Source organism: Limosilactobacillus rudii (genome assembly GCF_014145455.1).
GTDB classification, from domain to species: Bacteria; Bacillota; Bacilli; order Lactobacillales; family Lactobacillaceae; genus Limosilactobacillus; species Limosilactobacillus rudii.
This window is the reverse complement of the sequence record NZ_JACIVB010000063.1, coordinates 1-57,671: the sequence shown is the minus strand read 5'-3', so window position 1 is coordinate 57,671 and position 57,671 is coordinate 1. Positions and strand designations below refer to the sequence as shown.

The window sequence follows — 57,671 nt, the reverse complement described above, 5'->3', positions numbered from 1 at the left end:
TTGCCAATTGTTGATAAGCCAACAATTCAATTTATTGTTGAAGAAGCGCGTAAGTCAGGGATTGAAGACATTGTTGTTGTTGACGGTAAGAATAAACGTTCTATTGAAGACCACTTTGATTCTAATCCAGAATTGGAAGATAACCTTCGTTCAAAGCACAAGGACGAAATGTTAAAGATGGTTGAAGAAACGACTGATGTTAATATTTACTTTATTCGTCAATCTCATCCGCGTGGTTTGGGAGATGCTGTCTTAACTGCTCGTGACTTCATTGGTGATGAACCATTTGTTGTAATGCTTGGTGATGACCTTAATAATATTAATAATAAGAATGAAGCATTAACGAAACAATTGATTGAAAGCTACAATCAGACAGGTGCTTCTACGCTTGCTGTTATGCGGGTGCCACATGAAGATACGGCAAAATATGGTGTGATTAATCCAAGTAAGGAAGTAACTCCGGGATTGTACAACGTAACTAGTTTTGTTGAAAAGCCTGCTCCTAAAGATGCTCCTAGTGATCTTGCAATTATTGGTCGTTATGTCTTTACTCCAGAGATTTTTGACGTATTGGCAAAGACAAAGCCAGGCAAGGGTGGCGAGATTCAATTAACAGATGCTATTGATACTTTAAACCAAACGCAACGAGTTTTTGCCCGTGAATATAAGGGTGATCGATACGACGTTGGTAATAAGTTTGGCTGGGTAAAGACCAATATTGAATACGGGTTAGAACATCCCCAAGTTAAAGAAGAATTACGTGAATACATCAAGGAATTAGGTGCAAAGTTATCTGCTGAAGATAAGCAACAAGGTTCTAAGAAGTAAAATTTATTAATAAAAAAAGATTGAGGATTTTATCTTTTGATTCCTCAATCTTTTTTATTACATATCTTCGACAACAACATATTCCATATCAAGGGGCCCGTGGACACCAACGATTAGGACCATTTCAATATCACCGGAATTTGATGGGCCAGTAATAAAGTTAATGTTAGAAGTCTTTAACTTCCCATCTTGAATTGCCTTTTGGTAGTAATCCATCGCTTGGCGGGAGCGTGGTAAGATTTTACTCTTAGGAATAATTGCTAAGTAGTGAGTTGGTAGAAAATGGAATGTTCGTCCCTGTTCGGGATATGTAGCAATAGTAATTGTTCCAGATTCTGCTAACAAAAAGTCTGCAAAACCAATTGCGCCGTCACTATTATTAGCATTGACGATATTTTGCCGACCTAGTTCCTCTTCCCAATAGTAAATAGGATCAACGCGCAAATTATCTTGCCAGTTTCCTAATGAATAATCCTGCCATTTCTTTTCATCAAAAGACGGGAGCATTAAACTTTTGATATTTTTTTCTTGGATAAAGTCGTTTAATGTGTGTCCAAGGTCAGCGGATTTTACAATTCGAAAATCAACATGGACTTCTTCACTATTCTTTTTTGCAATTTCAAGTAATTCATCTTGTGACTTTCCAGAAAGAGTCTTCTCAGGTAGGTCATTTACTGGGACAAATGGATCATCCTTTAATGTGTGACGAGGACGATCAGCTGCTTTAGCAATTCGATTAAGAAAATCTTCTTGGTTTTGTTTTGTATTTGCTTCTTTTAAATAATCAGTCATTCTTTTGGCCCTCCTCTTCTTCATGATGACGGTACCAGTGGCGGAAATTTTGATGGTACTTTGGCGGAACCGCAAGATCACGAACATTTACCCAACCATGAGCCAACTTAGGCGCTACTGCTGGTAAGTGATTAATTTTGCCATCAGGATAAAGATTCTTGATATCTTCTTGTGTAGTCTTTTTGCCAAATGGTTCAAGTGCAACATGGGCAAATCGCATTGCATCATTAAAGAGGACTGGTGAACTTGTCCCTTTACCAACAGCTTTTAGAAGAGTATTAGACATACTATGATCCAAGTGAAGTTGGTCCATTTCAACGTATCGATGATGGCGGATGAGGTCATGTAGTGGAATTTTGACTGGGCACGTTTCTGTACAAGCAGCACATAGACTACATGCATATGGTAATTCCTTAAATTCTTGGTACCCACCTAAAATTGGGGAAAGGACAGCTCCCATTGGTCCGGGATAGATTGAACCGTATCCTTTACCACCAACTTGGCGATAAACGGGACAAACATTTAAGCATGAACCACATCGAATACACTGAAGCATCGGTTCAAAATCTGTATTGAGCATTTCTGAACGGCTATTATCTACAATTACAACGTAAAAGTCATCAGGACCATCAGCCTCGTCAGTTTCTTTACCCTTAGAAAAAGTACAGTAACTAGTTAACTTTTGACCAACAGCACTTCGGCATAAAACGTTATCAAGCGTTTCAGCCTCTTTAAGACTTGGGACAATTCGTTCCATCCCCATTACAACTACCTGGGTCTTAGGGATAGCCATGGTTAAATCGGCATTACCCTCGTTAGTAACTAGGTTAATCATCCCATTATTGGCAATGGCAAAGTTACAGCCAGTAATTCCAAAGTCAGCCTTCATGAAGTAGTTTCTTAAGTAGTGACGAACAAACCGTGCCATGTGCTCGGGGTCGTTATCGCCATCATAACCAAGCTTTTCAAAAACCTTTTGAATTTGGTTTCGGTTTTTGTGTAATGTTGGGAAAACAATATGAGTTGGTTCATCCCAATTATCTTCTTGAAGGATAAACTCGGCTAGGTCAGTTTCCATTAATGAAACTCCAGGAATTGTTAATAGGTCTTTATCTAGTCCAATTTCAGTAGTTACCATTGATTTTGACTTAACAATATGCTGAGCATTTTTCTTAATAGCTAGTTGCTTAATGAAGGCACTTGCCTCATCACCTGTTTTTGCAAAGAAAACATGACCACCATTTTTTTGAACATTGTCACTAAATTCTTCGAGATAATCTGGAAGGTGTTTGAGCACATGTTGACGAATTTCAGCAGAGAGGTCACGCCAACCTTCCCAGTTGCCTAGTTGCCGCCGTGCTTCAGTCCGTTTTTGGAATTGGGCATCTTGGGCCTTGGCAACAGAAGCGCGCATGAATTTATCTGCTTCAGCTTCTTCAATTCGTTCATTAAAAGGTTTATCGCTTGTGGCAATTCCCATCTAAAACACCCCGTTTCCGTTTGCTGGGATCATTACGTGATCAGTATCTTTAACATAGGTAATTCGACTCGGATCAACATTGTGATTAAGAACTTCAGCAATGTGCATAATCTTAATGTGTGAACCGTCATGGCGCCGATTAATTCGACCCCCAATATTCATCAGGCAAGTTTGTTCACAGGCAATTAGAATATGAGCCTTTGTCTTGAGTACATTATCAGCTTTATCATCAACCATTGCTTCAGAAATTAGTGGTTCCTTAACTGAGAAAGTTCCACCAAAGCCGCAACATAATTGAATATTATGAAGCGGGATTAGTTTTAGCCCTTTAACATGTTCTAATAAAACAAATGGTGCAGTCCGTTCGCCTAATAGACGGGTCATGTGGCACGAACGGTGGAAAGTTGCAGTGTCATCTAGTTCGGCGCCACAATCAAGAATACCAAGGACACGATAAATAAATTGTGTTAATTCGAATGACTTATCATAGAGAATTTGTGCTTTCTTAGCATACTCAGGGTCATCCTTAAAAATGCCTTTATACTCATGGAGCATTGCAACACAGGAACCGGTAGGACCAACAATATAGTCAGCATCGATACTCAAGAGAGCATCAAGCTGGTTCCTAAAAGTTGCCATTGTTTCTTTATCATAACCACTATTATAAGTTGGTTGTCCACAACAAATTTGTTTATCAGGGAAAACTGTTTCGCAACCAAAGCGTTGGAGGAGTTCAACAGTTGCCTTACCAACATCTGGGTAAAGCAAATCAACAATACAAGTAGAAAAAATACAGACTTTCATATAAGTGTGCATTAGTTGAATGCACTTCGCCTCCTTAAAATAATAGAATTAAATAAATGCTTATCATAATAAGTATAACGCAAATGTTACCAACTTAGTGTTGATATCGCTTTAATTATTTAATTCACATATATAATATAATAATATTTGTTATAGTCCGATAAGAATATGACTATTAAAAAGTAAGCTAAAAAATAGACAAGTAAATAGAAAGTCGGTATGATATGGATAATGATTATTTGAGGAGGAAAAGAAAATGGCAGAGAATAAGCAATATGATGTTGTAATCATTGGTGCCGGTCCAGGTGGAATGACAGCTGCAATGTATGCTTCACGTGCAAATTTATCTGTTTTAATGTTAGACCGCGGTGCCTATGGCGGAAACTTAAATAATACTGCTGAAATTGAGAATTACACTGGTTTTAAGAAGATTAAGGGACCGGAGCTTGCTCAGCAAATGTATGATGGTGCTACTCAATTTGGTGCCGAATATGCTTATGGAACTGTTACAAAGGTAGAGCTTGATGGTAACTTAAAAAAGATAACGACTGATATGGATGAAACATATACTGCGAAGGCGGTTGTAATTGCGACTGGATCAGATCACCGGCGATTGGATGTCCCAGGCGAGGAAGACTTTAGTGGTCGTGGTGTATCTTACTGTGCAGTTTGTGACGGTGCCTTTTTCAAAAATAAACACTTAATTGTTGTTGGTGGTGGTGATGCAGCCGTTGAAGAAGGTGTTTACTTAACGCAATTGGCATCTAAGGTAACGGTCCTCGTTCGTCGTGATGAATTACGTGCAGAACCAATTATCCAAGCTGAAGCAATGAATAATGATAAGATGGAATTCATCTATAATACTAGTGTTACAGAAATAATTGGTGATGATATTAAGGTTACGGGCGTAAAAACCCATAATAATAAGACGGGTGAAGAAGGCAAAATTGCCGCTGACGGCGTATTCATTTACGTTGGTAATATTCCAATGACCACCTCTTTTACTAACCTCAATATTTTAGATGATCAAGGATGGGTAAAGACGGATGACCGGATGCAAACAGCAATTCCTGGCATTTTTGCGATCGGGGATGTTCGTGAGACGCCATTACGTCAAGTTGCTACTGCGGTTGGCGATGGAGCAATTGCAGGGCAACAAGTCTATGAATATATCAAATCAATGAATTAAATGTGGTAGTGACACTCAAATTGACTAGCGTTCATGGCTAATATTGTGTAGTGTTGCCTTAATAATATTTTAAAAATTAGCGAAAGACTGGGAGAGCAATATTATCCCAGTTTTTTGTGTATAAAAGTGTAGGGAGGTCCTTTATGGATGCTATTAAGTGTAATGATACCCTAGCAATTTCTATTCATCGGGTTCGTAATTCTGATTTAAATGAACACGGAACAGTCTATGGTGGGCGGACGTTAGAATTAATTGATGGACAAGCTTCAGTTGCGGCAATGCGGGTAGCGCGGACAACAGTGGCTACCGCTTCAATGGATCATATTCAATTCCTTCAGCCCTTTGATTTACAAGATTCAATGTGCATGGAGGCCTATGTAACAGGTTTTGGTAGACGATCGATTGAAGTCTTTACTAAAGTAATTGGAGAGCACTTGATGACTGGCGAACGATTCTTAGGCTTTACTAGTTTTATGACTTTTGTTATTTTAGATGCTGAAAAACAGGTGGATTTTGACCGATTAATTCCTGAAAGCGCTGAACAAAAAGCACTTGTTGCATCTTACTCTCAGCGAGTAGCAGATCGTAAAGAACAGCGACAAAAGCAGCAGGACTTTCTTAGTCAGATTTCGATTACCAAACCATGGGCTAAATAATATGGTAAAACTTTAGTGAAAATATAAGTAAAAAGCGACATGAACGATTTTATGCGGTATACTAAAAAGCAGATTAAGACGTAAAGGAGACATTATTGTGAGCTGGAAAGATACTTATAAGGTTTGGCAAGAACGAACAGATCTTGAGCCAGATTTAAAGCAAGAATTAGCTGCAATGAACGATGATAAGGAAATTGAGGATGCCTTCTACGGTCCGCTATCATTTGGTACTGCTGGTATGCGAGGGTTGATGGGACCCGGAATCAATCGGATGAATGTATACACAGTTCGCCAGGCTACTGAAGGGTTAGCTACCTTAATGGACTCATTAGGTGATGATATTAAGAAACGTGGAGTGGCGATTGGCTATGATTCACGACATAACTCACGTAAGTTTGCTCACGATGCTGCTCGTGTCCTAGGAGCTCATGGAATCAAGGTTTATATTTATGATAACCTTCGTCCAACACCTGAATTGTCATTTGCAGTTCGGCATATGGGAGCTTACGCTGGTATTATGATTACGGCCAGTCATAACCCTAAAGAATATAATGGTTACAAGATTTACGGTGAAGATGGTGGTCAGATGCCGCCTAAGGAATCTGACATGATGACAGGTTACATCCGTAAGATTGATGATATCTTTGACATTGCGTTAGCTGATGAACAAGAAATGCTCGACAATGGCTTAGAAACAATTATGGGTGAAGATGTTGATGCCGCTTACCTTGCGAAAGCTAAAGATGTTACCGTAAATCCAGAATTAGCACAGAAGTATGGTAAAGATATGAAGTTTGTCTTTACTCCATTATGCGGGACTGGACGGATGCTTGGTGAACGGGCATTGCGTCAAGCTGGTTTTACTAATTACGAGATGGAACCAACAGAAGCTCAACCAAATGGTGATTTCCCCGGCCTTGAACATCCAAATCCGGAATTCCCAGAAGCTTTTGTTCGGTCAATTGCGCTTGGGAAGAAGGTTGGTGCTGATGTCTTAATTGCAACTGACCCAGATGCCGATCGTCTTGGCTGTGCTGTTCGTCAACCAGACGGTGAATACCAACTACTCACTGGTAACCAAATCGCTTCAATTATGCTTGCTTATATCCTTGAAGCACATAAGCAAGCTGGTACGTTACCACAGAATGCGGCAGCTGTTAAATCAATCGTTTCCACTAACTTTGCTGCAAAAATTGCAGAAAGCTATGGAGTTGAGATGGTTAACGTTTTAACTGGCTTCAAGTGGATTGCGGATCAAATTCACCAATATGAGACTGGTAAGATTGACCATACCTTTATGTTTGGTTTTGAAGAAAGCTATGGTTATTTAATTAAACCATTTGTTCGCGATAAGGATGCTATTCAGTCGTTGACCCTCTTAGCGGAAGTTGCAGCATACTATCGCAGTCGGAATATGACACTTTATGATGGCCTGCAAGAACTCTTTAAGAAGTATGGTTACTTCCGTGAAAAGACGATTGCAAATACCTATGCCGGTGTTGATGGCCCTGCTAAGATTAAGAACTTAATGAAGAAGTTCAGAGAAGAGGCCCCTACTCACTTTGCTGGTCACCAAGTAGTTCTTACAGAAGACTTCTCTAAGGGAACCAAGACTACTGCTGACGGGAAGGTAAGTGAACTAGGTATTCCAGAATCAAACGTATTACGGTATGTTCTTGATGATGATACGTGGATTGCTATTCGTCCTTCAGGAACTGAACCAAAGCTTAAGTTCTACATTGGAACGAGTGCAGATACTTTAGATCAGGCAAATGCAAAGTTAGCTGATTTTGAAAAAGCTTTGCAAGAATTTGCTGAAGAATAGTTTAGAAAGCAAAGAGATTGAGAAATAGCTCGATCTCTAAAGAAAGGCATGTAATAGCGTAGTAGCTGACTGCATGTCGTAGCCACCTTTGCGTAAACACCCAAAATCAGCTTGTTAACCGATTTTGGGTGTTTTTTTATTACTGGTTATAAGTGACGTTACTTAAAGATTTTTCTTGAATTTCTCTAGAAAAATTGTATGATTGTAAAAATTAACTATTTTGGGAGGAGTTCACCATGGGAATGCATGAGTATTTAAAAAGTTTAAGTGATCTGGAAATGATTAATCGGGCCCCAGGCTATTTTAAGTTTGAAGAACATAATGTGGCAGCGCACTCTTTTAAAGTGACTCAAGCGGCACAAATGCTGGGCGATATTGAAGAACAGGCTGGCAATGAAATCGACTGGCGATCTTTATATGAAAAAGCTCTTAATCATGATTATACCGAGCGGTTTATTGGTGATATTAAGACTCCAGTAAAATACGCTACTCCTGAATTACGGTCAATGCTCGCACGAGTTGACAAATCTTTGATAGAGAATTTTATTCAATCAGAGATTCCTGCTGAGTTTCGTAAAGCCTATGAACGTCGATTTGCTGAGGGAAAAGACGAAACACTTGAAGGAAAAATTTTATCGGTAGCAGACAAGATTGACTTAATGTATGAATCATTTGGTGAAATTCAAAAGGGAAATCCTGAACCGGTTTATATGGATATTTATAAGTCAAGTTTGACAGCAATTATGGATTTTCGGGATATGGCAAGTGTCCAATATTTCTTAAAAAAGATTTTACCCGAGTTATTAAAGGATAATGCGGACGGTAATGCAAAAAATCAGCTTGCCATTGTGACAACCCAAATAATTCAACGATAATTAGTTTATAATGTTCTCTTTTTACTTAATGCTTGCTTTTTGCAAACGCTTTCTTATAATAAAGATAGAAGGTAAAAGTTAACAAAGTAAAGGGAGGCGGCAAAAATGTTTACGTCTAGTATGTTTACAGGAACGTTTTCAATTTTAGTATTATGGTTAATTGTTGATATTTTTTGGATATTAAGTCGCCCTAAAGATATTGTAATGCGACGGATTTGTGCCTGGATAAATATAGTCGCAATTATCGGCGGCTTTAGTGTATTTTATGGTGTAACACACTTGGGCAGTGCTAACATCGTACCATGGTTTATTTGCCTCAATTGGATTAACGTTATTGCAGCTGGTTTCCAATTTTACTTTGGTTATAGACGACAAACTAATTAAAAGATTAAGGAGAATTGTTGGAGGAGTCCAATTATTCTCCTTATTTTTATCTAGTAAATTTATAGACGAATGCATGTTTGGGTGATAAACTTATAACAGTAAATAACAGGGTAATAATATAAGTGGGACGCGGTACTTTTGTGTTTGCGATTCCATTTTCTTTTGTCCAAAATTTTTGTGAGGGAGGACCTTTACTGTGATATACCGGCAACCAGATAAGAAGTTTGAATTAGTATCAGATTATCAGCCAACGGGCGACCAACCCCAGGCAATTGCACAATTGACTAAGGGAATTGAAGCAAATGAAAAAGCTCAGATTCTATTAGGAGCAACGGGAACAGGGAAAACATTTACGATATCAAATGTAATCGCTAATGTTAATAAGCCGACGTTAATTCTCTCCCATAACAAGACGCTTGCTGGACAGCTTTATGGGGAAATGAAAAAATTCTTCCCTCATAATGCAGTTGAATATTTTGTTTCATACTATGATTATTACCAACCAGAAGCGTATGTTCCTTCTAGTGATACCTATATTGAAAAGGATGCTTCAATTAATGATGAGATTGATAAATTGCGCCATTCAGCAACAACCTCATTATTAGAAAGAAATGATGTGATTGTTGTCGCTTCAGTGTCTAGTATCTTCGGATTAGGTGACCCGCGGGAATATCAGAATAGTGTTCTTTCACTACGGGTTGGTCAAGAGATTGGGCGTGATCGCTTATTAACTGATCTTGTTAATATTCAATTTGACCGTAATGATATTGATTTTCAGCGTGGTCGATTCCGAGTACGGGGAGATGTAGTTGAAATTTTCCCGGCCTCCCGTGATGAGCGAGCCTTAAGAATTGAATTTTTTGGGGATGAGATTGATCGTATCCGTGAGGTTGATGCCTTAACTGGTGAGGTGGTCGGTGATCGTGATCATGTTTCGATTTTCCCCGCAACCCACTTTATGACTAACGAAGAAGTAATGGACCGCGCTCTTCCACAAATTGAAAATGATATGAGAAAACAGGTCAAGAAGTTTACCGATGCAGGAAAACTTCTGGAAGCTGAGCGAATTCAGCAACGGACAACTTACGATATTGAAATGATGCGTGAGATGGGTTATACCAACGGAATTGAAAACTATTCGCGATATATGGATGGACGAAAACCTGGTGAGCCACCATATACGCTTCTTGATTTCTTCCCTAAAGATTTTTTGTTAGTTGTTGATGAATCTCACCAAACAATGCCGCAGGTACGTGGAATGTATAATGGTGATCGTGCACGAAAGCAGATGCTAATTGATTATGGCTTTCGTTTACCAAGTGCCCTAGATAATCGGCCATTAAAGCTTCCAGAGTTTGAACAGCACGTTAATCAAGTCGTGTATATGTCAGCTACTCCAGGACCTTATGAAATGGAGCAGACTGATCATGTTGCTCAGCAGATCATTCGACCAACAGGACTTCTTGATCCAACGATTGAAGTGCGGCCAGTAATGGGACAAATTGACGACCTCGTTGGTGAAATTAATAAGCGAATTGAGCGAAATGAACGGGTCTTCGTTACAACACTGACAAAGAAAATGTCTGAAGATTTGACTGATTATTTAAAGGATATGGGATTAAAGGTCAAGTACCTTCATAGTGATATTAAGACTCTTGAACGGACACAGATCATTCGCGACTTACGATTAGGCAAGTTTGATGTTCTCGTTGGAATTAACTTGTTGCGGGAGGGATTAGATGTTCCTGAAGTGTCACTAGTAGCAATCCTAGATGCTGATAAGGAAGGTTTCTTAAGAAATGAGCGATCGTTGATCCAAACAATTGGTCGGGCAGCTCGTAATGAGAACGGTGCCGTTATTATGTATGCCGATACGGTGACCGATTCAATGCAAAAAGCGATTGATGAGACAAAACGACGGCGGACGATTCAAATGAAATATAATGAAGAGCATCATATTACTCCGCATACGATAATCAAGCCAATTCAAGAAGCAATTTCAGTTACTAAAAAGGTTGCGGACGACGAAAAAGAAGACACTAGTGCCGAGTTTACGGATAAGGATTTTGCAAAGCTGGATAAAAATGCCCAGAGAAATATGCTTGATGAATTAACAGAACAAATGCGGTCAGCAGCTAAGCGCTTAGACTTTGAGCAGGCAGCTACTCTTCGTGATACAATTATGGAATTAAAGTCACAAGCTAAAAAATAAAGGGAGGGATTAATTCGTGGCAAATGATAAGATTACAATTCACGGTGCCCGTGCACATAACCTAAAAAATATTGATGTAACGATTCCTAAAAATAAACTTGTTGTTGTAACCGGACTTTCAGGCTCTGGAAAAAGCTCCTTAGCGTTTGATACTCTCTATGCGGAAGGACAGCGACGCTATGTAGAGAGTTTATCGGCATATGCTCGTCAATTTTTAGGACAAATGGATAAGCCCGACGTAGATTCGATTGATGGACTTTCACCAGCAATTTCCATCGATCAAAAGACAACTTCACATAATCCGCGTTCAACTGTTGGAACTGTTACAGAAATCAATGACTTTTTACGTCTGCTATGGGCACGGGTAGGAACGCCAATTTGTCCCAATGATAATATCCCGATTACCAGTCAATCGCCAGAACAAATGGTTGACCGGGTTCTTGAATTACCAGAGCGGACCCGTCTGCAAATCCTGTCCCCAATTGTTCGCGGAAAAAAGGGCACGCAAAAGAAGATTTTCGAGACGATTAAACGTGAAGGTTTTGTCAGAGTGCAAGTTGATGGCGAAACATATGACCTTGATGAAGTACCAGCATTGGATAAAAATAAAAAGCATACGGTTAATGTTGTCATTGACCGGATCATTATTAAGGATGGTGTAAGGTCGCGATTATTTGATTCATTTGAGGCGGCTCTTCGACTAAGTAAAGGGTACGCAATTGCCGATGTTATTGGTGGTGAGCCGATTCCTTTTTCAGAGCAATATGCTTGTCCAATCTGTGGCTTTACAGTTGGTGAATTAGAACCACGGTTATTTTCATTCAATGCCCCAACTGGAGCTTGTCCAGAGTGTGAGGGATTAGGCCTAAAATTAGAAGTGGATGTTGATCTAGTAGTACCTGATCCTACCAAAACGTTGAAAGAAGGAGCAATTGTTCCGTGGAATCCAATTTCTTCGCAGTATTATCCACAATTACTAGAACAATTTTGTGCGTCTGCAGGAATTGCGATGGATACACCATTTGATAAATTACCAAAAAAGCAACAGCAGCAAGTCCTTTATGGAAATGGCGATAAAACATTCCACTTTCACTACGAAAATGATTTTGGCGGTGTTCGCGATGTCGATGTTCCGTTTGAAGGTGTCATTAATAATATTGCTCGCCGTTATCGGGAAACTAATTCTGATTTTACCCGTGAGCAAATGCGAAAATACATGACGGAACTGCCATGCCCAGTTTGTCATGGATATCGTTTGAATCAACGAGCATTAGCCGTAAAAATTGACGGTAAAAATATTGGTGAAGTTTCTGCATTACCGATCAGTGAATCACTTGAGTTTTTTAAGACTATTCAATTATCGGATCAACACCAGCAAATAGCTAAGCCGATCCTAAAGGAAATTATTGACCGGTTAACATTTATGAAGAATGTTGGTGTTGAATATTTGACGCTTAGTCGGTCTGCACGTACGCTTTCTGGTGGTGAAGCACAGCGAATTCGATTGGCAACCCAAATTGGCTCAAATTTATCAGGGGTAATGTATGTATTAGATGAGCCATCAATTGGACTCCACCAGCGAGATAATGACCGGTTAATTTCGTCATTAAAAGCGATGCGGGACCTTGGCAATACGTTGATTGTGGTTGAGCATGATGAAGATACGATGCGTGCTGCTGATTATATTATTGATATTGGTCCTGGGGCCGGTGAAAATGGTGGACAGGTGATGGCAGCTGGAACGCCAAAGCAGATTATGCGTTCACGAAAGTCACTTACTGGACAGTATCTTTCTGGTAAAAAATTCATTGAAGTACCACAGGAACGTCGAAAGGGTAATGGTAAAAAGATTTCGCTTAAGGGAGCAGCTGCAAATAATCTAAAAAATATTAACGTAGATTTTCCCCTTGGTAAGTTTATCTGTGTGACAGGAGTTTCTGGTTCTGGTAAATCAACACTTGTTAATCTGATTTTAAAACGTGTTTTAGCGCAAAAATTAAATAATAATTCCGCTAAACCAGGTAAATACAAATCAATTAGCGGGATCAAGAATATTGAAAAAGTAATTAATATTGATCAGTCACCAATCGGCCGGACACCGCGAAGTAATCCGGCTACATATACTGGGGTGTTTGACGATATTCGTGAGTTATTTGCGCAAACTAATCAGGCGAAAATGCGTGGTTATACTAAGGGGCGATTCAGCTTTAATGTAAAAGGCGGTCGTTGTGAAGCATGTCATGGTGATGGAATCATTAAGATTGAAATGAATTTCTTGCCTGATGTATATGTTCCTTGTGAAGTATGCCATGGCACTCGTTATAACTCTGAGACACTTGAAGTTGAATATAAGGGAAAGAATATTTCTCAAGTGCTCAATATGACTGTTTCTGAGGCTCTCAAGTTCTTTAGTGCAATTCCCAAAATTAAGCGAAAGCTCCAAACAATTGAAGATGTTGGGTTAGGTTATGTTCATCTTGGCCAACCAGCAACAACACTATCTGGTGGTGAGGCTCAACGAATGAAATTAGCTGCTGAACTACACCGCCAATCTCACGGTAAGAGTTTCTATATTTTAGATGAACCAACAACCGGATTGCATATGGATGATATAAAACGACTTCTCGCCGTCCTTCAGCGATTAGTTGATGCGGGTAATACCGTTTTGGTTATTGAGCACGATTTAGATGTTGTTAAATCGGCTGATTGGTTGATTGATCTTGGCCCAGAAGGTGGCGCTGAAGGTGGTAACGTTGTTGCAACAGGAACCCCTGAAAGTGTTGCAGAAGTAAAAGAAAGTTATACAGGCCGCTACCTTAAAGAAATGCTGGCGCGAGATCAGAAGCGGGCTTTAGAACGGGCAACAAAAAATAAAAAGAAGTTGCAATCTTAATCTTCTAATGGTATTCTAATAAAAATTATGTACACGAAAAGAGGAAAACAAATGCTACGATTGAATAAACAACAACAACTTTCTTCCTCCTCAGCCTCTAGTTCTATTAAGGCTGAGTGATTTTAGTGTACCCATAGACAGGTTTAAATATACCCGGGTCCTTTTAATCATTTGGCAAGTTCGGATGATTAATATAAAAGACCTGGGTTTTTATTTGGCCTAATCTTTAGAATGGAGGAATGATGATGAATCAACAACCAGCAGATGAATTAAAAAGGTCGCTTGGATTCTGGTCCGCAATTTCAATTGTTATTGGAACCATAATAGGATCAGGAATCTTCTTTAAGCAGGGATCAGTTTTAGATAGTGCTGGAACTTCAACTTTGGCAATTGCGGCTTGGGTATTTGGGGGAATTATTACCCTAACTGGCGGACTGACAATTGCCGAAATTGGGGCTCAAATGCCATACACTGGGGGATTGTATGTATATATTGAAAATATTTATGGCCGATTATTAGGCTTTCTTGCTGGCTGGATGCAGGTAATTGTTTATGGCCCGGCGATCATTGCTTCAGTTGCTGGCTTTATGAGTATCTTAATGGCAAATTTCTTTGGCCTAGGGACTGAGTGGCGAATTCCATTAGCTGTGATTACAGTTGTTGCAATTGGGGTTATGAACTTATTTGAGAATAAAGTTGGGGCTATTTTTTCGATTATTACGACTGCTGGGAAGATGATTCCGATTGCTGCAATTATTATCTTTGGCTTATTTTGGGGACATCAAAACGCTTTTGGGCAGACGGTTACAGAAATTCACCAGGCAACTGGTGGATTTGGTGTTGCTGTCCTGGCAACTTTATTTGGTTATGATGGTTGGATTTTGATTGCTAACCTTGGTGGTGAAATGAAGAACCCTCAAAAACTGCTGCCAAAGGCAATTATTTTCGGGATTACCGCGGTTTTAATTATTTATACGTTAATCACTGTTGGTATTTTGAAGTTTCTTCCGGCTAATACAATTCATCGGCTGGGTGAAAATGCGACTGCTTATTTAGCCGTTAAGGCCTTTGGAACAATCGGTGGTAAATTATTATCGGCCGGAATCATTATTTCAATGATGGGAACGCTAAATGGGAAGATGATTACTTTTCCGCGGATCGTCTACGCAATGGCACGACGCCGTGACCTACCTTTTTCACGTTATCTGGCTTACATTACGCCAAAAGGTAAATCACCTGTTGTTGCTACCATCTTCATTATTGTATTGGCAACTGTGATGATGTGTTTCTTTGATCCTGATCATTTATCAGATCTTTGTGTCTTTACGGTTTATTGTTTCTACTTATTGGCTTTCTTTGGAATCTTTATCCTACGACGGAAGAATAAGGGGCCTCGTCCATTTAGTACGCCGTTATATCCTCTTGTACCAATTGTCGCAATTGCGGGTGGTATTTTTGTGTTAATAAGTGAACTGTTGAATGATCCAGCGGGTGTTCTTCTCTTTGTTGGAATTGTCATTGTTGGGTTGCCGATCCTTTACATTGTTAAGCAAATGGATCAACGGCGGATGAAATGATAGCTAATTAAAAATTTATAATAGGAGCGTGAAAATGAAGTCGTAATTGACTGTTGTCACGCTTCTATTTTTAATCAATTAAGACACGCCCGGGTTGATATGGTAAAATAGGTGGGTAGCTGTAAGGAAGAAAGGGGATTAATAATGGCCGATCCTAAGTTAAAAGTAGTAATAATTACGGGGATGAGCGGGGCTGGTAAGACTGTTGCTGTCCATAGTTTGGAAGATTTAGGTTATTTTGTAATTGACAATATGCTTCCAAGCCTGGCTAGTAAGTTTATTAACGTGATTAAGGATTCTGGTGAATTTAATAAGATTGCAATGGTTATGGATACCCGATCGCGGGGATTCTATGATGAGGTTTTACCAAATTTAGAAAAGTTAAAGGAACGGACTGACTTAGATGTTAAGCTTCTTTTCCTTGATGCTAATGATGTTACGTTAATTTCACGGTATAAGGAAACGCGACGGGCGCATCCGCTTTCCCCACATGGCCGGATCCTTGATGGGGTAGAGTTAGAACGGAAACTTTCAGCGGACCTTAAGAGTCAAGCGGATGTCGTTATTGATACGACCACTGTGACGCCGCGTAACCTTAAATTGCGAATAAACAAGCTCTTTGGTCATGGTGAAGGTAGTAATTTTTATGTTGAAGTAATGTCATTCGGGTTCAAATATGGTTTGCCATTAGATGCCGATATTGTTATGGATGTTCGTTTCCTTCCCAACCCATTTTATATTCCAGAACTGAAGCATTTGACCGGTAATGATAAAGCGGTGCAGGATTATGTCATGGAAAGTCCGCTGGCGCAAGAATTTTATCAGCATTTACAATCATTACTACAAATTGCGCTTCCTGGTTATATTCGTGAAGGAAAAAGTAGTTTGACGGTTGCTATTGGTTGTACAGGTGGTCAGCATCGGTCAGTGACAATCGCCAATAAGATATCAGCTGATTTAAAATCAGATGGTTACAAGATAAATACATACCATCGCGATATTGATAAGGCAAAATAAAGAGGAGTTTTAATTATGCTGCATAAACCAAAGATTGTTGTAATTGGCGGAGGAACCGGATTACCGGTTGTTTTACGTGGGTTACGTGATCAAAATGCTGATGTTACTGCTGTCGTAACGGTTGCAGATGATGGTGGTTCATCAGGAATTTTACGGGATTATATTAATGTTGTCCCACCTGGTGATATTCGTAATGTATTAGTTGCGTTATCAGAATTGCCAGATCTTGAACTGAATATCTTTCAATATCGCTTCAATAGTAGTGATCAATTCTTTGCAGGGCATGCAATTGGTAATTTGATTATTTCTGCTTTGTCAGAAATGAAGGGTGGAATTTTTACCGCAGTTCAAGAATTATCGACGATGATGAAGATTAGAGGTCATATTTATCCAGTAGCTAACGAGCCTTTAACCTTAAATGCTGAATTTACTGATGGCACTAAGTTAAGTGGGGAATCAGAAATTACAGCAGCTCATAAGCAAATTAAACGGGTATGGGTGACTCCTTCTGTCGATAATGATGGGCACCAAGCACATCCTGTATCAGAGGTTTTAACGGCAATAAAAGAAGCCGATCAAATTGTTATTGGACCTGGCAGTTTATTCACGAGTATTTTGCCGAACCTGATGATCTCTGAAGTCGGACAAGCAGTTTGTGAAAGCAAAGCCGAAGTAATCTATATTTGCAATATTATGACGCAGAAGGGTGAGACAGATAACTTTACGGATGCAGATCATGTTCGAGTACTTAATGGACATCTTGGGAAGAACTTTATTGATACAGTATTGGTAAACATCCAGCCAGTTCCAGAAAATTACCTTGATTTTCAAGAATGGAACGAAATCTCACAGCCGGTTAAGCATGATTTTCAAGGATTACGTGAGCAGGGATGTCGAGTAATTAGTTCTAACTTTTTACGGTTAAAAGATAATGGTGCATTTCATGATCGTGATAAAGTAGTTGCGGAACTAATGAATCGACTTCACCAAGTACATGAGTAAGGAGGTGGGCAAGAAATGTCATATGCAAGTGAAGTAAAAAAGGAACTTACGGGAATTAAAGTTCACCGTGATAATGCTAAAGCTGAATTAATGGCACTAATTCGAATGAATGGTGCTATTGGTATTGCCGGTCATCAGCTAGTGCTAAATGTCCAGACTGAGAATCCAGCAATTGCCCGACGAATATATTCGCTTTTAAAGCAGTTTTATGAAGTTGAAAGTGAAATTGTCGTACGGCGAAAAATGAAGTTAAAAAAGAATAATCAATATATTGTTCGATTACGTTACCACGCTCAATATGTACTAGATGATTTAGGAATCTTACAAAATTTTCAAATTAAAGAACAAGTGCCGGTTGAACTATTGAAAGATGAATGGATGGTTCGCTCTTACCTGCGGGGGGCATTTCTTGCTGGTGGCTCGGTAAATAATCCGGAAACCTCTCGTTACCACCTAGAAATTTATTCACTATATGAAGAACATAATGAAATGATTGCACAAATGATGAATAAATTTGGTCTAAATGCCCAGACAACCGGGCGGCGGAGTGGATTTATTGTTTACCTTAAAGAGGCAGAAAAAATTGCTAACTTTATGTCATTGATTGGGGCAACTAATTCCATGCTTCAGTTTGAAAATATCCGCATAGTACGGGATATGCGTAACTCAGTCAATCGATTGGTAAATTGTGAGAATGCTAATTTGAATAAGATTGCTAATGCGTCAACACGGCAAATTGAGAATATTGAATTTATTGATTCGCAAGTTGGCTTAAGTAGTTTACCTGATAAATTGCGTGAAATTGCTGAAACGCGGTTGGCTCATCAAGAAGTTAGCTTAAAAGAATTAGGTGAGTTAGTACCAGGAGGGCCAATTTCCAAGTCTGGGGTAAATCACCGTTTACGTAAATTGAATGCGTATGCAGATGAATTACGGACATCACATGCAAAATAAAAAAAGAAAAGCTAGATAGGCAGTATGATACGCTTATCTAGCTTTTCGTTTTTGGTAATTAGTTAATTTTTGGAAAATCGAATTAACTAATTACTTTAATTTAGAATTATTTTCCATTACACCATCAAGCAAGCCATAGTCAACGGCCTCTTGAGCGGTTAAGTAATGGTCACGTTCAGTGTCAGCCTGAATCTTCTCAATTGGTTGACCAGAATTCTTGGCTAAGATGTTGTTTAGCATCTTACGCGTCTTCAGAATTTCAGTAGCAGCAATTTCAATTTCAGTTTGCTGACCTTGAGCGCCACCAGATGGTTGGTGAATTAGTACTTGAGAGTGAGGTAAACCAAAACGCTTACCTTTTGCACCAGAAGATACTAATACACTAGCCATTGAGGCGGCCATTCCGATAACAATTGTTTGAACATCTGCTTTGATGAAGTTCATTGTGTCGTAGATAGCCATTCCTGAGGTAACAACCCCACCAGGTGAGTTAATGTATAAGTAAATATCTTTAGTTGAGTCTTGCGCATCTAGGAATAAAAGCTGCGCAACAATTGAGTTTGCCATTTCGTCTTCGATTGGACCAGAAAGCATAATAATCCGATCCTTCAGAAGCCGTGAGTAAATGTCATAGGCACGTTCACCACGGGATGATTGCTCAATGACAGTAGGAACTAAGTTCATAGTGTGTTGGCCTCCTTATATAAATTAGCACTCGTTAGCCTTCTATGCTAACGGATAATAATACTATACTCGATTGGTCAAAAAAGGTCAAATGTTTTAACCAAAAATTTAAAAATAATAATAAAAGTGTATCGAATAGTTGCCTCAACGAGGTAGTTAGTTAAAATGGGGTGATATTGTTTTGAAATGGCATGGTTATCATTAAGTCTGATAATTAAAAGGCCTTATTCTAAACAGGATAAGGTCGTAACGGTTGCTTATATAAATAAATTATTGAAGAGTTAGTACTCTTTAATCTTATTTTTGATCGATGCTTGCACTTACCAATGCTAGTTCAGCTGCGGCACATTCTTTATCTAATTCTGCCCAGTTATTAGTAACGTTAAATATATTTAGTGAATTTGTTTTCATGATGTATTCCTCCACAGGATTATTCTTTGTTTTATTATCTCTTGATTACAGTATGTATCATACTACAATTGGTCTAATAATAAAACCTTTTAGTATCAATAATTACGCCTTAAATATATAAATTGGTATAGATTAATTGCTGGAATAGTAGTAATTATGGTAAAGATAATCGTTTAGCAAAATAGTTAATATTTTAAAATTAAAAGCAAAATTTTGTTTCAGTATTTCATAATCGGATTTGCTAATAAGGTGGACTTGCTTTTTAAAACAATGCCCGGTATAATTGGAACGTTAATTAATTTACGTTTAATATTTAAAGGAGGCATATTCACATGCGTAAAGCACACCCATACGGCGTACAAGGCCGTCGCCCAATCGCTTCTAAGTACAAGCGAGCATTAAAAGAAAAAAAGATTGAAGCTATTCGTAAGTGGGCTAAGGAAAAGCCAGCTGATGAAAAGTAATTAAAAAAGAGGTTGAGAATTAGCTCAACCTCTTTTTTAATTACAATGATAACTCTAAATCATAATCCACTAATGGTAATAGATTTAACGAGGTAAATAGTAATGGAAAACTTTATGAAACAAGTCACCGTCTGGTCGGGACTGGGATTATTATTAATAGTAGGGATTAATCTATTGTTTTCCAGTCAGTTTTTATTGGAATTAGCAATTACACTGTTAGTAATTTTTTATCACTTTACAATGCGATTAGTTGTAGGAAATGTTTTAGAACCTCATTTAAAATTAACGGATACTAGTTGGTGGTTTAAGGTTCGATTGTGGGAACAACATTTATATCGGCTATTAAAGGTTAAAAAATGGAAACGATTATTACCAACGTACGCGCCTGCTAAATATAACCTTCAACAGCATTCACTAACACAAATTGGGCATACAATGATTTTGGCAGAAGCAGATCATGAAATAATGTTTTTACTTAGTTATCTTCCATTGATTTTAATAATTCCATTTGGGGCACCTGTAATTTTTATTTGTACCTCTATTATCGCTAGTCTAATTGAGGTCCCTTTTGTTATTTTACAAAGATATAACCGTTACCGTTTACTTAAGTTACTTCATCGTCAAGTGTCCCGGCGGAAAAAGAATTTAAGTGAATAGAAAAAAAGCCGGAATGATAAACATTCCAGCTTTTTAAATTATTATGCGCCCCCCGAGAGTCGAACTCGGATCTCGAGAACCGGAATCTCACGTGCGATCCATTACACTAAGGGCGCGTCAACAGATACTATATTATCTTAGTCATTGTTAAATTGCAAGCATTATTTGAAAATTTTAATCAAAATAACGCTTACATCAGAAAAATGCTGTTATTGAATAGACAATTTTTTTGAAGATGGTATCATAAGTATCGTAGGAGTTGTATATTGCTTAGACCTTACCACTGCGTCACTTACAATGGTAGACAGTTGCGATGCTGATGTAATGTGATAAACTAAGCAAGTACACTAATTATGTTTTTCCTAAAGGAGGAATTTGCAGTATGACTGTAAAAATTGGTATTAACGGTTTTGGCCGTATTGGTCGTTTAGCATTTCGTCGGATTCACGAACTCAACACAGATGACATTGAAGTTGTTGCAATCAACGATTTGACTACTCCTTCCATGTTGGCATACTTACTTAAGTATGACTCAACTCATGGTAAGTTCCCTGGTGAAGTTTCAGCTACTGATACTGGTATTGTTGTTGATGGTAAGGAATACCCTGTATATGCTGAACGTGATGCTCGTAACATTCCTTGGGTAAAGAACGATGGTGTTGACTTTGTCCTTGAATGTACTGGTTTCTACACTTCTGCTGAAAAGTCACAAGCACACATTGACGCAGGCGCAAAGCGTGTATTGATTTCAGCACCTGCTGGTAACATCCCAACTGTTGTTCCTGGTGTTAACCTTGACACTTTGAATAAGGATGATGTTATCGTATCAGCTGGTTCATGTACTACTAGCTGCTTGGCACCAATGGCTAAGGTCTTAAATGACGAATTTGGTGTTAAGGTTGGTACTATGACTACTATCCACGCATTTACTTCTACTCAAGCTATCCTTGATGGTCCTCGTGGTAAGAAGATGCGTAACAACCGTACTGCAAGTGTAAACACTATTCCTCACTCAAGTGGTGCTGCTAAGGCTATTGGTTTAGTTATTCCTGAATTAAACGGTAAGCTTTCAGGTCATGCACAACGTGTTGGTGTTGTTGATGGTTCATTAACTGAACTTGTTACTATCTTAAACGAGAAGGTTACTGTTGACCAAATTAACGACGCTATGAAGAAGGCTGTTAACCCAGCATTCGGTTACACTGAAGACCCAATCGTTTCAACTGATATTATTGGTTCAACATACGGTTCAGTATTTGATCCTTCCCAAACTGAAATTATGGAAGGTGACGATGGTTCACAATTAGTTAAGACTGTTGCTTGGTACGACAACGAATATGGTTTCACTAGCAACATGATCCGGACTTTACTTCACTTTGCTACTCTTTAATTTGAAGTAACAAGTTGAATTAATTGATTTAAGGTGGGAGGAGGAATACTCCGCCCGCCTTTTTTCATCAAGAGAAGAGGAGACATAATACAATGGCTAAATTAACTGTTGAAGACCTTCCTTTAGAAGGCAAAAAAGTATTAATGCGTGTTGACTTTAATGTTCCAATTAAAGATGGCGTTGTTGGTGATGATAATCGAATCGTTGCTGCTTTGCCAACAATTAAGTATGTTATTGACCATGGCGGACGAGCTATCTTATTCTCACACCTTGGTCGGATTAAGAAGGAAGAAGACAAGCCTGGTCTTTCACTGCGTCCAGTTGCAGAACGCCTTTCTAACTTGTTAAACAAGCCAGTAACATTTGTTCCAGTTACTGAAGGTAAGCAATTAGAAGATGCGATTGATAACATGAAGAATGGCGATGTTTTGCTTGTTCAAAATACTCGTTATGAAGATGTTAAGGATGGCGAATATGTAAAGCGTGAATCTGGTAATGATCCAGAATTAGGTAAGTACTGGGCTTCATTAGGTGACGTATTTGTAAATGATGCTTTTGGTACGGCTCACCGTAAGCATGCATCTAATGTTGGTATTGCAACTAACATGCCTGGGAAGGCTGCGGCTGGTTACTTGATGGAAAAGGAAATCAAGTTCTTAGGTGACGCCGTTGATAACCCAGAACGGCCATTTGTAGCTATCCTTGGTGGTGCAAAGGTTTCAGACAAGATTGGTGTTATTGATAACCTTCTTGAAAAGGCTGATAAGATTATCATCGGTGGTGGAATGGCTTATACATTCTATGCTGCTAAGGGAATCAAAGTTGGTAATTCACTTGTTGAAAAAGACAAGATTGATGTTGCTAAGCAAATCCTTGACAAGGCTGGCGATAAGCTTGTATTGCCAATTGATAATGTTGTTGCCGATAAGTTTAATAACGATGCCAATACCAAGGTAGTAGAGGGCGACATTGATGATGGCTGGATGGCTCTTGATATTGGTCCTAAGTCAGTTGAAGAATTTGAAAATGTCCTAAAAGATGCAAAGACGGTTGTTTGGAATGGACCAATGGGTGTATTCGAAATGCCAAACTTTGCTAAGGGAACGCTAGAAATTGGTAAATTCCTTGGTACATTATCAGATGCAACTACCATTGTCGGTGGTGGTGACTCAACTGCTGCTGTTAAGGAATTGGGTGTTGCTGATAAGCTTACCCACATTTCAACTGGTGGTGGTGCTTCATTGACATACCTTGAAGGTAAGGAATTACCAGGTATTGCTGCAATTTCTGAAAAATAAATATAAATAGTAGATTACTATATCTACATTGGAGGCTGAGAAAAAGTAATTTTTCTCAGCCTTAGCTCTTTTACGAATAAATATTAAAGACGAGGGTAACTTATTTATTGCCGTAAATCACTTTATTGAGAAGGTTATTCCCATTTTAGGAGGTACAGATAATGAGGGTACCGATTATTGCCGGAAATTGGAAAATGAATAAGGATGTTCAAGAAGCGGTTTCGTTTGTTAATCAGATTAAGGAAAAACTGCCACCTGCGGATGAACTTGAAACAGCACTTGCGGCGCCTACACTGTGCTTAGTGCCAATGGTTAAAGCTGCTGGTGACTCGCCGCTAAAGATAATGGCTGAAAATTGTTATTATAAGGATAAGGGGGCATATACTGGTGAGACTAGCCCCTATGCCCTATATCAGGCGGGAATTCACCATGTTATCTTAGGACATTCTGAACGAAGAACTTATTTTGGTGAAACAGATGATTTAATTAACAAAAAAGTCAAAGCAGCTTTGAAAAATGGATTATGCCCAATTGTGTGTTGTGATGATACAATGGGCCGACGAATCGCGGGGAAGAAGGTTCACTGGGTAGTTAGCAGGATTTTGGCGGACCTTCACGGTTTATCTAATGATGAAATATGTCATGTGACGATTGCCTATGAGCCGAGTTGGGCAATTGGAACTGGTGAAAGTGCTGATCCAGCGCAAGCGGCAGAGGGTTGTTATTTAATTCGGCAAACAATTAGTGATATGTATGGCGATGAAGTTGCTAATGATGTTCGCATTCTTTATGGGGGCAGTGTTACAACAGCTAATATCAATGCTTTAATGGATAAATCAGATATTGATGGTGTGCTTGTTGGTACTGCTAGCTTGGATGCAGAAACATTTTTACGATTAGTTCACCATTAACTTGTTAAATGCTTGTTTTTAATTGTGTAAAATAATACAATGATAATTGGAATTGCTTTCCAAATAAATGACAGAGGAGAGATTCATCAAATGTCACTCATTACAGATATTTATGCACGTGAAGTCCTTGATTCACGTGGTAACCCAACAGTTGAAGCAGAAGTTTACACAGAAGCCGGTGGCGTAGGCCGCGGTATCGTTCCTTCAGGTGCTTCAACTGGTGAACACGAAGCTGTTGAATTACGTGACGGCGACAAGAACCGTTTTGGCGGTAAGGGTGTTTTAAAGGCTGTTTCAAATGTAAATAACATTATTGCCAAAGAAATCGTAGGGATGGAAGTTACAGACCAAATCGCTATTGACAAGGCAATGATTAAGTTAGACGGTACTCCAAACAAGGGTAAGTTAGGTGCTAATGCTATTTTGGCTGTTTCATTAGCTGCTGCTCGGGCTGCTGCTGATGAATTACAAGTACCTCTTTACAACTACCTTGGTGGTTTTAACGCTCATGTATTGCCAACACCAATGATGAACGTTATTAACGGTGGTGCTCACTCAGATAACAAGGTTGATTTCCAAGAATTTATGATCATGCCAGTTGGTGCACCAACTGTTCGTGAAGCTATTCGTTGGGGCTCAGAAACTTTCCACGCTTTGAAGAAGGAATTGGAAGCTGCTGGTAAGGTAACCTCTGTTGGTGACGAAGGTGGATTTGCTCCAGACTTTGCTAACAATGAAGAACCATTCGAATACTTAATTAAGGCTATTGAAGATGCTGGTTACAAGCCAGGTAAGGACATTGCCATCGCCTTTGATGTTGCTGCATCAGAATTATGGAATGACGAAGATAAGAAGTACAAGCTTCGTTGGTCAACTGGTGAAGAATACAGCACTGAAGAATGGATTAACTACTTATCAGGAATTATCGAAAAGTACCCAGTAGTATCTGTTGAAGACCCAATTGACGAAAACAACTGGGATGACTGGGTAACTATTACTGATAAGTTAGGTAAGAAGGTACAACTTGTTGGTGATGACTTCTTTGTAACTAACACTGATTACTTGAAGAAGGGTATCCAAATGGGTGCTGCTAACTCAATCTTAATCAAGCTTAACCAAATTGGTACTTTGACAGAAACTGTTGAAGCTATTGAAATGGCTAAGGAAGCTGGCTACACTGCTATTGTTTCCCACCGTTCTGGTGAAACTGAAGATACCACTATTGCCGACTTAGTTGTTGCTACTAACGCAGGTCAAATCAAGACTGGTTCAATGAGCCGGACAGACCGTCTTGCTAAGTACAACCAATTAATGCGGATTGAAGATCAACTTGGTGATGTTGCTCAATACAAGGGTATTCACTCATTCTACAACTTGAGTCAACAAGCTCGTCAAGATATCGAAAATCGTTAATCCTAGAATAATTACTAGGAGTTTATAGAGATCATGGATTAATTTCCATGGTCTTTTTTGTTTATTTAAAATTAGAAAAGCAGGTTAGAGAATTAGTAGGTTAATATTTTGGGGTTAATTAAAATAGGTTAAGTAGGTTATATTAAAAAATAATGAGAAAAAGGCGTTGGAATTTAGCGGAAAATATAATATAATCTTTAAGAGTTTTAAATTAACGAAAGGATAATGATATAAATGAAAAAATCGGCACCAGAACTTAACCGTTCGATGACTGCTGGTCAGATGGAGATGATTTCGCTTGGCGGTGCAATCGGGGTTGGACTTTTTATGGGTTCAACCTCAACGATCAAGTGGACCGGACCATCTGTTTTACTTGCATATGCATTTGTTGGTTTAATCTTGTATATTGTCATGCGAGCTTTAGGTGAGATGATCTATATCAATCCGGGAACAGGATCCTTTGCAGATTATGCAACTGAGTATGTCCATCCTATCGCCGGTTATCTTGCTAAATGGGCGAATGTATTTGAATATATTGTTGTTGGAATGTCTGAAGTCGTAGCTGCTACTGAATACCTAAAATATTGGTGGCCGCACATGCATACGTGGGTTGCCGGAATAGTTATTATAATTTTCTTAGTATTAGCAAACTTGGCAAGTGCTAAGGCATATGGATCACTTGAATTTTGGTTTGCGATGATTAAGGTTGTTACGATTATCTTCATGATCTTACTAGGATTTATGGTGATTTTCTTTGGCTTTGGTAATGGTGGACATCCTACTGGTTTTAGTAACCTGTGGGCTCATGGCGGCTTCTTTACTGGCGGATGGAGTGGATTTTTCTTCTCCATGTCAATCATCGTTGGTTCGTACGAAGGAATTGAGTTACTTGGGATTTCCGCTGGTGAGGTTGCTAATCCTCAAAAGGCGATTGTTAAATCAGTCAAATCAGTACTTTTCCGGATTTTAATTTTTTATGTTGGGGCAATCTTTGTTATTGTTACTATTTATCCGTGGAACGAATTAAGTAGCGTTGGATCACCATTTGTATCTACTTTTGCCAAAGTTGGAATTACGGCGGCTGCTTCGATCATTAACTTTGTAGTGTTAACGGCAGCACTTTCTGGGGCAAACTCAGGAATTTATAGTTCGAGCCGGATGCTTTTTAAGTTATCGCATGAAGGAGACGCCCCTAAAATTTTTGGTCGCTTGTCGAAGCGAATTGTTCCAGATGCGGCGATTCTCGGAATTTCCGGGGGAATTCTAATTGGTTTTATTATTGATATGATTTCATCAGTTTATAGCCATTCAACTTCTGATATGTTCGTTGTTGTCTTTAGTTCCTCAGTACTTCCGGGAATGATTCCATGGTTTGTAATCCTCTGGGCAGAATTACGTTTCCGTCGTAACAACAAGGATCTAATGGCTAATCATCCATTTAAGTTGCCATTATACCCATTTTCCAATTATTTTGCGTTTGTTATGTTGATTGTGATCGTTATTTTTATGTTCATTAATCCCGATACTCGTGTTTCTGTTATCGTTGGGGCTGCTGTATTAATCTTAGCAGTAGTTGTTTACCTTATTCGGCATGGATTTAAAACTGAAAAAGCTTAATGATTCTAATAGGAGTAGTAAAGAATTACCATTTATTTCTTTGCTGCTCCTATTTTCTATCGTCGCGTTGATGTAGTAAAATGTCTAGTAGACTTTTAATAATTGGAGATAAAGATGGAAAGTAGAAAAGAAACATTTCATCGCTATAATCAGTTTAATCAATTACTACGTGCAATCTTGATTGGACTGTTAACTGGCTTAGTTGTAAGTACTTTTCGGTTAATAATTCAGTCCTTTTTGCAATTTGTTAAGATCAGCTTTGCATACTTTCATACCCATCCGTGGGGCCTTGTTTTATGGGGAATAGGATCAATTATCCTTGCCCTAATCCTTGGATGGCTAGCACAGCACCATCCCAACATTAAAGGGTCGGGAATACCCCAAGTTGAAGGGCAATTGACAAACCAGTTTGATGAAAAGTGGTGGCCGGTTTTATGGCGTAAATTTATTGGGGGAATTTTTGCCATTGGTTCTGGGTTATATCTTGGACGAGAAGGACCATCAATTCAATTAGGAGCAACTATTGGTCAAGGGATTGAAGAAACGGCTAAGGTTGGTCATTTGAATCGCCAAGTTGGAATTGCAAGTGGCGCAGCGGCTGGTCTTTCAGCAGCCTTCAATGCCCCAATAGCGGCGACTATTTTTATTTTAGAAGAGGTATATCATAACTTTTCACCGGTAATATGGTTAGCAACTTTTGTTAGTGCACTTTGTTCAAATATGGTTTCAATGCAGTTCTTTGGATTAAGACCAGTTCTGAATGTCCCTTACAATTATATGTTACCTAATAGGCTCTATTGGCACTTGATTGTTTTGGGGATTATGTTAGGAATCCTTGGTCGTCTTTATCAAGTAGTCATTTTACATTTGGGATCGTGGACAGCTAAAATCCCACACCTCCATCCCATTGTTTATCCGGTTATCCCATTCTTATTAGTAATGCCGATTGCATGGTATTTCCCGTTAACTCTTGGTGGAGGAAATGAATTAATTAGTAGTTTGCGCTCGTTGCCATTCTCGCTGTCGTTGTTTGTAGGATTATTCATCTTACGGTTTGTCTTTTCGATGGTTAGCTATGGTTCACAGCTACCAGGGGGAATTTTTCTACCGATTTTGACATTAGGAGCAATTTTAGGAGCGGTGTATTGTGCGTTAATGGTCCGGTTGGGGTTAATGCCTATTCGTTACTTGCCTAATTTTATAATCTATGCAATGGCCGGATACTTTGCCTGTATTAGTAAAGCACCATTTACTGCTATTTTATTAATTACGGAAATGGTAGGTTCGTTAGCACACCTAATGCCCCTAGCGCTTGTAGCCGTTGTTGCCTACCTAGTAGTGGATGCATTACATGGTGAGCCGGTTTATACAGCAATGTTTAATGCTTTTATCGGTAATAATCCTCAACAGCGGAAGCATAAGGAAGATGTAACGATGTCGCTGACAATTTATGCTGGTGCGCAATTAGATGGCTGCAAAGTGAAAGATTATAATTGGCCAGCAGATAGTATTGTGATGGTTGTTTGCCGCGGAGAAGAAAAAATAATTCCGAATGGTCAGACTAAGCTTCAAGCTGGTGATACTTTAATTTTACGTGTAAATTCGGTAACGACTCGGCAGGTATATCATGAGGTTACTCGGGCTGCCCATTATGCACAAGGATAGCAATAGAAATGTAAGTATGGTATGATAGTTTAGATAATAGCGTGAAAGTATTAGGAGGAAAAATCCTTGTATAACACATTAATGACTTTATTCTTAATTGATTGCGTTGTATTAATCGCATGTGTGATGATGCAACCAGCAAAAAACGATAATGATGCAATGTCAGCATTAACAGGCGGTGCTGGTGATTTATTCTCTCGGCGTAAAGCACGGGGATTTGAAGCAGTTATGCAAATTGTTACAACAATTTGTGGTGCACTCTTCTTTATTCTGGCATTAGCAATGATTTACGTCTCGTCACATTAAATTTAAAGTGCCTCCTGAAGTTATTGTGATTCCAGGAGGCCTTTTTATCACTTTGCGTTTAGGATTTAAGGGGATGGTTTAGTGAAAACATATACAGGTAACTCTTTCTTCTTTCCCCATAGTGGGCGACGCGGTGTGATATTAATCCATGCATATACTGGAAATACTAATGATGTTCGGATGTTAGGGCGACAGCTTAACTGGCAGGGCTATACGGTATTTGCGCCATTATTAAGCGGACACGGTGGAGACCCGAAGAATGTTTTAGCTTGCAATGGTCCTACTGATTGGTGGGATGATACGCGGATGGCGATTTTTCGGCTTCGCGATGCAGGAATTGACCAAATTGCGATATTTGGTCTTTCACTCGGTGGATTATTAGCAACAAAAGCGCTTGAAAATGACCCGCAATTATTGGGTGGTGGTGTTTTTGCATCCCCAATTACAACGTGGGGACAGTCAAATGTACCTGAATATTTTCCTAAGCTTGCAGCTAAGTATTATCGTCAACAAAAGCTTAATCCGTTAATAATTCGTGAAAAAATTGATAAACTAGTAGTGAGCCTGCCACATCAGCTTAAACAGATAAAATCAATGTCTTATCAGATATGTGACCACTTAGAGCAAATTCACCAACCTTTTTTTATTGCCCAGGGTGGTGCTGATGAAATGATTGATCCACAATCGGGTCTTCAATTAAAAGCACGTTTACTAGCAAATGGTAATCCGGTTGATTATCATTTTTATCCTACTGCGACACATCTTTTAACAGTCAATACTGCCCATCGTCAGTTATTTGCCGATGTGGAACAATATCTACAAAATTTATTCGAGGTATCTTCTGATGACAACAAATAATAATTTAAAAGAAAATATATTAACGCATTTAACAGATAATGCAGGGATGAGTTATTCGGCAGAACGTCTTGCCCACTGGTTAGGAATGGATGATGCTGATCAATTTACCCCAATTGTACAAGCACTTGCTCAATTAGAGCGAGAAAAGAAAGTTAAAGTAACAGAAAAGGGAGAGTTTGAAGCCGTTATTAAACAGCAGCCCCTAGTAGGAACGTTTCATGGGAATGATAAGGGATTTGGATTTGTTGATTACGATCCTGACTTAGCTGATATGTACATTAATCCCGACCATACGCTCCACGCTTTAAATGGCGATACGGTTGAAGTAAAGGTGCTTCGTCCAGCAAAACCTGGTAGCGACCAAGGACCAGAAGGACAAGTTACCCGAATTGTGGAACATAAATATGAGCAAATGGTGGGGGAATTCAAACAGGAAACAATCGGAAATTATATTGGTGAAATCTTACTAAAGGATAAAAAACTATCCCAATATCATTTCTATGTAACTGACAAAGGATTAAAGCCACTAGATGGTCAGGTTGTTACGGCAACGATTGAGACCTACCCAAGCGATGAAGCACCACAAGTATTAACTGGTGCAGTAACTGAGATTATTGGGGACAAAGATGAACCGGGAATTGACATTATGTCAGTGATTTATGCTCATGATGTACCTCATGAATTCCCTAAAGAGGTAATGGAGCAGGCTAATAAGATTCCGTTGCAAGTTCTTCCAGAAGAGAAAAAGGGACGGGAAGATATTACCGACCAGCCACTAGTAACGATTGATGCAATTGAGTCAAAGGACTTGGATGATGCGGTTGTTGCGTGGAAGATGGATAATGGGCACTACCATCTTGGAGTTCATATTGCTGATGTAAGTCATTACGTTAAGCCAGGGACACCACTAGATCGTGAGGCATTTAAACGGGGTACTTCGGTCTACCTTACCGATCGGGTGGTACCGATGCTTCCTAAGCGGCTTTCAAACGGAATTTGTTCGTTAAATCCGGGAGAAGAACGATTAGCGATGAGTTGTGAAATGGAAATTGACGAACAAGGACGCATTGTTAATCACCGGATCTTCCCAAGTGTAATGAAATCGCATGCACGAATGACATATAAGGCCGTAAATAAAATTTTAGAGTCTCATGATGCAAAGACGATGAAACAATACGCGGATCTTGTTCCAATGTTTGAAACAATGAGTGAGATCCATAAATTACTTCTTAAGAATCGTAAAAAGCGAGGAGCAATTGACTTTGAAGCACCGGAAGCCAAAATTATTGTTGATGATAAAGGACATCCGACAGATATTCAGTTACGGGACCGGGGCTTGTCAGAACGGATGATTGAATCATTTATGCTGGCTGCCAATGAAACTGTCGCTGAACACTACTTCAAAGAACACGTTCCATTTCTTTACCGGATTCACGAGACCCCTGATAGTGATCGGGTTAAATCATTCGTTGATTTCTTAAGCGTATTTGGGATTAATGTTCATGGTGATATTAAAAACGTTAAGCCAAAGATGCTGCAAAAGGTATTAAAAGACGTTGCAGGTAAGCCAGAAGAACAAATGGTTCAAGTAATGTTATTACGGAGTATGCAACAAGCTAAGTACTCTGATGAAGAATTGGGTCACTTTGGATTGGGGGCTAAGTATTATACCCACTTTACTTCCCCAATTCGGCGTTATCCTGATGATACTGTCCATCGTTTAATTAAATGGTATGATAAACACGGTAAAAATGAAGCTGCTAAGGAACATTGGCGTGATAAGCTCCCAGAAATTGCCGAACATACTTCTGTTACTGAACGACGCGGAATTGACACTGAACGTGATGTGGATAGCATGAAGAAGGCTGAATACATGGAAGATCATGTAGGAGAAACCTTTGATGCTGTTGTTAGCTCAGTAATGAAATTTGGTTTATTTGTTGAATTGCCTAACACAGTTGAAGGATTAATTCATATTAGTGTTATGAATGATGATTACTATGAATATTCCGAAAAACATTTAGCATTGATTGGGCGACGTTCACACCGGATTTTCCAAATTGGTCAGCCAATTAAAGTCAAATTGATTCGGGCAGATAAGGATTTACGCGAAGTCGATTTTGAATTAGTTAACCCTGAAGATGCACCAAAGACGAAGATTCGTGTACCACGGAATGATGAATATCATGGTCGTGGTCGCGGTAGAAATGGCCGGTCTAACAATAAAAAACGTCGTGAAAATAATAATGGCGGCCACTATCGTAATACCCAGGGTAAATGGCGCCGTACTCATGAGGAAAATGGTCACCGTAATAACCGCCAAATTAATCGTGGGCAAACACGGCATCACAATAATTCACGCGACCATGAGGGAGTTCGTGGTCGTCACCATTAAAAGCGGGGAGGGATATTATGGTCAAAAAATCCCATCAGCAAAACAATGATAATTTAATTGCCCAAAATAAAAAAGCCCGTCACGATTATTTCGTAACAGAGACTGTTGAGGCTGGATTAGTTTTAACCGGAACAGAAATTAAATCTGTGCGGGCACATCGAGTTAATCTTAAGGATGGATTTGCACAGGTTCGTAATGGAGAAGCTTGGCTAATGAACGTGCATATCAGTGAGTATGATAATGGTACTTATTTTAACCAAGACCCATTACGTAACCGAAAATTGTTACTGCACAAAAAAGAAATTAATAAGCTCAATGGTGCTTTACAGGATAAGGGCGTAACGCTTATCCCATTAAAAATGTATATTAAGCATGGCTACGCAAAGGTCTTGTTGGGACTTGCAAAGGGAAAGCATCAATATGATAAGCGTGAAGCAATTAAGCGTCGTGAACAAAACCGTGAGATTGAACGGGTAATGAAACATTATTAAAGTAGAGGAAGCGGGGAATTAACCTCCGCAAGAGCCGCTAACCGAGAACGATGAATGATGCTGTAATCATCAGAATCGTTCGTAGTTAGACTCTAAGGCTCTGGTTAATTCCCGCAATTAGGATCTGTAAGTTCGGATACTATTAGTAATAAATTGAGGTCGAGAAAAACATTTTGTTTTTCTCGACCTCCTTATTTTTTAGTATTAATTAGTGAATTTAACTGATTGCTAATCGAAAATGACATACTTGTTCTAAGGTTTGGCGAGCGTTTTAATAATTTTGCCAATAGAGGTTCCTGATCGCTGCGTCGTGCCCAATGATTGAGGATGCTGGCGATAAGAATTGCTAATGGTTCATCGTCTTTTTTATTTACTTTTAATTCGTGACAATACCCGCCTGAAAGTTTAACCGGATTAATTGAAAATACCAAATGACTACCACGAAATACCCGATAGCGGCTTGTTAGAGGCGAACCGACAATAATCCAGTTAATACCGCGGATATAAACAACTTGCTGAACAAAGCCAAACCCCTTACCAATTGTTCCAACACGTTGACGGTTAACATATAATGCAAATTTTGGTAACAGTCCCAGTGATAATTGTTTGACTTCGGCTAAAAGCGCACCGCTGATTGCATATAATGATAGGGCATCGTGTCTTATTCCCCATTTACCGACAAGAAGGTAGCAGGATTTGCCATCTTTATCGCGAATAACAGTTGTCCCGTGTAAATCAGTTGAACGATCACGAATATATAATTGTCGCACTTTGCCACCACCATTCTTTGTTAATCTATCTTTTATTTTACCAGCTTATTGTTAAAATTGGTGAATAAACTTCTAATGATAAAAAACGCTTTCATTTTGTCGCATACTACTGTTTAATTATGCTAAAATAATAGGCGAGGTGCTAATAATCGTGAAACAATTAATTCATAATGACTGGTGGGAAGTTTTAAAACCCCAGTTCGAGAGTGCATACTATGCACAGCTGCATAATTTCTTAAAAGAAGAATATACACATCAAACGATTTATCCAGAAATGCATCATATTTTTGAAGCATTTGAATGGACGCCGTTTAGCAAAGTAAAGGTTGTTATTCTTGGTCAAGATCCATATCATGGACCACATCAAGCGCATGGGTGTAGTTTTTCAGTGTTACCTGGAGTTCCAGTTCCGCCATCATTACAGAATATTTACAAAGAGCTTCAGGCTGATTTGGGTTGTACACCGGTCAATCATGGTTACCTAAAAAAATGGGCTGATCAGGGTGTCTTACTATTAAATTCTGTCTTGACAGTACGTGCGGGACAGGCGTATTCACACCGTGGTCATGGATGGGAACAGTTAACAGATGCTGCCATTCATGCCTTATCCGAACGCCCTAAACCAGTTGTTTTTATCCTCTGGGGACGGGCAGCTCGTAATAAAAAGCAGCTGATTAATACTAACACTAATATTATTTTGGAATCAGCCCATCCAAGTCCGCTTTCTGCACATCGTGGTTTCTTTGGATCGCGACCATTTTCGAAGACTAATGAAGCACTTCAAGCAATGGGAGAACAGCCAATCGACTGGCAGTTACCTCCCCAACCAATTATTGATAAAGGCGTGACTAAATAAATAGTCACAACTTTAAAATGTTTAGTAACCATTAAGGAGGTACTTGCATTATGGAATTATTTGATGAGATTGCTACAAAGGTAAAGGGACAAAATAAGACAATTGTTTTTCCTGAAGGTGAAGACAAGCGGGTCTTAGGAGCTGCTGTTCGCTTAAAGCAAGACGAGTTAGTAGAACCAATTCTTCTTGGTGATAAGGATACAATTAAAAAGGTTGCTGCAGAAAATAATTTGGATCTTACTGATTTACAAATTATTGATCCGGCAACTTACCCTGAAGAAGATAAGCAGGCAATGTTTGATTCATTAATGGAACGGCGGAAGGGTAAGAATACTCCTGAGCAAATTCATAAGATGCTTGAAGATGTTAGCTACTTTGGGACGATGCTTGTATATATGGGCAAGGCCGATGGAATGGTATCTGGTGCTGTTCATTCAACTGGTTCAACAGTTCGCCCAGCTCTACAAATTGTTAAGACTAAGCCGGGCGCACACCGAATTAGCGGTGCATTCTTGATGTTAAAAGGTGACAAGCGTTATATCTTTGCTGATTGTGCAATTAACATTGAATTAGATGCGCCAACAATGGCGGAAGTCGCTATCCAGAGTGCCGAAACTGCGCGCCTATTTGAAATTGATCCAAAGGTTGCTTTGCTTAGTTTCTCTACTAAGGGATCTGCTAAGGGCGACATGGTTACTAAAGTTGCTGACGCTACTAAGCTTGTTCATGAGATGGATCCTGAATTACCTGTTGATGGTGAATTGCAATTTGATGCAGCTGTCGTTCCAGAAGTCGGTGAATTAAAGGCACCAGGCTCAAAAGTTGCTGGTCATGCCAATGTCTTTATTTTCCCAAGCTTGGAAGCAGGTAATATTGGTTACAAGATTGCACAGCGTTTTGGTGGCTTTACAGCCGTTGGGCCGATTCTTCAAGGACTTAATGCCCCAATTGCTGATCTTTCTCGGGGATGCAGTGAAGATGACGTATACAAGGTTGCAATGATTACTGCTGCTCAAGCACTATAAAAATAGTATTAAGTAGCTATAATATATGCCTTGTTATTGAGATAAAAGTGAATAGTGAAGTACACAAATGGCATCAAAAGTCCGGTAAAGCCGAACCCTAGATGCCTAATTGTGTTTGTGGGACGTGAAAACGAGGTCATACCTGGTTTTGCTACGTTCCTTTTTTCTTTCTTTCGTAAAATGAGATACAATAAGGCTAATATTATAAAAATAGAGGAGATAAAGATGGAAAAACTAACCATGACAGGTCGGAATGCCACAATCGACCTTGGAAATAGGATTGGACAACAGCTAAGAGCGGGTGATGTCTTAGTTTTAGATGGCGATTTAGGTGCTGGAAAGACAACCTTTACTAAGGGAATCGCTAAGGGATTAGAGATACCAGACATTATTAAAAGCCCGACTTTCACAATTATTCATGAGTATCAAGATGGCCGATTACCGTTGTACCACATGGATGCTTACCGGTTGGAAAATGGTGGTGCTGAAGATTTAGGCCTTGAAGAATACTTTGACGGCGATGGGGTATCAGTTGTTGAGTGGGCTGAATTTGTTGAAGATGAGTTACCAGCAGATTATTTGGCGATTCATTTTAAACGAACAGGTGATGATGATACTCGAATACTTGAATTTGAACCGCATGGGGCACACTTTAATCAAATTGTAAGAGGCGTGATGGGGCATGGCAGATGAAATTTCAATTAAGTTAGCGACCAGTGCTGATGCTGGGCAGGTCTTACAATTTTTACGGACAGTTTCTACTGAAAGCAATGCAGTCCTTATTCCTCATTTACGGGAAGTTAGTAAAGCAAAAGAGGCGCAAAATATTGACCTGATTAACCAGTTCGATGATTGTGTGATGATGCTCGCAATGCTTGAAGAAGAAATAGTCGGCATGGTAACGGTAATGGTATTAGAAGAACAGCCAACTACTGGTGAATTAGGAGTAGTTGTGCGGAAAAAGTATTGGCGAAATGGAATTGGCCGTCTTCTAGTTGATGAAGCTGAATATTGGTTTGAAACTTATAGTAGTTTAGAGAATTTGGTATTAACAGTTTTTGATGATAATATTGCCGCAATTAACTTATACCACCAATTGGGTTTTGTTGATACGGGGACGGTAACCGAAGAAGGACGCCGAGTTATTCAGATGAAATACCAGCAAAAAAATAAGTGAGCAAGATAAAATCCCCCTTAGATCAACACAATTGCTGATTTAAGGGGGATTTTTACTTATTTACTTTTATGAAGGACCTGTTTAATGTTACGCCAGAGTGAACCCTTTTGCTGGTGTGAACTAACATCTTGGGTAACTTCAACGCATCCTAAATAGTTATTATCTTTGTCACGAAGAGCGTAAAAGGCAATGTTAACTGGACGATCATGATACTTAATCATGATGCTGATAGAATCGCGTTCGCCACTATGCATGTCATGGAGAACTTGCTTAACGTGGCTTTGACTGTGTCCGGGGTGGACTTCTAATACGTGCTTGCCAAGGTCACTATCAGTTCGCTTGAAAAGCCGGTGATCATTGGCTGAAGACCACCGAACAATGTCATTTTCATCAATAAAGTCAAATTCAACAGGAATAGTTTTAAATATCGCGTTTAATTGTTGGAGGCTAAGTTGTCCACCATTAAGTTTAATATCTGTCATAATATCTCTCCTTTTAGCCGATCATTTTAATAAAGGGTTGAATCTGTTGCGGGGCAAAATGCTGACTTTGGTAGAGTAAGATATTAGCACAGGCTTGAGCATCATCAAGGGCATTGTGGTGGTGATGAAGATCGATGCTTAATGCGTCACAGACAGTGTTAAGCTTATAATTTGCTAGACCAGGAATTAGACGTCGACTACTAGCTACTGTATCAAGAGTTTGGTATGCGGGCGCCTCAATTTGATAGTGTTCAAGGGTATTTTTTAAGACACTATTATCGAAGCGGTTGTTATGAGCGATTACTAACTTATCAGGGGTAAAAAACTGCTTAATATGTTCCCATACTTTTGGAAAATCTGGTGCATTTAAAACATCCCGTTCATGAATCCCATGAATCTGAACATTGCGCCAGAAAAAATCAGTATGTGGATTAATCAGTGTGTAAAATTCATCAGCAATTCTTCCGTTACGAACGATGGTAAGAGCTAACGAACAGGCGCTATAACGCTTGCTACTGGCAGTTTCAAAATCCATTGCTACAAAGTTCATTTAATACCCTCCTCGCAAATTTCAATATTATTATTGTACAATTAACTAACCGTTTTTCAAAACGTTTAATTTAGAAAAATGATACAATAGCTTTTGAAAGTAAATATAAAAAAGGAAGAAAATAAAATGGCTAATTTGATGAATGAGTTTCCTGACATTGAAATTAAACAAGATGAACCATTAATGAATTATACATATACCCATACAGGAGGACCAGCAGACTGGTTAGCTTTTCCTGAAACGGTTGATCAGGTTAAGCAATTAGTGGATTATGTACGCGACCATGATATGTCGTTGACTGTTCTTGGAAATGCAAGCAATCTAATTGTTGGTGACGGGGGAATAGACGATCTAACGATAATCCTTACGCGCCTTAATAAGATTGAGGTTCATGATAATAAAGTAACTGCCCAAGCCGGTGCATCTTATATTGATACTACTAGGATGGCACGTGATAATAATCTTACGGGGTTAGAATTTGCTGCGGGGATTCCTGGAAGTATTGGTGGCGCAATCTTTATGAATGCCGGTGCATATGGTGGAGAAACTAAAAATGTAGTTACAGATGCGACGGTTATGTTACCTGACGGCACGATTGAACACCTTTCAAATAAGGAATTGGATTTTGGTTACCGTCATAGTAGTATTCAAGAAAATAAAGGAGTAGTGTTAGATGCTACTTTCACTCTTGAACCAGGCGATTACGATGAGATTAAGGCAAAAATGGATGATTTAAATGAACGGCGTGAAGCAAAACAGCCTTTAGATCTGCCATCTTGCGGAAGTGTATTTAAACGGCCGGAAGGATACTATGCAGGGAAGTTGATTCATGATGCTGGCCTGCAAGGCTATACATCAGGCGGAGCGCAGGTTTCTACCAAGCATGCTGGCTTTATTGTTAATATTGATCATGGAACAGCAGCAGACTATGTAAATGTAATTCGCCATGTTCAGAAAACTGTTAAAGAAAAGTTTGGCGTTGATTTAGAAACAGAAGTAAGAATTATTGGACGTCAGGATTAAACTAAAAGTGTAAGGGGTGAGCGTAAAAAAGTTCACTAAGCCTTACACTTTTTTATTAAAAAGTATAATTTATTGATGAATTATGAAAGAATCTCACAAAATACTCATTAAAAAATTATTTTCTTTACTGAAAAGCGATTTCAGTGGATTTTGAGGTATAACGATATACCGTAAGTAGAAGGCGTCTTTGTAATCACTTTCAAAGTGTGATAGGATATTTAAGTCACATTTTTGAAAAAATTCACAAAGTTAGGAGTATATTTCATGAACAATAATGTAGTTGTTTTAGGAAGTATTAACGTTGATACAACTTATCATGTTAATCGTTTTCCTCAACCTGGTGAGACAATTTCAGCAGTAAGTAAAAGTTCAGCTCCAGGCGGAAAGGGTGCTAACCAAGCAGTAGCAGCAGCTCGCTCTGGTGCTACGACTGCTTTTATTGGTGCAGTAGGTTCTGATAAGGAAGGGGCCTACATGCTGGAATCGTTGGAAGATGATAATATTGATACTCGTCATATCATGACGGATAAATTACATGGGACGGGTAGCGCAGCAATTACCCTTGATGCAAACGGACAAAACGACATCATGGTATATGGCGGTGCTAATCAGGCAATGACTACGGACGTTTTAACGGGAATTGAAGATGTATTGGCAGATGCAGATTTCTTAATTAGCCAATTTGAAACACCGCAAGAAGTTACATTAGCTGCATTTAAGCAAGCAAAAGAACATGGAGTAACTACTCTTTTAAATCCTGCGCCTGCTCATGAGATCTTGCCTGAACTATTAAAGTATACTGACGTAATTACACCAAATGAGAGTGAATGTGCGCTTTTAACAGGGATTACGATTACTGATGAAGAATCAATGTTAAAAAGTGCAGAATACTTCCGTGAACGTGGAGTTAAGCACCTCTTAATTACGTTAGGTTCAAAGGGTGTCTTTTACTCAACACCAACAGCACATGGATTAGTACCAGCGTTTAAGGTTAAGGCCGTAGATACGACGGCAGCTGGTGATACCTTCCTTGGTGCACTAAGTTCACAATTAGCAAAGGACTTATCAAACGTTGATAAAGCACTAGTATACGCTCAGCGTGCATCTAGTTTGACTGTTCAGCAAATGGGAGCAATGCCATCAATTCCTGATCATGAGACTGTTGAAAAGGCATTAGCAGAAAAATAAGGAGTAGGACGATGAAAAAAACAGGAATTATTAATTCAGAAGTTTCGGCAGTTGTTGCTAATATGGGGCATATGGATTGGCTTTCAATTGGCGATGCGGGAATGCCAGTTCCATTTGGCACGAAAAAGATTGACTTAGCCGTAGATAAGGAACTACCAAGTTTTATGGATGTTTTGAATAACGTTTTGAAAGAAATGAAAGTTCAAAAGATTTACTTGGCTAATGAAATCAAGGATCAAAATCCGGACCAATTAGAGAATATTAAGAAAGCTTTACCAGGTGTTGAGATAGCATTTATGCCACATAGCGATTTAAAAAAGAATCTCGCTAAAACTCATGCCTTTATTCGCACTGGTGAAATGACACCATATTCAAATATTATTCTTGAATCAGGTGTAACATTCTAATTTTGTAGGAGAGAAAAAGAAGTATGGATAGAGAAATAAATAATAAAGGACAAAGCTGGGTTCAGCTTCCTAACGGTTACCTTAGTCGGACACCAATGTTCCAATTTGTCATTTTATGTTTGATTTTCCCACTATGGGGAGCAGCTGCGAGTCTTAATGATATCTTGATTACGCAGTTTAAGACGGTTTTTACATTAAATGATACTGCAACTGCTTTTGTGCAAAGTGCTTTTTATGGTGGTTATTTCTTAATGGCAATCCCAGCATCGATTATTATTAAGAAGACTTCATACAAGTTGGCAATTCTTATTGGGCTATTATTTTATATTATTGGTTGTGGAATGTTCTTCCCAGCTTCACATGTTGCCACTTATAGTATGTTTTTAGCAGCAATTTTTGCGATTGCGATTGGTTTGAGTTTCTTAGAGACTAGTTGTGATACTTATGCGACAATGTTTGGCCCCAAGGAGACTGCTAATAAACGATTAAACGTTGCTAATGTATTGATTCCATTAGGGGACATCATGGGAATTGTCCTTGGAAAGTATCTTATCTTTGGTGAAGGTGGCAATATTGCCGATAAGGTTGCCAAAATGTCCAAAGCTGAGGCGGAAGCATATAACCAGCACTTATTGCAATTAACTTTGCGGCCGTACAAATATATTTTAATTGTTTTAATTATTATCTTTATTGTTTTGGCAATAACCAAGATGCCACGAGCAAAGGCCTTATCAACCAATGCGGATGCACAGGAAGCGGCAGAGGAGCAACCTTCATTAGGTGAAACCTTTAACTACTTGTTCCATAACAAGCGTTACATGAAGGGGGTTCTTTGCCAATTTATCTATGCAGGTATGCAGACTACTGTATGGTCGTTTACGATTCGACTAGCATTACGGTTAGATTCGCATATTTCTGATGCAGCTGCCTCAACTTTTATGATTTATAGTTACATTGCATGGTTCTTTGGTAAGCTTGTTGCTAACTGGTTCCTTGACCGGTACTCAATTACTAAAGTATTAACATGGTTCTCATTACTAGGAACTATTTCTTTAATTATTACTTTTACAATTCCAAATATTACAGCAGTTATCGCAGCAATTGTTACCAGCTTCTTCTTTGGACCGGAATGGCCAACTATTTATGCTCATACGCTAGATCAAATTCATGAAAAGAAGTACACAGAAACTGGTGGGGCATTTATTGTTATGTCCTTAATCGGTGGAGCAATCGTACCGACAATTCAAGGACGGGTATCTGACTTGAGCGGATCAATGCAATTATCATTTATTGTCCCTGCAATTTGCTTTGCCCTTATTACTCTTTACTTCTGGACAGAGCATCGTTGGGAAAAGGCACATCCAGATGAAGTTCAAGAACATTAATATTCCCCGGGAAATATAAAATTTAATTATAGGGTTCAGTAGCTTAATATCAGCTAACTGGACCTTTAATTATATAATGGGAAATACACATAAATTTCATTCAGGTAGGGTCAAAGCTAAAATGAAATGATATAATATGAACGTGATTTAGAGGATGGTGAATGCGATGCAGTTTATAGTTTCGCTTCTTACATGGCAAAATCTGATTCATTTAATTGATATTTTAGTGATTTGGTTTTTAATCTATGAGCTATTAATGTTAATTCGTGGGACCAGAGCGGTACAACTTTTTCGAGGAATTTTAATTATTATCCTCGTTAAAATTGTCAGCTGGTATGTTGGCCTAAGTACAGTATCATGGGTGATGGATCAGATTCTTAACTGGGGTGTTATTGCAATTGTTGTTATTTTCCAGCCAGAAATTCGGCGAGGATTAGAACACCTAGGTCGGGGAACCTTCTTTACTCATAATCAGACGGCTAATGAGAAGGAAGAGGATACGATTAAACAGTTAGATCAGGCAATCCAGTATATGTCGAAGCGAAGAATTGGTGCCCTAATGAGTATTCAAATGAAGACGGGGCTTGAAGAGTATATTGAGACTGGAATTCCGTTGGATGCGGATATTTCTGGTGCGTTATTAATTAATACTTTTATTCCTAATACTCCGTTGCATGATGGGGCAGTAATTATTAAAGATAATCGAATTGCGGTTGCGGCTGCTTATTTACCGCTTTCTGATAGTAAGCTAATTCCTAAGGAGTTAGGGACGCGTCACCGGGCGGCAGTAGGAATTAGTGAGGTAACCGATGCTTTGACAATAGTAATTTCAGAAGAGACTGGCGAAGTTTCAATTACTAAGGATAATGAGTTAATTAGAAATTTGTCACGAGAAGATTATCTAAAATTTTTGCGGGCCCAGTTATATACTCATGAACCGCAACATGAAAACTTAATAACAGAATTATATGCTAAGTTCCACCGCAAAGGAGGTGGCCGTCATGGGCAAAAACACTAAGGGCTTTTTCCGTCGTAAGTGGTTTTTGCGGGTTATTTCGTTAGTTCTAGCGCTTTTCTTATTTATGTATGTAAATGGAAGCAAGAGCGGCTTTCTTCGGCAAAATACACGGAATAACAACCAGAATAGTGCATTAATGTCTGATAAATCGGCAACAATCAAAATGCCACTTGATGTCACTGTAGATAATGCTAAGTATATAGTGAGTGGCTACCCACAATATGTAAAAGTTAAGGTTACCGGTCCGTCAGCATTAGTTACCACGACGTCTAATACGCAAAACTTTAAAGTTTATGCAGACCTTTCAGATCTAACTCCGGGAAAACATCGTGTTAAGTTAAAAACAAGCGGTTTAAATTCTGAATTAACTTCTAGTATTAGTCCGCAGTACATTAATGTGAATATTCAACCACGAAAGACGATTACAATGAAGGTAACAGTGCGTCTAAGTACCAAGAATTTAGATAATGATTATCAAATTGGACGACCACATAGTGATATTCAAAATGTTCAGGTAACAGGGTCACGTGAAGAGGTTAACCATGTGGATAAAATAGTTGCTTATGTTGCAGTACCACATAATGCTAAAGATAATATTTCGCGGCAAGTTACCCTTCAAGCCCTAGATCGGAATGGACAAACGTTAAATGTGGTGATTTCACCAACAACCACTAATGTAACAATTCCCGTATCTCCAGGAATGCAAAGTAGTGGTTCAAATGGCTCATCGTCAAGTAGTGATGGTGATGGTAAGAGTGATACGAGTAGCTCTAAGTCGTCATCTAGAGAAGAATCTTCGGAGTCGTCTACGGAGACATCTCAATCATCAAGTAGTATAAATAATAGTGGAGATTCAAGTTCAAGTAATACAAATTAATTCTTTAATATATAGAGGAGAAGTGACATGAAGTTAAAATATTTTGGAACAGATGGTGTTCGTGGTGTTGCAAATCAAGATCTTAGTCCTGAATTAGCATTTCGGGTTGGTCGAGCAGGTGGTTATGTTCTCACTCGGCATTCTGAAAGAAAGCAACCACAAGTATTAGTTTCTCGTGATACCCGTATCTCAGGACAAATGCTAGAAAACGCATTGGTTGCAGGATTATTATCGGTTGGAATTGAGGTCTTACGGCTTGGGGTTGTTACTACTCCAGGAGTTGCTTACCTTGTACGAGCACAGGAGGCTGATGCAGGAGTAATGATCACTGCAAGCCATAACCCGATCAAGTATAATGGGATCAAATATTTTGGTGGTAATGGCTTTAAACTATCGGATGATCTTGAATATGAAATCGAACAATTATTAGATGCTGAAGAAGATACGCTACCACGTCCTTCTGATGAGGGATTGGGAACAGTTGCCGATTATCATGAAGGAGCATTAAAATATACCTCATTTCTTGAACAAACAGTTTCAACTGACTTAGAAGGATTAAAGGTTGTTGTTGATGCTGCTAATGGTGCAACAAGTGGCTTTATTTCAAACCTATTTGCTGATATGAATGTTGATTTCATTCCAATCAATGACCAGCCAGATGGCTTAAATACTAACTTAAACTGTGGTTCCACTCATCCGGAAAGTCTTCAAAAAGCGGTTGTTGAAAATGACGCGGATCTTGGTGTAGCCTTTGATGGTGATGGTGATCGTTGTATCGCTGTTGATAATGAAGGAAATATTGTTGACGGTGATAAGATCATGTATATTTGTGGAAAATACATGGATAAAAAAGGCTTATTGAAGAAAGATACCGTAGTAACGACGGTAATGAGTAACCTAGGGATGTATAAGGCTTTAGAAGCGCACGATTTAAAGAGCGTTAAGACTAAAGTAGGTGACCGTTACGTTGTCGAAGAGATGTTAAAGAATGGTTATAATCTTGGTGGTGAACAATCAGGACATATCATCTTCTTAGACCACAATACGACGGGTGATGGGATGCTTACTGCACTTCAGCTCTTATCAGTTGTAAAAGATTCTGGTAAGACCCTAGCTGAATTAGCAAGTGATGTTACGACTTATCCACAGGAATTATTAAATATTAAAGTTGCGGATAAGGCGAGCGCAATGGAAAACCCAAAGTTGAAGGAAGTCATTGCCCAAGTTGAACAAGAAATGAATGGTGATGGTCGTGTTCTAGTCCGGCCAAGTGGAACAGAGCCACTTCTTCGTATTATGGCTGAAGCAGCTACACCTGAATTAGTTCATGAATATGTTGAACGAATTGGGGATGTAGCAAGAGCAGAATTAGAAGTTAAGTAGATTATAAGACCCTGTGAATATATAAGTGGAATCAGATAGCACCTATATATTTACAGGGTATTTTTATCGAATGTAAAAAATATCTTATATAGACCAATCAAATAAAATGATTGACAAGTAAAGTTAAAAACTGTACTATACAATACAGTTGCTTAGAACTGGTGCCTAGCACTAGTTATCTATACCAATTTTATTTAAAGGATGGAATTTAATTATGTGTGGAATTGTTGGAGTTACAGGAACTGACAAAAGCTTGTCAATTCTAATTAACGGATTAAAGCGTCTTGAATACCGCGGCTATGATTCTGCTGGGGTTTATGTTAACGATCAGCAAGGACATGACTACCTTGTAAAACGTTCAGGACGGATTACTAACTTAGAAGCAGCTCTTAGCGATGAAGTTCATGGGACAACTGGTATTGGTCATACTCGCTGGGCCACGCATGGTGAACCGAATGAGGCTAATGCCCACCCACAATATTCACAAGACGAACGTTTTTATTTAGTCCACAATGGTGTAATTGAAAATTATGCTGAATTAAAAAAGGAATACTTATCTGATGTAAAATTTGTTAGCCAGACTGATACGGAAGTTATTGTTCAATTAGTTGATAAATTTGTGGTTGAATTAGGAATGTCAACCGAAGCAGCTTTTCTTAAAGTCTTGCGGTTAATTAGTTCTGATTCTTCTTATGCATTTGTTTTAATGGATAAAGAACAGCCGGATACTTTGTTTGTTGCTAAAAATAAGAGTCCCCTATTAGTCGGAGTAGCTGATGGCTATAACATGGTCGGTTCTGATGCGATGTCAATGATTAAGGAGACCGATACCTTCATGGAAATTGGCGATCATGAATTAGTTATTGTAAAGCCTGACCATATTACTATTAAGGACTTTGATGGTAATGAGGTTAAACGGCCAACATTTAAAGTCGATATGGATGCTAACGCTGCTGATAAGGGCACTTACCCATACTACATGCTTAAGGAAATTGATGAACAACCGGCAGTTATGCGGAAGTTAGTTCAAAAGTATTTTGGTGATAGTAATGTTGCCCAAATTAATGAAAAGCTCCTTAAGGATATGGCTAATGCTGACCACTTATATATTGTAGGTGCAGGTACGAGTTACCATGCCGGATTGGTGGGTGCACGGATTTTTGAAAAGCTGTGTGGAATTCCGACTTCTGTTCATATTTCATCAGAATTTGCTTATGAACAACCATTACTTTCCAAGAAACCATTCTTTATCTTCTTAAGTCAGAGTGGTGAAACTGCTGATAGTCGTGAAGTATTAGTTAATGTTAATAAGAATAATTGGCCAAGTTTAACAATCACTAATGTTGACAAGTCAACTCTTTCTCGTGAAGCTACGTATACTGAGTTACTTTATGCGGGCCCAGAAATTGCAGTTGCCTCTACTAAGGCTTACACTGCTCAAATCGCAGTTGAAGCTATTCTTGCTCAAGCACTTGGTGTATATATGGGCAAACAGGCGGCTAAGGACTTTGATGTCAAACACCAATTAGGGCTAGTGGCTAACGGGATGCAGTCAATTACTGACAGTAAGAAGAAAATTGAAGAAATCGCTTCTCGTTACCTATCTAAGGTTCCGAATGCTTTTTACATTGGTCGAGGAATGGATTGGTCGGTATCACTAGAAGCTGCCTTAAAGCTAAAAGAAATTTCATACGTTCAGGCAGAAGGTTTTGCTTCAGGTGAATTAAAGCATGGAACAATTGCGTTGATTGAAGACCATACACCAGTTATCGGAATTATTACGCAAGACCGGACTGCTGGTTTAACACGGAGTAACCTTGAAGAGACGCAAGCACGTGGCGCAAGTACAATCACAATTGTTTCACGTCACCTTGCCCAAGAAGACGATACGTTTATCTTGCCAGACGTTGATGAGGTTCTTACACCATTGTTAAGTGTCTTACCGGCACAATTATTGGCTTACTATACTAGTCTTGGTAAAGGACTTGACGTTGATAAGCCACGAAATTTAGCAAAATCAGTTACAGTTCAATAAAATTTTAAGAGAATCAGTTAAATTCATTTGTAATTTACTGGTTCTTTTTTGCTATTTAGAATATAGCAATTAAATTGATAAATTATCTGAAAATGTTTAATATATAGGGTTGACTTATTTATTTGTAAACGCTATCATAATAGGTGCAAGGTATTAAGTATTTACCTTCTAATCAATTCTCTTTCTCTCTTATGCCAATCATCGTCATTTAGGCGATGATTTTTTGGTTTAAACTCGTTATAATGATAGGGTTGAAAGGGGCAGAGAATGTGGAAGAACAACATGAAACGTTGACATTAATCGAAGAGATTACCCGAAATGATGGCTCAAAATATTATGAAATTGGAAACATGGTTCAAAATGGTCGTGCCGAATTAGCCGCAGAACGTAAATTCATTAAGGAAGTACGGATATTAGAATTAAATATTCCTCATTCTAAAAATGTTATTAAATATGAGCATTTTATAAATACGCATTATAAAATGCAGGATGAATCGATGGATCACTGGGAAGAATGGAAGCGACCACCGGAAATCGATAAAGTTGTTCAATCAATTTTAAAAGAAAATCATGTAGGGTAATTAAGGCAACTACCTAAGACTGAAAGACTAGTCTTGGGCTTTTTCATTTTTGAGAATATGGTATGAAAAATGTGGAGGTTAGGCAATGAAGCCGAATTTTAATCCATCACAGGGTACGCACACCCACTATTTTGTTACTGGAATAGACGGATTACGTACGCTAGCCGTTTTCGGCGTTATAATTTATCACTTATTACCTAATTTTTTAATGGGTGGGTACTTAGGAGTACCGCTTTTCCTATTGATTTCTGGGTATTTTGTAACTTACCAATTTAATCGCCAACTTAAATATGGCGGTCGAATTGATATTGGCTGTTTTTACCTTAAACGTTTTCGGCGTTTGTATCCGACGCTAATAGCGATGTTAGTTTTAACGACAGCTTATATTACGCTGTTTGCTCGTGAACTACTCCATAATATTCGGGCAATAATCATTACTAATTTAACTTGGATTTATAATTGGTGGGAAATAAGTCACGGTCAATCATATTTTGATCAATTTGGTGGTATTTCACCTTTTACCCATTTATGGACCTTAGGAGTTGAAGCGCAGTTCTACTTACTATGGCCATTAATTATTACCCTTCTTTTTAGAGTTTTTAAGGAGACACGGATAGTTCGCCGTGCTGTATTTGCGTTAGCGATTCTCTCAGCAATTGAAATGGCTGTTTTATATGATCCGTCAAATATTAACCGTGTGTACTACGGGACTGATACACGAGCTTTTTCATTGTTCCTTGGTTCTTGGCTAGGATTGGCATGGCCATTAAATCGTTTACGGCCAAAACTTCAACAAAATAGTCGAAACTTACTAAATATTGTTGGAATTTTAGCAATGGCTATTACAATAATCGGTTTCTGTACGTTAAATGGTCAGTCGGCTTTTACCTATCGTGGTGGGATGTTTTTCTATAGTTTTGTAGGGCTCCTTTTAATGGCTACGATTCTTCATCCTGGAGCTAGTATGAACAAGTGGCTTTCCAATCCGGTCTTTCACTGGATTGGGCAACGATCATACGGTATTTATGTTTATCAGTATCCGGTGATGATTTTTTATGAGCGAATAATTAAGGTTGGTAATTATCCGTTAGTGAACGCGCTTGTTGAAATTGGAATAATTCTAGCAATTAGTGAGGTTTCATACCGCTTGGTAGAACGTCCATGTGCTAAGTATCAATGGTCTAACCTGCTGGTAGATTTTCAAAGGATGTTAGAAAGACATCGCATTAGTTGGCAAAGCGGCAGTAAGCTTATTGCCGGGACATTAGTGTTTATCATTGCATTTATCGGCTTTTGCCAGCCAAATCGCGCACCGAAAAAGACAGCAGTTCAGCAAAGAATTGAGCAAAATCATCAAGCGGCTGAAAAACATAACAAAAAAATTGCTAAAGGTGAAACTATTGCAGAAGCAAGTGGCAATACGAAAAAACTGCAAAAACAGTACGACTTAACACCAACGCAGATAAAGGCGGCCCAAAAGTTAAAGGTAACAGCTATTGGTGATTCAGTAATGGCTGATGCTGCGGATAGTATTCAAAAACTTATGCCTAATGCTTACGTTGATGCACAAGTCGGTCGTCAGGGATCAGCTACGCCAGCTGTGATCAGGCAATTAAAAGCAGATGGTCATTTAAATAAAATTGTTATTTTAAATCTTGGAACAAACGGGTCGATGACGCAGGATACATTAGATGAGATATTAAGTGCAATTGGTCCTGGACACCAAATTTATTGGCTAACAGCTCATGTTCCAACAAAGCCGTGGCAAAAGACTGTTAACAGTGAAATAAAAGATGTTGCTAAGAAGCATAAAAATGTTCATGTTGTTGACTGGTATAAGGCCAGCCAAGGCCATGCCGAATGGTTTGCAAGTGACAATGTGCATATGGGACCGGCGGGAAATGACCACTTTGCCCGTTTGATTGCTAAGGCTGTTTTAGCTGATCGCTAGGGGGAAAATAATGGCAACTGAAGATCAATTATTAGATAAGGCAATTAATATATATTTAACGGGCCTAAAAGGATTAGAAAGCTTTATTTCGGAACCAGCGAGTGAGTATAACCTGTCTTTTGAACAATTTCTAATTTTACGGATGATTATTAGCCACCCCAACATTAAACTGATGGATATTGCTGAACAGCGACAGGTAACAAGGAGTGCTGTTTCACGGCAGCTTAAAATTCTTTTTCGCCAAGCGTATGTTGAACAAAAGGCAGATCCAGCAGATCGCCGCCGGATGTTTTTAATCGCAACAGCAAAAGGGGTAGCGGTTGAAACAAAGATTTGGCAAAAAATAACCCAGCGCTTTTCAAAGTGGGTTCAGATTTATGGTAAGGATCGGGCTGATCAGTTTTTGACGTTATTTGAAGACTTTAATCAGCAAATTATTCAAGGAAAAATTAGAAAGAGAGAACGAGATAATGATTAAAATGATTGCTCTAGATCTTGATAATACTTTACTAAATAGTAATAAAGAGATTAGTAAACGAAACGAAGTAATCCTTAAGCAGTTACATGAACAGGGAATACGAGTTGTTTTGTGTACAGGGCGGCCGATTAATGCAATCTGGCCATACATTGAACAATTGGGATTAACTAAGCCAGATGATTATACGATTACGTTTAATGGAGGATTAGTTATTAATAATACATCCCGTGAACACCTTTTCGAGTTGGGAATGAAAAAGGCAGACTTAAAACCATTATTTGAATATGTGAATAATGAGAAAATACCATTAAATGTTCTTGATTTTGAACGGGTATATGAGTTAAATGATTATCCAGGCTCTATATACCGGACAGTTTTAAAAAATATTGAATTTAATAATTTAGCTATGCATGATTTGCCGGAAACAATATATAGTAAGGCAGTAATGGCAATCGAGCCAGCCGAATTATCGCCAATTATTGCCAAGCTACCGGCTGATCTTAAAGCACATTATCATGCTGTTCAATCGCAACCAATGATTATGGAATTTTTGCCCAAGAACTTAAATAAGGCGGTTGGACTAAAAGCATTATTAGACCACTTTAATGAGGACTTTAGTAATTTAATGGCATTTGGGGATGCGGATAATGACCTCGAAATGATAGAAGCAGCGGTGCAAGGTATTGTGATGGAAAATGGGTTGCCAAATGTTAAGGCTGCCGCAACTGCAATCACAGATACTAATGATAATGATGGGGTTGCCAAGTATTGTGAGCGTTATTTTGCAACACTTTTGTAATAAAGATTGTTATAAAGCATAAAATAAAAGGGAAATTTGAAGCAATTATGAAGTTTTTGCGAAAAATTTTCCTTTTTTTATTCATATTTTGCAGAAATTATCGCAAAAGTTAAGTAAACCGAAACCGTAACGGGCCCAACGCTTTACTAATTCACAAACTAAATCCTTGACATTTTATATTACAAAATATTACAAAAACCAAACGGAGAGTAGTAAATAGAAATGATGCTGTTACAGCATAGTAATATTTAGAGTGTAGTATATAAGGTGTTGAAACGGAAAAGATAATTTGCTAAATAATAAAGGATGGTTGTTTAATTTATGATTTCTAAGAAAAACTTTGCTAAAGTATCTGCTACTCTTGGTGCAGTGGCCTTAGGTGTTAGTGCAACGGCTACTGCTGCTAATGCTGACACTATTTACACCGTACAAAGTGGTGACACACTTTCAGGTATTTCTTACAAATTTGCTAAGAACAACAGCATGATCAATGACCTTGCTAAAAAGAATAATATTCAAGATATTAACAAGATTTTTGTTGGTCAAAAGTTAATCATTAAGAGCGATGGTGAAATTCAAGAATACAACGCTCAAAATGCTGCTAATGCTAATGTTAATACTCAACAAGCGGCTCAACAAAGTACACAAACTACTCAAGCACAATCACAACAAACACAAAACCAAGCTAACCAAAACTATACTTCAAATGCTTCTGGTTCAGAAGCTGCTGCTAAGGCATGGATTGCTGGTCGTGAATCTGGTGGTAACTACGGTGCTACTAATGGTCAATATGTTGGTAAATACCAATTATCAGCATCATACCTCAATGGTGATTACTCTCCAGCAAACCAAGAACGGGTTGCAGACCAGTACGTAGCAAGTCGTTATGGTTCATGGACTGCTGCTCAACAATTCTGGCAAGCAAATGGTTGGTACTAAAATTAAATTTGACTTTGAGTCGGAAGAGACATATTGATGCCTTTCCGGCTTTTCTTTTTAACTAAATATGTTATAATATATTTACTTCATTATGGGGATGTTTTATGGATTCGACAGGTATAGGTCGAGTTTCAACTGCGTTTCGAAGGTTGCGTCTTCGTAAAAACGCTCAGTTTTAAATTATAACTGCAAACAATAATTCAAACGCATACGCATACGCTGCCTAACAAGTAGCGCGCGTAGATCCATTCCGGGTTCGTCCATGATGCGGTAATGGGTTTTATAAGTAGTGGACTACGCTTACTACTCCCGCTTGAAGTAGTAAGAAGAGTTTAATCAAGCTAGCTAATCATGGTTGCCCTGATCAACGGCGTTTTGGTTAGTAAAGTCTAAATAGTTGAGATATGAACGTAGAGGTTGAAATGGCGATATGCTTGGACACGGGTTCGACTCCCGTCATCTCCATTGCTAATTGCCTACAGTAACTGTCACAGGTATGTGGCAGTTTTTTTATTAGTGGCTATTAGCTTTAATTTCAAGAACTTGTGTTAGAATTAGGAAAATAGAGAGTTAATGATTAGATAAAGGAATGAATTAAATGCAAATATTAATGATTGAGGATAACCATTCTGTTTGTGAAATGATGGCAATGTTCTTTAAAAAAGAAAAATGGCAATATGAGTTTGCCTACGATGGTGTGGAGGCAGAAGAAAAATTTAACGCTGACCCTAACAAATGGGATATAATTTTGCTTGATTTAAATTTACCGAAAAAAGATGGGATGCAGGTCGCTGCTGATATTCGACGGGTATCGCCAACGGTTCCGTTGATTATGCTTACTGCACGTGATACAGAAAGTGACCAAGTACTCGGCCTAGAAATTGGTGCAGATGATTATGTAACAAAGCCATTTAGCACTATTACATTGATTGCACGTATTAAAGCATTGTACCGACGAACACATTTAAATAAGTTTGAAAAAGTTCAAGATGATGATAACGACGAAACTTTTGATATTCAGACTAAGCACTTTAAGATGAATACTAAGACCCGCGAAGTTTTCCTATATGATAAGTTAGTAAATGATTTAACGCCTAAAGAATTCGATCTATTAAAGACTCTGGCTTCAAAACCGCGACAGGTATTTACACGGTCGCAACTTCTTCAGTTAGTATGGGATTATGAATACTATGGTGATGAGCGGACGGTTGATGCTCATATTAAAAAGCTGCGGCAAAAGTTAGAAGATATTGGTCCGCAAGTAATTAAGACAGTCTGGGGTGTTGGTTATAAATTTGATGACGAAGGTAATGACTGATGAAATTAATGTACCGGTTGATGCTATCGTTTTTTGCTATCATCGTAACATTGATGATTATTGTTAGTATCTCGTTTATTAACGTTACTAATAATACTTTGTACCACAATACGTGGCAGCAACTGAAAAGCTATTCTGATAGTCTAATTCAAGATTCTATTCGTTATAATATGGCAACACAAAGCTTTGAAGGTTTTGCAACTGAATCTCTAAATAGCAATGCTAATCTGTTAACCCGCCAAAATGTTCACTTTGCTATTTATGACACAACTCATCGCAAAATTTTTGCAAGTAATGGTTTCGCACCTAATATGAGTCGCAATGATTGGCAAAAACTAAAAAAGGGAGAAACAGTTTATACCAAATTAATCACTCCCAAAATTAACACGAGAGTTTCTAATAGTACTTCGCCACGGATGACAGAAGTTTCACGACCATATTTTTACAAGGGAAAGATGATTGCAGTAGTATCAATTGCAACTTTTGTGTCAACAATTGAACAAAATATGCGTCAAATTAAGCTCAATTTGATTATGGCATTGCTGGCAGCCAGTTTAATAACATTGGCGGTTAGTTATTTCTTAGCACGGTCGATTACAAAGCGAATTGATAGTCTTCGAATGGCAACGCACCAAATTGCGCGTGGTAATTATAATGTCGAGGTAAACGATAGTGGTCGTGATGAAGTTGCTGATTTAGGCCGTAGTTTTAATCAAATGACGACTTCGCTTCGAGAATCACAGCAGGAGATCCGCCGGCAAGAAGAACGGCGGCGACAGTTTATGGCAGATGCGGCCCACGAAATGCGTACTCCGTTAACGACAATTAATGGGATCCTGGAAGGGTTACAATATGATGCCATTCCTGAAGAGGACAAGAAACATAGTATCCAGCTAATGCAAAATGATACCCGGCGTTTAATCCGCCTTGTCAATGATAATCTTGATTATGAAAAGATTCGCACGAACCAAATCGCGATGGAGCGGAAAGTATTTGATGCTTCAGCAGTTCTTGAAAACTTACGGGAACAGTTAGCAAAAAAGGCCAAAGAAAAACACGATATTCTTAAATTAGATGTGGCTCGCAATTTAAGAGTTTATGCAGATTATGACCGTTTCGTGCAAATTATGTTTAATATTATCCAAAATGCGATTCAGTTTACGGACAACGGATTAATCAGTATCCGTGGTAAGCGTGTTGAGAAGGGAAGTCAGTTCCAAATAGAGGATAATGGTATCGGGATGACACCTGAACAGCTTGATAACATTTGGGAACGTTATTATAAAGCTGACCGGTCACGAATGAATACAAAATATGGTGAATCAGGATTAGGTTTAGCGATTGTTCATCAGTTAGTCCTTCTTCATGGTGGAAAGATTGATGTAAAAAGTACCTATGGAAAAGGAACTACTTTTACAATCTTCTTCCCAGATCGTGATTATGCGCCACATAATAGTCAGCAAACAAATAATAACGATAAAAAGTAAGCCAATTATTTACATTAAACGTTTTAACCTTGTTGTTAAAGCGTTTTTAAATTTTATAGACCAATTTTTTATTTTAAGAAATTTAAAGAAAGCGCTTGTGTAAGCGTTTACCTTGTGATAATATAATATCTCGTAATCATATATTACGGATTGATAGGAGAGAATTTTTATGAATTACTTACTTGCTTTAATCCCTGCAATTGGTTGGGGAATTATGCCACTAATTACTGGTAAGATTGGTGGTTCAACAATTAACCAAATGTTTGGTATCGGAGCCGGTGCTACAATCGTCGGTTTAGTTGCCTTTATTTTTGGTCATCCAACTGTTAGTTTAGCTGGTTTTTGGTTCTCTGTACTTTGTGGAGCCTTATGGACCATTGGACAAATTGGACAATTTATTTCATTCAAGCGAATGGGTGTTTCAAACACTATTCCACTATCAACAGTATTTCAATTAATCGGTAACTCCTTAATTGGTGTTATTATTTTTGGTGAATGGCATGGGGCACGTGCTCTTACTATTGGATTTATCGCACTTGCAATTGTTATTGTGGGAGCGCTAATGACCTCTGTTTCTGATAAAAGTTCAGGAAAGAAAATTACTGTTCAAAACTTCTTTTTCCTTCTTATTACAACGATTGGTTACTGGGTATACTCAGCCTTCCCTAAGATGCCAATGATTGCTAATGATAGTTCATTGGGAATTTTTCTTCCTGAAATGTTAGGAATTTTACTTGGATCTGTCATCTATGCAATTTGCTCTGGAAATATTAATTCCTTTAAACAAAAGAAACAATACCTTAATATTTGGGGTGGTATTTCATGGGGAATTGCTGCTTTAGCATATATCTTTGCTGGCCGGGCTCTCGGTATTAATGTTGCCTTTGTCTTTACCCAGATGAATGTTATTATTGCGACAATTGGTGGTGTGCTTATTCTTCATGAACACAAGACTCGCCGCGAAATGTCATTTACAATTGCTGGTATTATCTTTATTGTTGCCGGAAGCATCTTAACAATTTTTGCATAAAAAAAAGTACTAAAAAAAGAAGTTGCAAAAGCAGCTTCTTTTTTTAGTACGGATAGTTAGTTAACCGGTCGCTTTCTGTTATTTTACGGACTACTTTTCCTGGAACCCCTAGAACAAGAGAATTATCAGGAATATCTTTAGTTACAACCGTTCCGGCACCAATTACACAGCCATTGCCAATTGTCACACCCGGACAGACTGTAACGTTACTAGCAAGCCAGCAGTTATCACCGATTGTTACTGGTTTGCCGTATTCCACATCGTCAAAAGTACCATCTTCTTGTTGGCGAATATTGCGTTGCTGATACATGAGCGGGTGCATTGCAGTAATGATGGAGACATTGGGTCCGCACATTACATTATCACCGATTGTTACAGGACAGGTATCGAGGATGGTGAAATTGAAATTAGCGTAGAAGTTTTTTCCTATTTTGGTGAAGCGTCCGTAATCGATGTGAATAGGTCCCTGAAGATAAATACCATCATCGTGGCTTGGAAAAAGTTTATCAAGGATCATTTCACGCTCAATAGTATCTTCATCAGCCGTTAAGTTATAATCACGTGAAAAACGATGAGCGAGTCGAGAAAATTTATTTAATTCAGCTGTTCCTGGACGGTATGGTCTTCCAGCAAGCATATTTTGTGTATTTTGCTCCATATTTTTGGACCTCCTTGTATTTTTATAAGCGGATACTTGTTTTTATTATGATTAACCGGATGAGAGATGTCAATTTTAGATATTACGAAAAAATTCGTACTTCTAATTGAAACCGACTACATTATTCGCTATCATTTAAATGTCTAAAAAATAAAAAAAGAAAGAAGCTATTGGAATGACACATATTAAATTTGACAGTAGCGCATTAAAGCAATTCGTACATGATAATGAACTTGGTGAAATGCAAGCAATGGTTAACGCTGCTAATGATGAATTACGCAACGGAACAGGTGCTGGAGCGGACTTTCGCGACTGGCTCCACTTACCAACAGAATATGATAAAGAAGAATTTGCCCGAATTAAAAAGGCGGCCGCTAAGATTCAACGCGATTCGGATGTCCTGGTGGTAATTGGGATTGGTGGTTCATACCTTGGGGCCCAAATGGCAATTGACTTCTTGCACAATACCTTCTACCAAGCCCAAAAGGCGAAGGATCGGCAAGCACCATTGGTTGTCTTTGCCGGTAATTCCTTGAGTTCGACGTATGTGCATGACTTGATTCAATTGATTGGTGATAAGGACTTCTCAATTAATATTGTTTCTAAGTCTGGAACCACAACTGAACCGTCAATCGCCTTTCGGATTTTTAAGGACCTCTTAATTAAGAAGTACGGAGAAACCGAAGCTAATAAGCGGATCTATGCTACCACCGATAAAGCGAAGGGCGCTTTGAAGACTGAGGCTGATGCTCATGGTTACGAAACCTTTGTAATTCCGGATGGTGTTGGTGGTCGTTACTCGGTTCTTTCCGCAGTAGGGTTATTGCCAATCGCTGCTTCTGGTGCAGATATTGATAAGCTAATGGCCGGGGCTGCCCAAGCAGAAAAGGATTATGTTGATCCGGACTTAAGTAAGAATGAAGCCTACCAATACGCTGCTTACCGGAACATTCTTTACCGTAAGGGCTATGAAACCGAATTATTGGAAAACTACGAGCCGAACATGCGGATGTTTGCCGAATGGTGGAAGCAGTTAGCCGGTGAATCAGAAGGGAAGGACCAAAAGGGGATCTACCCATCCTCAGCTAACTTTACCACCGACCTGCACTCCCTTGGTCAATACATCCAGGAAGGGCGCCGGTTCTTAATGGAGACCGTTGTTAAGCTTGATAAGCCAAACCATGATATGGAAATCCCAACCGAACC

General features: G+C 38.7%; 53 protein-coding genes, 1 tRNA gene and 1 other RNA gene (1 of these 55 running past the window's edge). 46 read left to right on the top strand and 9 right to left on the bottom strand.

Translation table 11 applies throughout. From position 1 onward, the window contains the following. A protein-coding gene (galU, locus tag H5S39_RS10870; protein ID WP_182597088.1) for a UTP--glucose-1-phosphate uridylyltransferase GalU crosses the window boundary here: on the top strand, positions 1–828 show its 3' portion. The gene continues 87 nt to the left of window position 1, outside the view; 828 of the gene's 915 nt are visible here — the last part of the coding sequence; its start codon lies beyond the left edge, outside the window; it ends in the stop codon at positions 826–828. A 57-nt stretch (positions 829–885) separates the two neighbouring features. On the opposite strand, the gene H5S39_RS10865 is transcribed toward galU, so the two are convergent. Genes H5S39_RS10865 through H5S39_RS10855 form a run of 3 tightly spaced genes read right to left on the bottom strand, consistent with a single transcriptional unit; the run spans position 886 to position 3,904 of the window. Further along, the gene (locus H5S39_RS10865) at positions 886–1,620 is read right to left on the bottom strand and encodes a LutC/YkgG family protein (RefSeq protein WP_182597087.1); all 735 of its coding nucleotides are present in this window, start codon (positions 1,618–1,620) and stop codon (positions 886–888) included. Next, complete coding sequence (locus tag H5S39_RS10860) at positions 1,613–3,100, bottom strand: LutB/LldF family L-lactate oxidation iron-sulfur protein (RefSeq protein ID WP_182597086.1); 1,488 nt, start codon at positions 3,098–3,100, stop codon at positions 1,613–1,615. Before H5S39_RS10860 ends, H5S39_RS10865 begins: the two co-directional genes overlap by 8 nt. Next, entirely contained in the window at positions 3,101–3,904 is an 804-nt protein-coding gene (locus H5S39_RS10855) for a (Fe-S)-binding protein (RefSeq protein ID WP_182597195.1), read from the bottom strand. A 256-nt stretch (positions 3,905–4,160) separates the two neighbouring features. Here H5S39_RS10855 and trxB point away from each other — a divergent pair, with 256 nt between their 5' ends. The 11 genes from trxB to whiA all read left to right on the top strand — a co-directional run bounded on the left by trxB (position 4,161) and on the right by whiA (position 18,488). After that, positions 4,161–5,093 (top strand): thioredoxin-disulfide reductase, encoded by a 933-nt coding sequence (trxB, locus tag H5S39_RS10850; protein WP_182597085.1) that lies wholly within the window; start codon positions 4,161–4,163, stop codon positions 5,091–5,093. 143 nt (positions 5,094–5,236) lie between these two features. Further along, the gene (locus tag H5S39_RS10845; RefSeq protein WP_182597084.1) at positions 5,237–5,749 is read left to right on the top strand and encodes an acyl-CoA thioesterase; all 513 of its coding nucleotides are present in this window, start codon (positions 5,237–5,239) and stop codon (positions 5,747–5,749) included. Between the two features lie 97 nt (positions 5,750–5,846). Next, positions 5,847–7,574, top strand: a complete 1,728-nt coding sequence (locus H5S39_RS10840; protein ID WP_182597083.1) for a phospho-sugar mutase — start codon at positions 5,847–5,849, stop codon at positions 7,572–7,574. A gap of 236 nt (positions 7,575–7,810) precedes the next feature. Further along, the gene (locus tag H5S39_RS10835) at positions 7,811–8,449 is read left to right on the top strand and encodes a YfbR-like 5'-deoxynucleotidase (protein WP_182597082.1); all 639 of its coding nucleotides are present in this window, start codon (positions 7,811–7,813) and stop codon (positions 8,447–8,449) included. 105 nt (positions 8,450–8,554) lie between these two features. After that, on the top strand, positions 8,555–8,833 hold the full coding sequence (locus H5S39_RS10830) for a hypothetical protein (RefSeq protein WP_182597081.1): 279 nt from the start codon (positions 8,555–8,557) through the stop codon (positions 8,831–8,833). 196 nt (positions 8,834–9,029) lie between these two features. After that, on the top strand, positions 9,030–11,045 hold the full coding sequence (gene uvrB, locus H5S39_RS10825) for an excinuclease ABC subunit UvrB (RefSeq protein ID WP_182597080.1): 2,016 nt from the start codon (positions 9,030–9,032) through the stop codon (positions 11,043–11,045). A 16-nt stretch (positions 11,046–11,061) separates the two neighbouring features. Next, on the top strand, positions 11,062–13,938 hold the full coding sequence (gene uvrA / locus H5S39_RS10820; RefSeq protein WP_182597079.1) for an excinuclease ABC subunit UvrA: 2,877 nt from the start codon (positions 11,062–11,064) through the stop codon (positions 13,936–13,938). A 245-nt stretch (positions 13,939–14,183) separates the two neighbouring features. After that, positions 14,184–15,515, top strand: a complete 1,332-nt coding sequence (locus tag H5S39_RS10815; RefSeq protein WP_182597194.1) for an APC family permease — start codon at positions 14,184–14,186, stop codon at positions 15,513–15,515. Between the two features lie 144 nt (positions 15,516–15,659). Next, entirely contained in the window at positions 15,660–16,532 is an 873-nt protein-coding gene (rapZ, locus tag H5S39_RS10810) for an RNase adapter RapZ (RefSeq protein ID WP_182597078.1), read from the top strand. 15 nt (positions 16,533–16,547) lie between these two features. Next, entirely contained in the window at positions 16,548–17,534 is a 987-nt protein-coding gene (mgfK, locus tag H5S39_RS10805; RefSeq protein WP_182597077.1) for a gluconeogenesis morphogenetic factor MgfK, read from the top strand. Between the two features lie 15 nt (positions 17,535–17,549). Then, entirely contained in the window at positions 17,550–18,488 is a 939-nt protein-coding gene (gene whiA, locus H5S39_RS10800; protein WP_182597076.1) for a DNA-binding protein WhiA, read from the top strand. A gap of 90 nt (positions 18,489–18,578) precedes the next feature. Here the strand turns inward: whiA and clpP are convergent, their stop codons facing one another. Beyond that, positions 18,579–19,172 (bottom strand): ATP-dependent Clp endopeptidase proteolytic subunit ClpP, encoded by a 594-nt coding sequence (clpP, locus tag H5S39_RS10795; RefSeq protein ID WP_182597075.1) that lies wholly within the window; start codon positions 19,170–19,172, stop codon positions 18,579–18,581. Between the two features lie 743 nt (positions 19,173–19,915). On the opposite strand from clpP, the gene H5S39_RS11685 reads away from it, so the two are divergent. Beyond that, positions 19,916–20,047, top strand: a complete 132-nt coding sequence (locus H5S39_RS11685) for a hypothetical protein (protein ID WP_255505084.1) — start codon at positions 19,916–19,918, stop codon at positions 20,045–20,047. 102 nt (positions 20,048–20,149) lie between these two features. Continuing rightward, complete coding sequence (locus H5S39_RS10790; protein WP_182597074.1) at positions 20,150–20,704, top strand: glycosyl-4,4'-diaponeurosporenoate acyltransferase CrtO family protein; 555 nt, start codon at positions 20,150–20,152, stop codon at positions 20,702–20,704. Positions 20,705–20,748: 44 nt separating this feature from the next. Here H5S39_RS10790 and H5S39_RS10785 read toward each other — a convergent pair. Beyond that, positions 20,749–20,820 (bottom strand) — tRNA-Arg (locus H5S39_RS10785). A 266-nt stretch (positions 20,821–21,086) separates the two neighbouring features. Between H5S39_RS10785 and gap the strand changes: the two genes are divergently transcribed. From gap to smpB, 10 genes are all read left to right on the top strand, one after another. Continuing rightward, positions 21,087–22,094 (top strand): type I glyceraldehyde-3-phosphate dehydrogenase, encoded by a 1,008-nt coding sequence (gap, locus tag H5S39_RS10780; RefSeq protein ID WP_182597073.1) that lies wholly within the window; start codon positions 21,087–21,089, stop codon positions 22,092–22,094. A gap of 92 nt (positions 22,095–22,186) precedes the next feature. After that, the gene (locus H5S39_RS10775) at positions 22,187–23,392 is read left to right on the top strand and encodes a phosphoglycerate kinase (protein ID WP_182597072.1); all 1,206 of its coding nucleotides are present in this window, start codon (positions 22,187–22,189) and stop codon (positions 23,390–23,392) included. Between the two features lie 161 nt (positions 23,393–23,553). After that, a complete protein-coding gene (gene tpiA, locus H5S39_RS10770; RefSeq protein WP_182597071.1) occupies positions 23,554–24,303 on the top strand; it encodes a triose-phosphate isomerase in 750 nt (249 codons plus the stop codon). A 90-nt stretch (positions 24,304–24,393) separates the two neighbouring features. Further along, complete coding sequence (gene eno, locus H5S39_RS10765; protein WP_153930368.1) at positions 24,394–25,716, top strand: phosphopyruvate hydratase; 1,323 nt, start codon at positions 24,394–24,396, stop codon at positions 25,714–25,716. Positions 25,717–25,950: 234 nt separating this feature from the next. Beyond that, positions 25,951–27,333: an amino acid permease gene (locus H5S39_RS10760; protein ID WP_182597070.1), complete on the top strand. Its 1,383-nt coding sequence runs from the start codon at positions 25,951–25,953 to the stop codon at positions 27,331–27,333. Positions 27,334–27,447: 114 nt separating this feature from the next. Further along, positions 27,448–28,998, top strand: coding sequence for a ClC family H(+)/Cl(-) exchange transporter (locus H5S39_RS10755; protein ID WP_182597069.1), 1,551 nt, complete (start codon positions 27,448–27,450; stop codon positions 28,996–28,998). Between the two features lie 66 nt (positions 28,999–29,064). Then, positions 29,065–29,304: a preprotein translocase subunit SecG gene (gene secG, locus H5S39_RS10750; RefSeq protein WP_003667480.1), complete on the top strand. Its 240-nt coding sequence runs from the start codon at positions 29,065–29,067 to the stop codon at positions 29,302–29,304. An 81-nt stretch (positions 29,305–29,385) separates the two neighbouring features. Beyond that, a complete protein-coding gene (locus H5S39_RS10745; RefSeq protein ID WP_182597068.1) occupies positions 29,386–30,162 on the top strand; it encodes an alpha/beta hydrolase in 777 nt (258 codons plus the stop codon). Then, positions 30,149–32,557: a ribonuclease R gene (gene rnr / locus H5S39_RS10740; RefSeq protein WP_182597067.1), complete on the top strand. Its 2,409-nt coding sequence runs from the start codon at positions 30,149–30,151 to the stop codon at positions 32,555–32,557. The genes H5S39_RS10745 and rnr overlap by 14 nt, the downstream gene beginning before the upstream one ends. A gap of 17 nt (positions 32,558–32,574) precedes the next feature. Beyond that, entirely contained in the window at positions 32,575–33,048 is a 474-nt protein-coding gene (gene smpB, locus H5S39_RS10735; RefSeq protein WP_182597066.1) for an SsrA-binding protein SmpB, read from the top strand. 191 nt (positions 33,049–33,239) lie between these two features. Here smpB and H5S39_RS10730 read toward each other — a convergent pair whose 3' ends face one another. Then, positions 33,240–33,818, bottom strand: coding sequence for an LURP-one-related/scramblase family protein (locus H5S39_RS10730; protein WP_182597065.1), 579 nt, complete (start codon positions 33,816–33,818; stop codon positions 33,240–33,242). 151 nt (positions 33,819–33,969) lie between these two features. Here H5S39_RS10730 and H5S39_RS10725 point away from each other — a divergent pair, with 151 nt between their 5' ends. The 4 genes from H5S39_RS10725 to H5S39_RS10710 all read left to right on the top strand — a co-directional run bounded on the left by H5S39_RS10725 (position 33,970) and on the right by H5S39_RS10710 (position 36,876). Continuing rightward, the gene (locus tag H5S39_RS10725) at positions 33,970–34,674 is read left to right on the top strand and encodes a uracil-DNA glycosylase (protein WP_182597064.1); all 705 of its coding nucleotides are present in this window, start codon (positions 33,970–33,972) and stop codon (positions 34,672–34,674) included. A gap of 50 nt (positions 34,675–34,724) precedes the next feature. Then, entirely contained in the window at positions 34,725–35,699 is a 975-nt protein-coding gene (pta, locus tag H5S39_RS10720) for a phosphate acetyltransferase (protein ID WP_182597063.1), read from the top strand. Between the two features lie 225 nt (positions 35,700–35,924). Beyond that, a complete protein-coding gene (tsaE, locus tag H5S39_RS10715; protein ID WP_182597062.1) occupies positions 35,925–36,392 on the top strand; it encodes a tRNA (adenosine(37)-N6)-threonylcarbamoyltransferase complex ATPase subunit type 1 TsaE in 468 nt (155 codons plus the stop codon). Next, positions 36,382–36,876 carry a GNAT family N-acetyltransferase gene (locus H5S39_RS10710; RefSeq protein ID WP_182597061.1) on the top strand — a complete coding sequence of 165 codons (495 nt, stop codon included), beginning with the start codon at positions 36,382–36,384 and terminating at the stop codon, positions 36,874–36,876. Before tsaE ends, H5S39_RS10710 begins: the two co-directional genes overlap by 11 nt. Positions 36,877–36,932: 56 nt before the next feature. Here H5S39_RS10710 and H5S39_RS10705 read toward each other — a convergent pair whose 3' ends face one another. Further along, a complete protein-coding gene (locus tag H5S39_RS10705; protein WP_182597060.1) occupies positions 36,933–37,358 on the bottom strand; it encodes a PAS domain-containing protein in 426 nt (141 codons plus the stop codon). A 13-nt stretch (positions 37,359–37,371) separates the two neighbouring features. Then, positions 37,372–37,908: a 3'-5' exonuclease gene (locus H5S39_RS10700; RefSeq protein WP_182597059.1), complete on the bottom strand. Its 537-nt coding sequence runs from the start codon at positions 37,906–37,908 to the stop codon at positions 37,372–37,374. 126 nt (positions 37,909–38,034) lie between these two features. Here H5S39_RS10700 and murB point away from each other — a divergent pair, with 126 nt between their 5' ends. From murB to H5S39_RS10615, 17 genes are all read left to right on the top strand, one after another. Then, positions 38,035–38,931: a UDP-N-acetylmuramate dehydrogenase gene (gene murB / locus H5S39_RS10695; RefSeq protein ID WP_182597058.1), complete on the top strand. Its 897-nt coding sequence runs from the start codon at positions 38,035–38,037 to the stop codon at positions 38,929–38,931. A gap of 264 nt (positions 38,932–39,195) precedes the next feature. Next, positions 39,196–40,119, top strand: a complete 924-nt coding sequence (gene rbsK / locus H5S39_RS10690) for a ribokinase (protein WP_182597057.1) — start codon at positions 39,196–39,198, stop codon at positions 40,117–40,119. 11 nt (positions 40,120–40,130) lie between these two features. After that, a complete protein-coding gene (gene rbsD / locus H5S39_RS10685; protein ID WP_182597056.1) occupies positions 40,131–40,526 on the top strand; it encodes a D-ribose pyranase in 396 nt (131 codons plus the stop codon). Between the two features lie 23 nt (positions 40,527–40,549). Next, entirely contained in the window at positions 40,550–41,911 is a 1,362-nt protein-coding gene (gene fucP / locus H5S39_RS10680) for an L-fucose:H+ symporter permease (protein ID WP_182597055.1), read from the top strand. Between the two features lie 166 nt (positions 41,912–42,077). Further along, positions 42,078–42,929, top strand: a complete 852-nt coding sequence (gene cdaA / locus H5S39_RS10675; RefSeq protein WP_231832889.1) for a diadenylate cyclase CdaA — start codon at positions 42,078–42,080, stop codon at positions 42,927–42,929. Continuing rightward, a complete protein-coding gene (locus tag H5S39_RS10670) occupies positions 42,913–43,806 on the top strand; it encodes a CdaR family protein (RefSeq protein WP_182597053.1) in 894 nt (297 codons plus the stop codon). The genes cdaA and H5S39_RS10670 overlap by 17 nt, the downstream gene beginning before the upstream one ends. Positions 43,807–43,833: 27 nt before the next feature. Beyond that, positions 43,834–45,189 carry a phosphoglucosamine mutase gene (gene glmM / locus H5S39_RS10665; RefSeq protein WP_182597052.1) on the top strand — a complete coding sequence of 452 codons (1,356 nt, stop codon included), beginning with the start codon at positions 43,834–43,836 and terminating at the stop codon, positions 45,187–45,189. A gap of 214 nt (positions 45,190–45,403) precedes the next feature. Next, entirely contained in the window at positions 45,404–47,224 is a 1,821-nt protein-coding gene (gene glmS / locus H5S39_RS10660) for a glutamine--fructose-6-phosphate transaminase (isomerizing) (RefSeq protein ID WP_182597051.1), read from the top strand. 269 nt (positions 47,225–47,493) lie between these two features. Then, positions 47,494–47,805 (top strand): hypothetical protein, encoded by a 312-nt coding sequence (locus H5S39_RS10655; RefSeq protein ID WP_182597050.1) that lies wholly within the window; start codon positions 47,494–47,496, stop codon positions 47,803–47,805. A gap of 85 nt (positions 47,806–47,890) precedes the next feature. Next, on the top strand, positions 47,891–49,756 hold the full coding sequence (locus H5S39_RS10650; RefSeq protein WP_182597049.1) for an acyltransferase family protein: 1,866 nt from the start codon (positions 47,891–47,893) through the stop codon (positions 49,754–49,756). Between the two features lie 10 nt (positions 49,757–49,766). Continuing rightward, positions 49,767–50,234 carry a MarR family winged helix-turn-helix transcriptional regulator gene (locus H5S39_RS10645; RefSeq protein ID WP_182597048.1) on the top strand — a complete coding sequence of 156 codons (468 nt, stop codon included), beginning with the start codon at positions 49,767–49,769 and terminating at the stop codon, positions 50,232–50,234. Then, positions 50,227–51,033: a Cof-type HAD-IIB family hydrolase gene (locus tag H5S39_RS10640; protein WP_182597047.1), complete on the top strand. Its 807-nt coding sequence runs from the start codon at positions 50,227–50,229 to the stop codon at positions 51,031–51,033. Before H5S39_RS10645 ends, H5S39_RS10640 begins: the two co-directional genes overlap by 8 nt. Positions 51,034–51,354: 321 nt before the next feature. Continuing rightward, complete coding sequence (gene apf / locus H5S39_RS10635; protein WP_182597046.1) at positions 51,355–51,972, top strand: aggregation-promoting factor; 618 nt, start codon at positions 51,355–51,357, stop codon at positions 51,970–51,972. Positions 51,973–52,065: 93 nt separating this feature from the next. Continuing rightward, positions 52,066–52,440: a transfer-messenger RNA gene (gene ssrA / locus H5S39_RS10630) on the top strand. 130 nt (positions 52,441–52,570) lie between these two features. Further along, on the top strand, positions 52,571–53,290 hold the full coding sequence (locus tag H5S39_RS10625; protein ID WP_182597045.1) for a response regulator transcription factor: 720 nt from the start codon (positions 52,571–52,573) through the stop codon (positions 53,288–53,290). Further along, a complete protein-coding gene (locus tag H5S39_RS10620) occupies positions 53,290–54,777 on the top strand; it encodes a sensor histidine kinase (protein WP_182597044.1) in 1,488 nt (495 codons plus the stop codon). Before H5S39_RS10625 ends, H5S39_RS10620 begins: the two co-directional genes overlap by 1 nt. A 169-nt stretch (positions 54,778–54,946) precedes the next feature. Next, entirely contained in the window at positions 54,947–55,807 is an 861-nt protein-coding gene (locus tag H5S39_RS10615) for a GRP family sugar transporter (protein WP_182597043.1), read from the top strand. A gap of 43 nt (positions 55,808–55,850) precedes the next feature. Here the strand turns inward: H5S39_RS10615 and H5S39_RS10610 are convergent, their stop codons facing one another. Next, the gene (locus tag H5S39_RS10610; RefSeq protein ID WP_182597042.1) at positions 55,851–56,465 is read right to left on the bottom strand and encodes a sugar O-acetyltransferase; all 615 of its coding nucleotides are present in this window, start codon (positions 56,463–56,465) and stop codon (positions 55,851–55,853) included. Positions 56,466–56,640: 175 nt separating this feature from the next. Here H5S39_RS10610 and H5S39_RS10605 point away from each other — a divergent pair. Then, the coding region (locus H5S39_RS10605; protein WP_182597041.1) for a glucose-6-phosphate isomerase at positions 56,641–57,671 on the top strand (1,031 nt) is incomplete at its 3' end.

What these genes read in the sequence shown, in the direction of transcription:
- H5S39_RS10620 (WP_182597044.1), top strand. Translation starts at nt 53,290, where the DNA reads ATGAAATTAATGTACCGGTTGATGCTATCGTTTTTTGCTATCATCGTA.
- H5S39_RS10775 (WP_182597072.1), top strand. Translation starts at nt 22,187, where the DNA reads ATGGCTAAATTAACTGTTGAAGACCTTCCTTTAGAAGGCAAAAAAGTA.
- H5S39_RS10855 (WP_182597195.1), bottom strand. Translation starts at nt 3,904, where the DNA reads ATGAAAGTCTGTATTTTTTCTACTTGTATTGTTGATTTGCTTTACCCA.
- H5S39_RS10610 (WP_182597042.1), bottom strand. Translation starts at nt 56,465, where the DNA reads ATGGAGCAAAATACACAAAATATGCTTGCTGGAAGACCATACCGTCCA.
- H5S39_RS10625 (WP_182597045.1), top strand. Translation starts at nt 52,571, where the DNA reads ATGCAAATATTAATGATTGAGGATAACCATTCTGTTTGTGAAATGATG.
- H5S39_RS10755 (WP_182597069.1), top strand. Translation starts at nt 27,448, where the DNA reads ATGGAAAGTAGAAAAGAAACATTTCATCGCTATAATCAGTTTAATCAA.
- eno (WP_153930368.1), top strand. Translation starts at nt 24,394, where the DNA reads ATGTCACTCATTACAGATATTTATGCACGTGAAGTCCTTGATTCACGT.
- H5S39_RS10760 (WP_182597070.1), top strand. Translation starts at nt 25,951, where the DNA reads ATGAAAAAATCGGCACCAGAACTTAACCGTTCGATGACTGCTGGTCAG.
- H5S39_RS10700 (WP_182597059.1), bottom strand. Translation starts at nt 37,908, where the DNA reads ATGAACTTTGTAGCAATGGATTTTGAAACTGCCAGTAGCAAGCGTTAT.
- clpP (WP_182597075.1), bottom strand. Translation starts at nt 19,172, where the DNA reads ATGAACTTAGTTCCTACTGTCATTGAGCAATCATCCCGTGGTGAACGT.
- H5S39_RS10845 (WP_182597084.1), top strand. Translation starts at nt 5,237, where the DNA reads ATGGATGCTATTAAGTGTAATGATACCCTAGCAATTTCTATTCATCGG.
- H5S39_RS10860 (WP_182597086.1), bottom strand. Translation starts at nt 3,100, where the DNA reads ATGGGAATTGCCACAAGCGATAAACCTTTTAATGAACGAATTGAAGAA.
- smpB (WP_182597066.1), top strand. Translation starts at nt 32,575, where the DNA reads ATGGTCAAAAAATCCCATCAGCAAAACAATGATAATTTAATTGCCCAA.
- rapZ (WP_182597078.1), top strand. Translation starts at nt 15,660, where the DNA reads ATGGCCGATCCTAAGTTAAAAGTAGTAATAATTACGGGGATGAGCGGG.
- H5S39_RS10815 (WP_182597194.1), top strand. Translation starts at nt 14,184, where the DNA reads ATGAATCAACAACCAGCAGATGAATTAAAAAGGTCGCTTGGATTCTGG.
- H5S39_RS10640 (WP_182597047.1), top strand. Translation starts at nt 50,227, where the DNA reads ATGATTAAAATGATTGCTCTAGATCTTGATAATACTTTACTAAATAGT.
- rbsK (WP_182597057.1), top strand. Translation starts at nt 39,196, where the DNA reads ATGAACAATAATGTAGTTGTTTTAGGAAGTATTAACGTTGATACAACT.
- fucP (WP_182597055.1), top strand. Translation starts at nt 40,550, where the DNA reads ATGGATAGAGAAATAAATAATAAAGGACAAAGCTGGGTTCAGCTTCCT.
- H5S39_RS10710 (WP_182597061.1), top strand. Translation starts at nt 36,382, where the DNA reads ATGGCAGATGAAATTTCAATTAAGTTAGCGACCAGTGCTGATGCTGGG.
- tsaE (WP_182597062.1), top strand. Translation starts at nt 35,925, where the DNA reads ATGGAAAAACTAACCATGACAGGTCGGAATGCCACAATCGACCTTGGA.
- whiA (WP_182597076.1), top strand. Translation starts at nt 17,550, where the DNA reads ATGTCATATGCAAGTGAAGTAAAAAAGGAACTTACGGGAATTAAAGTT.
- cdaA (WP_231832889.1), top strand. Translation starts at nt 42,078, where the DNA reads ATGCAGTTTATAGTTTCGCTTCTTACATGGCAAAATCTGATTCATTTA.
- H5S39_RS10705 (WP_182597060.1), bottom strand. Translation starts at nt 37,358, where the DNA reads ATGACAGATATTAAACTTAATGGTGGACAACTTAGCCTCCAACAATTA.
- H5S39_RS11685 (WP_255505084.1), top strand. Translation starts at nt 19,916, where the DNA reads ATGCGTAAAGCACACCCATACGGCGTACAAGGCCGTCGCCCAATCGCT.
- murB (WP_182597058.1), top strand. Translation starts at nt 38,035, where the DNA reads ATGGCTAATTTGATGAATGAGTTTCCTGACATTGAAATTAAACAAGAT.
- pta (WP_182597063.1), top strand. Translation starts at nt 34,725, where the DNA reads ATGGAATTATTTGATGAGATTGCTACAAAGGTAAAGGGACAAAATAAG.
- tpiA (WP_182597071.1), top strand. Translation starts at nt 23,554, where the DNA reads ATGAGGGTACCGATTATTGCCGGAAATTGGAAAATGAATAAGGATGTT.
- H5S39_RS10650 (WP_182597049.1), top strand. Translation starts at nt 47,891, where the DNA reads ATGAAGCCGAATTTTAATCCATCACAGGGTACGCACACCCACTATTTT.
- mgfK (WP_182597077.1), top strand. Translation starts at nt 16,548, where the DNA reads ATGCTGCATAAACCAAAGATTGTTGTAATTGGCGGAGGAACCGGATTA.
- H5S39_RS10835 (WP_182597082.1), top strand. Translation starts at nt 7,811, where the DNA reads ATGGGAATGCATGAGTATTTAAAAAGTTTAAGTGATCTGGAAATGATT.
- rnr (WP_182597067.1), top strand. Translation starts at nt 30,149, where the DNA reads ATGACAACAAATAATAATTTAAAAGAAAATATATTAACGCATTTAACA.
- trxB (WP_182597085.1), top strand. Translation starts at nt 4,161, where the DNA reads ATGGCAGAGAATAAGCAATATGATGTTGTAATCATTGGTGCCGGTCCA.
- glmM (WP_182597052.1), top strand. Translation starts at nt 43,834, where the DNA reads ATGAAGTTAAAATATTTTGGAACAGATGGTGTTCGTGGTGTTGCAAAT.
- H5S39_RS10865 (WP_182597087.1), bottom strand. Translation starts at nt 1,620, where the DNA reads ATGACTGATTATTTAAAAGAAGCAAATACAAAACAAAACCAAGAAGAT.
- H5S39_RS10670 (WP_182597053.1), top strand. Translation starts at nt 42,913, where the DNA reads ATGGGCAAAAACACTAAGGGCTTTTTCCGTCGTAAGTGGTTTTTGCGG.
- apf (WP_182597046.1), top strand. Translation starts at nt 51,355, where the DNA reads ATGATTTCTAAGAAAAACTTTGCTAAAGTATCTGCTACTCTTGGTGCA.
- H5S39_RS10615 (WP_182597043.1), top strand. Translation starts at nt 54,947, where the DNA reads ATGAATTACTTACTTGCTTTAATCCCTGCAATTGGTTGGGGAATTATG.
- gap (WP_182597073.1), top strand. Translation starts at nt 21,087, where the DNA reads ATGACTGTAAAAATTGGTATTAACGGTTTTGGCCGTATTGGTCGTTTA.
- glmS (WP_182597051.1), top strand. Translation starts at nt 45,404, where the DNA reads ATGTGTGGAATTGTTGGAGTTACAGGAACTGACAAAAGCTTGTCAATT.
- H5S39_RS10645 (WP_182597048.1), top strand. Translation starts at nt 49,767, where the DNA reads ATGGCAACTGAAGATCAATTATTAGATAAGGCAATTAATATATATTTA.
- H5S39_RS10830 (WP_182597081.1), top strand. Translation starts at nt 8,555, where the DNA reads ATGTTTACGTCTAGTATGTTTACAGGAACGTTTTCAATTTTAGTATTA.
- H5S39_RS10790 (WP_182597074.1), top strand. Translation starts at nt 20,150, where the DNA reads ATGGAAAACTTTATGAAACAAGTCACCGTCTGGTCGGGACTGGGATTA.
- rbsD (WP_182597056.1), top strand. Translation starts at nt 40,131, where the DNA reads ATGAAAAAAACAGGAATTATTAATTCAGAAGTTTCGGCAGTTGTTGCT.